This window comes from Xenorhabdus sp. PR6a, from assembly GCF_028599065.1.
Classification (GTDB): Bacteria; Pseudomonadota; Gammaproteobacteria; order Enterobacterales; family Enterobacteriaceae; genus Xenorhabdus; species Xenorhabdus doucetiae.
Map to the genome: position 1 here is coordinate 1 of NZ_JAQRFJ010000018.1, position 57,671 is coordinate 57,671.

General features: G+C 46.5%; 40 protein-coding genes and 1 pseudogene (1 of these 41 running past the window's edge). 21 read left to right on the plus strand and 20 right to left on the minus strand.

The window, feature by feature from the left end:
• Window positions 1–98: 98 nt before the first annotated feature.
• Window positions 99–866, plus strand: a pseudogene (locus tag PSI15_RS07105) (MFS transporter); the annotation flags it as partial.
• A 5-nt stretch (window positions 867–871) separates the two neighbouring features.
• Here the strand turns inward: PSI15_RS07105 and PSI15_RS07110 are convergent.
• Complete coding sequence (locus PSI15_RS07110; RefSeq protein ID WP_273582922.1) at window positions 872–1,276, minus strand: DUF1801 domain-containing protein; 405 nt, start codon at window positions 1,274–1,276, stop codon at window positions 872–874.
• A 44-nt stretch (window positions 1,277–1,320) separates the two neighbouring features.
• Between PSI15_RS07110 and PSI15_RS07115 the strand changes: the two genes are divergently transcribed.
• Entirely contained in the window at window positions 1,321–2,256 is a 936-nt protein-coding gene (locus tag PSI15_RS07115) for an acyl-CoA thioester hydrolase/BAAT C-terminal domain-containing protein (RefSeq protein ID WP_273582923.1), read from the plus strand.
• Here PSI15_RS07115 and PSI15_RS07120 read toward each other — a convergent pair.
• From PSI15_RS07120 to PSI15_RS07195, 16 genes are all read right to left on the minus strand, one after another.
• Window positions 2,253–3,587, minus strand: coding sequence for an MFS transporter (locus tag PSI15_RS07120; RefSeq protein WP_443256078.1), 1,335 nt, complete (start codon window positions 3,585–3,587; stop codon window positions 2,253–2,255). The two genes, PSI15_RS07115 and PSI15_RS07120, sit on opposite strands and share 4 nt — an antisense overlap.
• Window positions 3,559–4,707, minus strand: coding sequence for a galactonate dehydratase (gene dgoD / locus PSI15_RS07125; RefSeq protein WP_273582924.1), 1,149 nt, complete (start codon window positions 4,705–4,707; stop codon window positions 3,559–3,561). The genes PSI15_RS07120 and dgoD overlap by 29 nt, the downstream gene beginning before the upstream one ends.
• On the minus strand, window positions 4,704–5,321 hold the full coding sequence (locus tag PSI15_RS07130) for a 2-dehydro-3-deoxy-6-phosphogalactonate aldolase (protein ID WP_273582925.1): 618 nt from the start codon (window positions 5,319–5,321) through the stop codon (window positions 4,704–4,706). Before PSI15_RS07130 ends, dgoD begins: the two co-directional genes overlap by 4 nt.
• Window positions 5,305–6,198 carry a 2-dehydro-3-deoxygalactonokinase gene (locus tag PSI15_RS07135; RefSeq protein ID WP_273582926.1) on the minus strand — a complete coding sequence of 298 codons (894 nt, stop codon included), beginning with the start codon at window positions 6,196–6,198 and terminating at the stop codon, window positions 5,305–5,307. The genes PSI15_RS07130 and PSI15_RS07135 overlap by 17 nt, the downstream gene beginning before the upstream one ends.
• 320 nt (window positions 6,199–6,518) lie before the next feature.
• Window positions 6,519–8,063: an NAD(P)/FAD-dependent oxidoreductase gene (locus PSI15_RS07140; protein ID WP_273582927.1), complete on the minus strand. Its 1,545-nt coding sequence runs from the start codon at window positions 8,061–8,063 to the stop codon at window positions 6,519–6,521.
• Window positions 8,064–8,088: 25 nt separating this feature from the next.
• Window positions 8,089–8,487 (minus strand): DUF805 domain-containing protein, encoded by a 399-nt coding sequence (locus PSI15_RS07145; protein ID WP_273582928.1) that lies wholly within the window; start codon window positions 8,485–8,487, stop codon window positions 8,089–8,091.
• 112 nt (window positions 8,488–8,599) lie between these two features.
• Window positions 8,600–9,886, minus strand: a complete 1,287-nt coding sequence (locus PSI15_RS07150) for a 4-aminobutyrate--2-oxoglutarate transaminase (RefSeq protein WP_273582929.1) — start codon at window positions 9,884–9,886, stop codon at window positions 8,600–8,602.
• Between the two features lie 37 nt (window positions 9,887–9,923).
• Window positions 9,924–10,676 carry a cache domain-containing protein gene (locus PSI15_RS07155; RefSeq protein WP_273582930.1) on the minus strand — a complete coding sequence of 251 codons (753 nt, stop codon included), beginning with the start codon at window positions 10,674–10,676 and terminating at the stop codon, window positions 9,924–9,926.
• Between the two features lie 35 nt (window positions 10,677–10,711).
• Window positions 10,712–11,467 carry a FadR/GntR family transcriptional regulator gene (locus tag PSI15_RS07160; RefSeq protein ID WP_045970466.1) on the minus strand — a complete coding sequence of 252 codons (756 nt, stop codon included), beginning with the start codon at window positions 11,465–11,467 and terminating at the stop codon, window positions 10,712–10,714.
• Window positions 11,468–11,519: 52 nt separating this feature from the next.
• Window positions 11,520–12,293 carry a nuclear transport factor 2 family protein gene (locus PSI15_RS07165; RefSeq protein WP_273582931.1) on the minus strand — a complete coding sequence of 258 codons (774 nt, stop codon included), beginning with the start codon at window positions 12,291–12,293 and terminating at the stop codon, window positions 11,520–11,522.
• A 15-nt stretch (window positions 12,294–12,308) separates the two neighbouring features.
• Window positions 12,309–13,739, minus strand: a complete 1,431-nt coding sequence (locus PSI15_RS07170) for a gamma-aminobutyraldehyde dehydrogenase (protein WP_273582932.1) — start codon at window positions 13,737–13,739, stop codon at window positions 12,309–12,311.
• Window positions 13,740–14,217: 478 nt separating this feature from the next.
• Complete coding sequence (locus tag PSI15_RS07175) at window positions 14,218–15,555, minus strand: hypothetical protein (protein ID WP_273582933.1); 1,338 nt, start codon at window positions 15,553–15,555, stop codon at window positions 14,218–14,220.
• 8 nt (window positions 15,556–15,563) lie between these two features.
• The gene (locus PSI15_RS07180) at window positions 15,564–21,884 is read right to left on the minus strand and encodes an AAA domain-containing protein (protein WP_273582934.1); all 6,321 of its coding nucleotides are present in this window, start codon (window positions 21,882–21,884) and stop codon (window positions 15,564–15,566) included.
• Between the two features lie 21 nt (window positions 21,885–21,905).
• On the minus strand, window positions 21,906–22,535 hold the full coding sequence (locus PSI15_RS07185) for a 4Fe-4S single cluster domain-containing protein (RefSeq protein ID WP_273582935.1): 630 nt from the start codon (window positions 22,533–22,535) through the stop codon (window positions 21,906–21,908).
• On the minus strand, window positions 22,535–24,388 hold the full coding sequence (locus tag PSI15_RS07190) for an AAA family ATPase (RefSeq protein WP_273582936.1): 1,854 nt from the start codon (window positions 24,386–24,388) through the stop codon (window positions 22,535–22,537). The genes PSI15_RS07185 and PSI15_RS07190 overlap by 1 nt, the downstream gene beginning before the upstream one ends.
• A gap of 172 nt (window positions 24,389–24,560) precedes the next feature.
• On the minus strand, window positions 24,561–25,733 hold the full coding sequence (locus tag PSI15_RS07195) for an MFS transporter (RefSeq protein WP_273582954.1): 1,173 nt from the start codon (window positions 25,731–25,733) through the stop codon (window positions 24,561–24,563).
• A gap of 118 nt (window positions 25,734–25,851) precedes the next feature.
• Here PSI15_RS07195 and PSI15_RS07200 point away from each other — a divergent pair, with 118 nt between their 5' ends.
• Together PSI15_RS07200 and PSI15_RS07205 are read left to right on the plus strand one after the other, a co-directional pair.
• Complete coding sequence (locus tag PSI15_RS07200; protein ID WP_273582937.1) at window positions 25,852–26,751, plus strand: LysR family transcriptional regulator; 900 nt, start codon at window positions 25,852–25,854, stop codon at window positions 26,749–26,751.
• Between the two features lie 54 nt (window positions 26,752–26,805).
• Complete coding sequence (locus PSI15_RS07205; protein WP_443256077.1) at window positions 26,806–27,000, plus strand: hypothetical protein; 195 nt, start codon at window positions 26,806–26,808, stop codon at window positions 26,998–27,000.
• A gap of 38 nt (window positions 27,001–27,038) precedes the next feature.
• Here the strand turns inward: PSI15_RS07205 and PSI15_RS07210 are convergent, their stop codons facing one another.
• The gene (locus PSI15_RS07210; protein WP_273582938.1) at window positions 27,039–27,329 is read right to left on the minus strand and encodes a putative hemolysin; all 291 of its coding nucleotides are present in this window, start codon (window positions 27,327–27,329) and stop codon (window positions 27,039–27,041) included.
• A gap of 46 nt (window positions 27,330–27,375) precedes the next feature.
• Window positions 27,376–27,708, minus strand: a complete 333-nt coding sequence (locus PSI15_RS07215; protein WP_273582955.1) for a DMT family transporter — start codon at window positions 27,706–27,708, stop codon at window positions 27,376–27,378.
• A gap of 949 nt (window positions 27,709–28,657) precedes the next feature.
• Between PSI15_RS07215 and PSI15_RS07220 the strand changes: the two genes are divergently transcribed.
• Entirely contained in the window at window positions 28,658–35,752 is a 7,095-nt protein-coding gene (locus tag PSI15_RS07220) for a non-ribosomal peptide synthetase (protein ID WP_273582939.1), read from the plus strand.
• A gap of 234 nt (window positions 35,753–35,986) precedes the next feature.
• A complete protein-coding gene (ttcA, locus tag PSI15_RS07225; RefSeq protein WP_045970447.1) occupies window positions 35,987–36,880 on the plus strand; it encodes a tRNA 2-thiocytidine(32) synthetase TtcA in 894 nt (297 codons plus the stop codon).
• 84 nt (window positions 36,881–36,964) lie between these two features.
• Here ttcA and zntB read toward each other — a convergent pair whose 3' ends face one another.
• Complete coding sequence (gene zntB, locus PSI15_RS07230; RefSeq protein WP_045970445.1) at window positions 36,965–37,948, minus strand: zinc transporter ZntB; 984 nt, start codon at window positions 37,946–37,948, stop codon at window positions 36,965–36,967.
• A 245-nt stretch (window positions 37,949–38,193) separates the two neighbouring features.
• Here zntB and tpx point away from each other — a divergent pair, with 245 nt between their 5' ends.
• From tpx to tagH, 15 genes are all read left to right on the plus strand, one after another.
• On the plus strand, window positions 38,194–38,697 hold the full coding sequence (gene tpx, locus PSI15_RS07235) for a thiol peroxidase (RefSeq protein WP_045970443.1): 504 nt from the start codon (window positions 38,194–38,196) through the stop codon (window positions 38,695–38,697).
• 496 nt (window positions 38,698–39,193) lie between these two features.
• A complete protein-coding gene (locus PSI15_RS07240) occupies window positions 39,194–41,116 on the plus strand; it encodes a type VI secretion system Vgr family protein (protein WP_273582940.1) in 1,923 nt (640 codons plus the stop codon).
• Between the two features lie 32 nt (window positions 41,117–41,148).
• Entirely contained in the window at window positions 41,149–43,758 is a 2,610-nt protein-coding gene (locus PSI15_RS07245) for a DUF2169 family type VI secretion system accessory protein (RefSeq protein ID WP_273582941.1), read from the plus strand.
• Entirely contained in the window at window positions 43,755–44,828 is a 1,074-nt protein-coding gene (locus PSI15_RS07250) for a pentapeptide repeat-containing protein (protein ID WP_273582942.1), read from the plus strand. The genes PSI15_RS07245 and PSI15_RS07250 overlap by 4 nt, the downstream gene beginning before the upstream one ends.
• A 71-nt stretch (window positions 44,829–44,899) precedes the next feature.
• Window positions 44,900–45,505 carry a DUF3540 domain-containing protein gene (locus PSI15_RS07255; protein ID WP_443256079.1) on the plus strand — a complete coding sequence of 202 codons (606 nt, stop codon included), beginning with the start codon at window positions 44,900–44,902 and terminating at the stop codon, window positions 45,503–45,505.
• Between the two features lie 20 nt (window positions 45,506–45,525).
• Complete coding sequence (locus tag PSI15_RS07260; RefSeq protein ID WP_273582944.1) at window positions 45,526–45,927, plus strand: DUF4150 domain-containing protein; 402 nt, start codon at window positions 45,526–45,528, stop codon at window positions 45,925–45,927.
• Between the two features lie 86 nt (window positions 45,928–46,013).
• Complete coding sequence (gene tssJ, locus PSI15_RS07265) at window positions 46,014–46,511, plus strand: type VI secretion system lipoprotein TssJ (protein WP_273582945.1); 498 nt, start codon at window positions 46,014–46,016, stop codon at window positions 46,509–46,511.
• 26 nt (window positions 46,512–46,537) lie between these two features.
• Complete coding sequence (gene tssK, locus PSI15_RS07270) at window positions 46,538–47,893, plus strand: type VI secretion system baseplate subunit TssK (RefSeq protein ID WP_273582946.1); 1,356 nt, start codon at window positions 46,538–46,540, stop codon at window positions 47,891–47,893.
• A gap of 23 nt (window positions 47,894–47,916) precedes the next feature.
• Complete coding sequence (locus PSI15_RS07275) at window positions 47,917–49,134, plus strand: DotU family type VI secretion system protein (protein ID WP_273582947.1); 1,218 nt, start codon at window positions 47,917–47,919, stop codon at window positions 49,132–49,134.
• A gap of 12 nt (window positions 49,135–49,146) precedes the next feature.
• Window positions 49,147–52,713, plus strand: a complete 3,567-nt coding sequence (gene tssM, locus PSI15_RS07280) for a type VI secretion system membrane subunit TssM (protein ID WP_273582948.1) — start codon at window positions 49,147–49,149, stop codon at window positions 52,711–52,713.
• A gap of 8 nt (window positions 52,714–52,721) precedes the next feature.
• Window positions 52,722–53,792 carry a type VI secretion system protein TssA gene (gene tssA / locus PSI15_RS07285; protein WP_273582949.1) on the plus strand — a complete coding sequence of 357 codons (1,071 nt, stop codon included), beginning with the start codon at window positions 52,722–52,724 and terminating at the stop codon, window positions 53,790–53,792.
• A gap of 66 nt (window positions 53,793–53,858) precedes the next feature.
• Window positions 53,859–54,407, plus strand: a complete 549-nt coding sequence (gene tssB, locus PSI15_RS07290) for a type VI secretion system contractile sheath small subunit (RefSeq protein WP_045970425.1) — start codon at window positions 53,859–53,861, stop codon at window positions 54,405–54,407.
• A 3-nt stretch (window positions 54,408–54,410) separates the two neighbouring features.
• Window positions 54,411–55,913 carry a type VI secretion system contractile sheath large subunit gene (tssC, locus tag PSI15_RS07295; protein WP_045970423.1) on the plus strand — a complete coding sequence of 501 codons (1,503 nt, stop codon included), beginning with the start codon at window positions 54,411–54,413 and terminating at the stop codon, window positions 55,911–55,913.
• Between the two features lie 163 nt (window positions 55,914–56,076).
• The gene (locus PSI15_RS07300) at window positions 56,077–56,583 is read left to right on the plus strand and encodes an Hcp family type VI secretion system effector (RefSeq protein ID WP_052705666.1); all 507 of its coding nucleotides are present in this window, start codon (window positions 56,077–56,079) and stop codon (window positions 56,581–56,583) included.
• Window positions 56,584–56,700: 117 nt separating this feature from the next.
• Window positions 56,701–57,671 carry the 5' portion of a type VI secretion system-associated FHA domain protein TagH gene (tagH, locus tag PSI15_RS07305; protein ID WP_273582950.1) on the plus strand. It continues 517 nt past the right edge of the window, so 971 of the gene's 1,488 nt are visible here — the first part of the coding sequence; the start codon lies at window positions 56,701–56,703; the stop codon falls past the right edge of the window.

The window sequence follows — 57,671 nt, forward strand, 5'->3', positions numbered from 1 at the left end:
TCGGAAATATCGTGGCGACGGTAGGCGGGTGTGCTCATGGTTAGTTCACTCTGTTTATAGAATATGAATCTTATTATCACACAAAATAATTTATGACGACACTATCTAATATAGGTTGGACTATCGGCCCGCCAATCGGTACATGGCTTTTAATGTACAGCACCCACCTTCCGTTCTGGTTGGCGGCAGTTTCTGCTTCCGTTCCCATTGTTTTTATTCAGCGCTATGTTCAAAGCGTCAGCGTTGCCGCAGACAGTGATAGATCAGCAACAGTGTGGGAGCCGGCAGCCATGTTGCGTGATCGCGCACTGATCTGGTTTGTTCTGTCAACGTTTCTTGGTTTACTGGTGTTCGGCTCTTTTAGCATCTGGATCTCGCAATATGTCCTGACAGTCGCTGACAGTGCCTTGGCTGAAGCGGTTATCGGTGTTGTATTGCCGGTAAATGCTGCTGTGGTTGTCACCTTACAATATGCGGTAGGTAAACGCATTCGTCCGGAAAACCTGAGAAAACTCATGACACTAGGCAGCTTCTTTTTCTTAATGGGACTCGCTGTCTTTATGGTAGCAGACAAAAACCTTTACCTTTGGGGAGTTGCAGCCGTTATTTTCACACTTGGTGAACTTATCTATTCGCCGGGTGAATATATATTTATTGACAATATCGCGCCGGAAGGAATGAAATCCAGCTATTTTTCGGCTCAGGCATTGGGCTTACTGGGCGGTGCTTTTAACCCGATACTAAGTGGCGTTGTACTTACCGAGCTGCCGCCTCAATCATTATTTATCATCCTGATGGGGATCTCGTTCCTTGCATGGCTCAGTATGCTTAAAGGGATGAGTATCAAGCCACTTTTTTACCAATGAATTCTTTATCCCTTTTTCATCAATTTATAAATGAGGGCCATTTCAATACATATGCTTAACTTGTCTATGGGCAAATCGTTTTTGGGATCCAAGACTATTGCCCTATTTTTTGAATAAGCCAGTTCAAGGAAAAGTGTTCTGAACGTGTCAATTAATGTAGTCTGGCAGTGAAAAAAGATTGCCACATGCGAATCACCAAAACGATCCAGCCGGATTGTTGTTCCCGATCCTGTTTCAAGAGTAAGATAACTGGGTTGCCCCCATTTCAGCATTTCGGTAATTGCACCGACGCCTTCGGTTTTTGATGCGACATCAAATATCAATGCTCTTATCGTCAATAGCGACTTTTGACATCGTTCAGGGTAATGATTAAATACTGAGTTAACTTCGTTACATTGAAATACTGCCATAAGATGGCTACCTTATGCATTTAATCAATTAGCATAGTCGGATTATGATGAAAAAAATACTTATTTACCTCATATTTGTTTTAACCTCAATATCTCAGCAAGCGGTAGCAGAATACCCCCGTCATCACCTGCGGGAAAATGACGGAAAAGATATTATTTACTATTTGATACCGCGAGGTAATACACCGTCCAAAGATCTGCTTGTCTTAATTCAGGGGTCTGATTGTCAAAGTGTTATCAACAACCAATCAATGATAGAAAATTTTGGGTCAGTTTTTCCTGAGAATGATATTCTTCTGGTAGAAAAGTCAGGGCTTGATAGCAGTATCGGTAAAAAGGGTACTGAAGTTGAACATTCGGCATGCCCAGAGGCATACATACAGAATGATTCACCATCAAAACGGGTTAAAGATTATCTCACTGTCTTAAATCAATTTAAAAATAAATATCATCATATTGTCCTTTTGGGAGGCAGTGAAGGCGCTGTCGTTACCAATATGATAGCGTCTAAAGCGGATTTTATTACGGCGGCTATTTCAATAAATGGCGGGGGGCGTTTCTTTATTGATGATGTCATTCATAGTATCCAGCGTGAATCACCCGCCGAAACGTCCAATAAAGAGATTAATAATTTCAAGGTGTTTGCGGAAGAAGCCAAAAAAAGGCGTTTACCTGCGGGGATGACAGTGAGTGGACATGGTGCAAATTGGTGGTACGATTCATTATCCATTGATAACCAAAAAATGATCCAATCCAGTCAGATACCTCTCTTGGTTATACAGTGCATAAGTGATAATAATGTTGATGCTGCCGGAGCGCGGAAAATGATAGCAGCAATTAATAACCCAATGGTTTCTTTTAAAACTTATGAGGGATTAGATCATTTTTTCAAGGATAGTGACGGAAACTATCATGCTGAAACCATTATTAAAGACATTAAAAGTTGGTATCAATCACAACAAATAATAAGAAGCCATTAACTAACACGTTTTACTTCTCCTACCAGAAAAATGTAGGAAAGTGCCCCAATCAGTGCGACAACCGAGATATAAACCAATGCAGGTGCGAAACCGTAACCCTGAGCTAAATAGCCAACAACCAGCGGGACGGTGATCCCGCCTAACCCACCAACGAAATTGAATATTCCACCCGTAAGCCCGATTAAATGCACGGGTGCCAAAGAAGACACAAGTGACCAAGTAATAGAGGCAAAACCATTACCAAAAAATGCCAGTGCCATTAACAGCATAATTAACATGGGGTTATTTGTATAATTTGCGCCCACGATACAAATAGAAATAAGTAAACCACAAATAATCGGTGTTTTGCGCGCCACTCCCAGAGAGTAACCTTGCTTAACCAATTTATCCGCAACCCAGCCTGATAAGAGCACCCCGGCAAACGCAGCCAGAAAAGGAACCGTGGTCATAAACCCCGCCTTAAGGGCGGTGATCCCTTTTTCCTGCATCAGATAGTTCGGGAACCAAGTTAAGAAAAACCACAATGTTGACGCTACTGAGAATTGACCAAAATAAACTCCCAGTAATTTACGATGACACATTAATTTCCAATCTTTTTTCGTCAGGGATATTCGATCTTTCTTCTCTACCGCTGCATCACCATCCACCAAACCACCCCCATTACGGATGTAATCAAGCTCTGGCTGGTTGATCCCTTTACTTTTAAGTGGAGGCTGATACACCTTAATCCAAATAAATGACCAGATCATTCCGATACCGCCAGTGATAATAAATACCCAGTGCCAGCTTAATATTTCCTCAATCCAAATGAGCGCCGGAGTCAAGAAAGCCAACCCCACAAACTGGCCAGATGTATAGAAACCTACCGCCGAAGCACGCTCTTGTTCAGGAAACCAACTGGTCACAATCCGGTTATTCGCCGGAAATGTCGGTGTTTCAAAAATGCCTGTTATTGCCCGCAAACCAATCAGTGACAATAGTCCGGTTGCAAACCCTTGCAACAGGGTTGCCACTGACCAACCCAAGATGGCGATAAAATAAGTCACTCTGGAACCAATACGGTCAAGAAACCAACCGCCGGGGATTTGACAGAGGGTGTAGAGCCAGGCAAAAGCAGAGAAAATGTATCCCATCTTGGCTTCACTGATAGCAAATTCTTCCTGAATATGGGCGGATGCAACGGCGAGGTTTGCCCTATCGATATAGCAGATAACGACGGTCACGAAGATCATCGCTAAGGTCAAGTAACGACGGCGTGTAGGTTTTGTCCTCATAACAGAAATCTCCAGTGGGTGCCGTGGATTACCACTCGGCAACAGAACCATCTGCATGACGCCACAGCGGATTGCGCCAGTCAGCGACATTTTGGCTGCGGAGAATGACGTGTTCTTCATCAATTTCAACCCCTAATCCCGGTTTTGTCAGAGGAGAAAAGTTGCCACCCGTCATATCGAAGTCATTTTTATTTTTAACAAAATCCAAGAGTTCCGCACCTTGGTTATAATGGATCCCCATACTCTGTTCCTGAAAAATCGCATTGCGGGAAACAAAATCGATATGCAGGCAAGCAGCCAGTGCAATCGGCCCAAGCGGACAGTGCGGTGCCAGCCCGATATCATAGTCTTCAGCCATAGCTGCTATCTTGTAGCACTCAGTAATCCCTCCGGCATGGGAGAGATCCGGTTGCAGAATAGACACACCGCCGGTTTCCAGAACGCGCTTAAACTCAAAGCGGGAAAACATCCGTTCTCCCGCTGCAATCGGAATATGCGTTTGAGCAGCAAGGCGAGGATAATATTCTGCTTGTTCTGCCAAAACAGGCTCCTCGATAAAAAGAGGCCGATAGGGTTCAAGTTCATGTATTAACACCTTAGCCATCGGTGCACTCACGCGCCCATGAAAATCAAGCCCGAATTCAATCTGATGGCCAAACGTTTCCCGGATCTCGGCCACTATACTGACCGCGGTATCCACTTTCCGGGCATTGTCTATAAGACTCAGCTCCTCGCAACCGTTGAGCTTGAAAGTATCAAAACCCATTTTGCGCAAACTTTCTATCCCGGCAATAATAGCTGCCGGCCGATCGCCTCCCACCCAACTGTAGGCTTTGATTTTGTCCCGCACCAAGCCTCCCAGTAATTGCCAGACCGGCGCATTTAAAACTTTACCTTTGATATCCCAAAGTGCCTGATCAATGCCGGCAATCGCGCTCATCAGGATCGGCCCGCCGCGATAGAATCCCCCTCGGTACATCACCTGCCACAAGTCATTAATTCTGGCTGGATCCTGACCAATAAGAGCTTCCCCTAACTCATGAACGGCCGTTTCAACGGTGCGGACTTTGCCTTCAATGACGGGTTCCCCCCAGCCAACAATTCCTTCATCGGTTTCAATTTTCAAAAACATCCAACGCGGCGGCAAACGATAGGTCGTGAGTTTGGTGATTTTCATTGCATTGCCTCCCTGTATGCCTTAACAAATGCCGCGGCTTTTTCTCTAGTGCGGCTGACAGGTTGCCCCGCGCGATACAAATCACTGCCCAACCCCGCGCCTAAACAACCGGCGGTTAACCAAACCGGCAAATTTTCGGGCGTCACACCGCCCACCGCAAAGACAGGGATATCCGCGGGCAAAACGGCTTTGAGGGCTTTGATATAAGCCGGGCCAAATGCGACAGAAGGAAAGATTTTTAATGATTGTGCCCCTGCATCGAGTGCCGCAAAAGCTTCTGTGGCCGTCGCACAACCCGCACAAACGGTCATACCATAATCCACAGCCCGGCGGATCACGGCAGGGTGGGTATTGGGCGTTACGATCAGTTTGCATCCCATCAGGGCAAGTTGTTCAACCTGCTTTGGTGTCAGCACCGTGCCGGCGCCAATCAGCGCCCTGTCACCATACGTTTTAACCATCGCAGGAATACTGTTTTCCCAATCAGGGGAATTCAGGGGAATTTCGATAGTATCAAATCCCGCTTCAAGCAAGGCCTCAATATGAGGAGCGATCTCTGATGGCGTGATCCCCCGCAAGATAGCAATAAGGGGAAGATTAGTTTGCCAGTGCATGGGCAATACTCCTTATACCTGCAAGAAAGGCAGTATCACCTTCAACTTGCTGCGTCGATAATTGGAGATGATTAAAGGCTGCCTGATAACGCGCTGCCAACGCAGAATTGCCTACGATAGTCATAGGATGAGTAGACGCTTTTGTGTCGCGGGCGACCTGTTTCGTCATGGTGGCAACTTCATGACCAATCAATAATCCAGACAAAAATTCACTGATAAACTCGGCAGGCAAGGCTTTTAAGACATGAGCAGCCCGGACTTCAAAAAGTTGTGGTAACAATGCCGGGTTTTCAATACCACGCAGTAACCCTGCGTTAAAAATATCCGTATTGGTTTGCTGTTCCGGTAACCCAGCCCCGACCAGAGAGTGCTGCAATAAAACATGATGCAGTTCCCCCGTCATAACGGTACGAAAATCCAAAATGTTTGAGCGGTCTGCCGTCACCCATTTGCAATGCGTACCCGGCATCACATACAAAGAGGAGGGAGCAAAGTGGCAGACACCGAGAAGCTGAGTTTCTTCACCTCTCATGACATTAATATTGTCTTCGCGTTCAATACTCAGCCCGGGGACAATCCACACCTGTTCGGTAACCGGCATCAATTGTTGACCAATCGCTGTAAAAGCCACAGGACACGGCAAATAAGGCGCAATTTTCCAGCCGGCATTACTGCCTATCATGCCCGCCATGATGACCGGCGTGTTAGCGTCACGCCAGCCTGTTGTGATTTCCGTTAACACCGCCAGCGGTGAAATTCCCTTCAATTTGGTAATACCGGCTGCTGATTGACGTTTATCCAGACAGGCATTATTGTCGAAAAGCCAGGCACGCAAATTGGTGGAGCCCCAGTCTATAGCGATGTAGCGGAGTGTCATATTTTTCCCCTTACGTGTCGGTTAAGTTTTCAATCATACGCAAGACAGCGTGTTCAGCGGCATCTGCACTTAGCGACGAATGACCTCAAACAAGGCGTTATGCTGTTTGAGGTTTTTTGGGGCCTATGCTTTTTGGGGCCTATATTGTATTGGGCTTGTCCGCAGAGGTTAGTAGGGAGAGGGCTTATTTCACCGTATATTGCTTATTTTCTAGGTTGAATAACGATGTTAAATAACGAAATTACAATGACTGTATCCTGACTTAATCACTTTGAACCACGATATTGATCACAGAAAATACAATTCAGAATGAAACCATTTCAAAACGAAACCATCTCGGCCGGATTAAGCGTGCTTATCACGCCCAAAGCGCCTTTAATTAATGGGATCGCCATCGGGGAGAGATAGGAACCCAGCGGAATACTTGAGTGCTCAATACGGGTAAGCATAGTAAAGTCGTGATTGCGTCCGGTGAAATCGTCACTGATGGCCTTGCCAATGCGCACCGTCTGCGCCACGCCATGACCGCTCCAGCCATGCACCATATACACAGGAACACTGTCATCGCTTTTGCGGGCATCGGTGGCACCGTTCAGGGTCAAATCGCTGATCCCGCCCCAAGAATATTCCAATTCGGGTTGTTCCAGTTGCGGGAACACGGTTCTGATACGATCCAGCAAATAGTTGTTCACATCGCGCGGTGACCAAGAGTTGCCGGTGCCCTGTCCACCAAACAGCAGACGGTTATCACGCACCGGACGATAATAGTCTATCTGTAATTGGGTATCGTAGACCGGCAGACCTGACGGGATCAGCGCGTTGATATCCACCGGCAACGGCGGAGTGACTGCCACATAAGTGAAAAAAGGCACGGTCGTGGAAGAGCCGGAGATAAATTTCTTGGTCGCGCCATGCACGCCCAGTACCACGGCTTTACTCGCCCTGATCACTCCCTGCTCAGTTTCTATGATCGCGCTACCGGCATCCTGCCTGATGCCCTTCACTTGTGTGCCGTCATAGACTCGCCCACCCAGTCTGGCAAAGCCATAAATCAGGCCTCGCAGCAGCGCCAAAGGCTGAACCTGTCCGCCAATGTTATCGATATTAGCACCATGATAGATCCCCGAACGCACATACTCTTCCTGCAATTCGTATGGCCCGATAACCTTCACCGCTGTATCTCCCAGACGGCGCCGCGCATCAGCATTCGCTACCAATGGCCCCATATGACCCGGATGTATCGCTGCGGTAATATGACCATATTTGCGGTCACATTCAAAACCGTAACGCTCCCGGAGTTCATCCACAAGATCCATCGCTTCAACCGAGGCAAAACGCCATAAACGTTTGGCCTCATCGGGTGAAAATTTTTCCAGTATCGTTTCGGCTGCCCAACGAGCAATACCGGGGGTCATCTGCCCGCCATTACGGCCAGAGGCTCCTGAACCAATGTGATCTTTTTCAACCAGAATCACATCCACGCCTGCTTCTGCAAGATGCAGCGCAGTGGAAGCCCCCAGCAAACCACCACCAACGACGACAACCTCACAACGTTGCTCTCTGAGAAAGCTGCCAAAAGCCGGCCAATTAGCCAGGGAGGCCTCATAATAGTTGGCTGGCATAGCGATGGCAGCCATGTCCCTGTGCCAATTCCAGATGCGCGGGTCCAACCCCAACCGACTGGTTCTGTACTGTGCATCCTGCAACATCCTCGGCCGGAGTTGATCAATATTGACAGCCGAAGCATCGACCGCAGTTAAGGTTCGGGCGAGCAACGAGGTGGTGGGAAGTAGAGATGAAAGTACGCCAGCTCCTGCAAGGGTTGCGGCAGTCGTAGAGATAAAATCTCTTCTGTTTATTGCCATTTCAGCACTCCTGTATGGCCGGAAATTACCCGTTAACCTGGTCCGAAGTATTTCCTTGTGAGTAAATCCTGTTTTCTGCACCGTATTTATTGCTGCCCGCCTGCCCTTTCAGGGCGGCGAGGATCAGTAAGATAACCGTGCCGACAAACGGAATAAGATGTAACAGTAGCCACCAGGCGCTATAGTTAATATCGTGCAGACGGCGGGCATTTACCGCCAGCGCTGGCAAAAATGTGAGTAGCAGATAGATAGCGCTGAACCACCCCATATAAACTTCAGGATTGGCAACAGCAAACCGCCTTTCCAGGAAAGAAATGATAAGAACAGCCAGAATCTGAAACAGAACGAAATACCAGAACTCTTTACGTGGGGCTCTCCCACGAAAGCAAGTATAATTCTTTAATGCGTTCAAATACCGGTACATTATTATCACATCCTATTGTTATCCAGCAGTTTCCTCCCTACCGACACGCTTATTTGGAATTAACTCCTGATCCGGGAGGTTTTACCGCCTGCCAGTAAGGCGCTTCCTGCCACTATTTTCCCTCTTTACCGTTCAGATCAAGCAGTACCGATTTCAGAATGTTGAGCGCTTCGTCAAAAACATCATCTTGTATTGTCAGCGGTGGCAGAAAACGGATCACGTTACTATGCACACCGCACGTCAACAGGATCAGGCCACGCTCCAGCGCTTTCTGGCGCACCGCGTTGGTAAAGTCAGCATCGGGTTCCTGACTGCTCGCACGGTTAAACTCCACCGCGATCATCAGCCCAAGCCCACGCACATCGGCGATCTGTGGGACACGCGGCCGCAGTTCATGCAGATATTGTGTTAGCCGCTCGCCTAACTGCGTCGCACGCGCCGCCAGCTTATCTTCTTCGATCACATCCAGCACCGCATGACTCGCCGCTATCGCCACCGGATTACCGCCATAAGTACCTCCCAGCCCCCCCGGCACCACCGCATCCATCAGTTCTGCGCGTCCCGTTACCGCCGCCAGCGGAAATCCTCCCGCCAGACCTTTTGCCATCGTGGTCAGATCGGCCGCAACCTGATGATGCTCCATGGCAAACAGTTTGCCCGTGCGCGCGAAACCGGTCTGGATCTCATCGGCAATCAATACAATGCCGTAACGATCGGCAATGTCGCGCAGGGATTCAAGAAGCTCGGCAGGGGCAGGATAGAAACCACCTTCTCCCTGCACCGGTTCGATGATGATGGCCGCGACGCGCGTGGGTTCAATATCGGTTCTAAAGAGATTTTCCAGCGCGTTCAACGTCTGTTCCACGCTGATACCGTGCAGTTCTACCGGGAATGGGACATGATAAACATCGCTGACCAGCGGGCCGAATCCCATTTTGTACGGCGCGACTTTGCCGGTTAATGACATTCCAAGGAAAGTACGGCCATGAAAAGCGCCGCTGAAAGCGACTACGCCGCTGCGCCCGGTCGCCGCACGCGCGATTTTGACGGCATTTTCTACAGCCTCAGCCCCGGTGGTGACAAAGACGGTTTTTTTCACAAAATGGCCCGGCACCAGACGGTTCAGCCGTTCGGCCAGCGCGACATAATTTTCATAAGGCACGACTTGATGACAGGTATGGGTAAACTGTTCCAACTGCTCCCTGGCTGCGGCAATGACGCGCGGGTGGCGGTGGCCGGTATTCACCACAGCGATACCGGCGGCAAAATCGATATAACGTTGCCCCTCAGCATCCCAGATTTCAGCATTTTCCGCACGCTCAACATAGACTTGAGTGGTCACCCCAACGCCTTTTGCAATAGCTGCACTGCGCCTTTTCGCTAACATAGATTCAGTCATAAGTAAAAACTCCTGAGCAATCTGAATTAAGTGGGCTTCAACAGCCAAACACCCTGTGTGATTCAGTGTGTGATGACGGCAGGATCACCAGACGCAATGAAGGCACTTCGCCATCGGCCAACCGGTTAACGCCTTGGCTTTTCAATAACGAACCTGAACGTACTCCCGGCACGGTCGAAGTTACGACTCGCGCATCATGATTAATAATCAATGCGGGCTTACCGATAGCGCCCAAGGTTGGCAGAAGTAACCGATCCAGTGTCGAAACCAGCATATCCACTGCCGCAACACCAGCAAACTTTTCATCAATAAGTACCGGGTGGGCTATCGTAATCGTGTAAGCGCCGTTGCAGACATAATCCACATAAGGACCGTCAATGACGGGAAGATGGCGGTGGGCGGGCTGCCGGAACCACTCAAACAACCGGAAATCCAGCCGCCTGCGCTGTTCCTGATTGTGTTCTAGCTGCGCATATTGAATGGTATTCCCTTCCTGTCGCCACCACTCCAGCGTCCAGTAACCGCCCTCCTCCCCAACCGTCTTTGTTACCGCATAGCTGGCAAATCCCGCCCCATTACACCAAGCGTTGTTACGCAGTACATCGTGGATATGTTTTTGTAATGCGCCGCGTTGCTCCTGTGCCAAACGGACGCCTTCTGCGTGATACAACGGCAGCCCCGATAAAAGACGCGCGGTCTTATCCGCCAGAGTCGCGGTAACCTGCTGCGCGGTAACCAGAATATCGTCCAGAATGCGTTTGGCTCGTTCTGCGTGTCTATCGTTGTACATATGTCTCTCCCTCTCCTGAGATAAATACAACTGCATTACTCGTGATCAGACCCCTGCAAGAATGACGTATCAGTATCCACACGCAATTTGCATTCAAGCAGGTGGTCGGTAATTTGAGTAATCATCTTTTGTGCTAACTGGTAACAGGCTAGGTCATCCCCTGTATACAGAGCAGCCAAGAGGCTACGCCAGATGGCCGCAACCTCGCGGTGAATGGCATCCTCCCGGTATAAAAGCACGATCAAAGGGGTCCATTCGGCCTGAATCTCCAGCTCCTGATTGGCAAGCCTCGCCGACTGGGACTGGGATGCCAGAGTTAATAAACAGCGCATATCTGTCTGTATGCGGGCATCCGGTTGCGTCGCAGCCGCAAAGCTGTCAATCAGTTGCCCAAGTTTACTCAGTTCGCCCGGCGTTGAACGTTGAGCCGCCAGTCTTGCGCTGTGGCCGATCACGGCACAGTGAAACTCGCTGAAATCCGCCAATTCGCCTGAAGCCATCAGCCGCAATGGGTGATATTTCCGCATTGTTTCAACAGAAACCTGGCACACAAAACTTCCGCCATGACGTCCGCGCCGGGTATCGATTAACTGTCTGGCACGCAGCGTATTCAAGGCATCGCGAACAGTGACCGGTGACACTCCTAACAACCGTGACAACGCGTTTTCGTTAGGTAACTGCTCATCCGTCTGTAATATCCCGGAGATAATTGCGTTACTTAAACGTTCCACAACCTGTTCGGTTCGGGTCGCCTGATCAAGTGGTGCATAGATGATGGAATATGCTGTCATTCTCTAATTCCTGGCTGACATGACATAAGATTCAGCCTGTCTGCAAACAACGCTAAAAAATGCCGTGACGATGCAGCGCTTGCGCATCTTCCGGTACTGGAGTAATCGCATCCCAAAGCTCAGCCACTTTGCCGTTCTCGATGCGCCATAGCTCAAAGTAGCTGTGACGTGCCCCGGCAATACTCCCCTCGGAATGGCTCAGGACAAACTGCCCGTCAGCGACGGTACGGTGGATTTTGGCATAATGCAGACCCCGCCCTTCCTCCCGGAGTTGCTTAAGAAACGCAATAAGCGCAGTCGTACCATCGGCAATATCGGGGCTGTGTTGGCGAAACGCTTCACCATTGGTGTAGTTGCCAAATTCATCATAGTGCCCTTCAATCAGGGTGCGGGTGAAAAAGTTAACTACCCGTTCGCGGTTCTTCTCTCTGTCATGGCCAGGGTCGATTTCAGTCGGGCCATCTAACTGCGTTCGGCCGCTGGCATTAGGCGCGGACTGTGGCACTAAGCCATCCCAATGCTCTACGATTAAGCCATCGGCAACCCGATACAGATCGAAACCGACCAACGGCTGATCGTCTAATCCGATAAAACGGCCGTGGATAGCCACCAAATCACCGTCCTGTAGGACACGATGTGTTTCATGGTGCAGTTCAGGATGTGTCTGAACCAACTCACGCAGCCCGGCAAGCCCCTCTTTGACCAACGGGGAATGTTCAATGAAATTCGGTGCGAAATAACGCTCAAGTGCTCCCACATCACGGTCAGTAAACAGTTCGTAGTGCGCGCGCGACACCAGATCACTTAAGGATCTATTTTGATTCATTATGGATATCCTGTTTTAGTCGTTGGAACTCATCACATGTTTGATGCGGGTATATTCTTCAAAACCATAAGCCGACAGATCCTTACCGTATCCAGAGTCCTTAAAGCCGCCATGCGGTGCCTCTGCCGTCAGAGGAATGTGGGTGTTAATCCAGACCGTGCCAAAATCAAGCTCACGCGACAAACGCAACGCGCGACCGTGGTCGCGGGTCCAGACACTGGAGGCCAACCCGTATTTCACATCGTTCGCTTTTTCGATAGCTTCCTGTTCGGTTTGGAACGCCTGCACAGTGATCACCGGGCCAAAAACCTCAGTCTGAATCATTTCATCGTGCTGTTCCAAATCGGTAATTACCGTTGGCTCAAAGTAATATCCCGCACGATCGGCCTGACGGCCGCCGGTTTCGATACGGGCATGGGCGGGCAGACGCGCAATAAACCCTTTGACCTGCTCCAACTGGCGAATATTATTCAACGGCCCATACAGCGCCTCTTTATCATCCGGATCACCAAAACGGGTAGCCTTAGCGGCCGCCACCAGTTTAGTGACGAAATTATCGTAAACGGATTCATGCACCAGCACGCGCGAAGCTGCCGTACAGTCCTGACCGGCGTTGAAGTACCCTGCGGTAGCAATGACCTCCACAGCTTTATCGATATCCGCATCGGCAAAAACCACCACCGGTGCTTTACCCCCCAACTCCAAATGCGCTCTGGTGAGATTCGCCGCCGCCGAAGAGGCCACCTGCAAGCCGGCACGCACGGAACCCGTGATAGAAACCATCGCCGGCGTTTTGTGTGAAACAACCAAAGCGCCCGCGCTGGCATTACCCAGTACCACGTTGAAAGCCCCGGCGGGGAAGAATGGCGCGGCCAGTTCAGCCAGCAACAGGGTACTCTCCGGCGTGGTATCGCTCGGTTTAAGCACCACGGTATTACCGGCTGCCAGCGCAGGGGCTATCTTCCATACCGCCATCATCAACGGATAGTTCCACGGGGTAACTTGCCCCACTACGCCCAATGGTTCACGCCGAATACTGGTGGTCATCTCAGGAAGATATTCAGCCGTGGCCTTGCCTTCCAGAAAACGAGCGGCTCCGGCGAAAAAGCGGATATGATCCACCGACGTCGCAACCTCTTCGGAAGCAATCAAATGCTTGAGCTGCCCGGTATTGCTGCTTTGCGCCTCAATCAGACGATCCGCATTTTTTTCCACCGCATCAGCCAGCGCCAGCAACGCCTGCTGACGTGCCGAAGGGGTGCTTCGTCCCCATATTTTAGATGCCGCTTTAGCCGCTGCATAAGCCGCATCAACCTCCGCCACGGCTGCGTTCGGAGAACGCGCATAAGATTGACCCGTGACCGGGCTGACCAGATCAAAATATTCGGAACCTTTAGACTCAATATACTGACCCTGAATGAAATGCCTGAGCGTGGGTATCGGCATGGTGACCTCCTGATGGATTAAACGTATAAAACATAACCTATGATTTAATATATTTAATGGTTATATTATTGTCAAATTTGTAGCAAAAATGTAAAAACACATGAAAACACATGAAAACACAGATACATACATGTAACTTTCAGCGTTTCCATCAGGAAAAAAGTTTGAATCTGTGAGTAGGATCGAGGATTTTATATGTTCGTATTATTGCACTGTTGCAAATGGATTATTGGTGATGAATTTTTCGGTTGGATACCGTTAGCGATTAATTTCAGCGTCATAATGCGCTAAATCGCCGCACTAACTATTATACGGCTTGATTAATGAGGCTGTTTTATCAGTAATACTCGTTGAGAAAACAACCTGTGGCCTTTGTGTTTTTTCTGGGGTTACTTAGCCTGCAACTATGGTTTTTTTATGGCTTGCTTATCCATAACCACCTGAGATAATTCCCAGCTCACGCCATCTGTCACCATCCTTACCCCTTACGCATCTGCACCTTATTATGGCTTACCACACGTTGCTGCCGGGCAGCATCAGCTTGTTCTCTGACTTTCATTTTGCCGCTGCCGGGAGGTAATGCCTTATCAACCGTCAGTTCCGCACCGGATTTTGCCAAATTTTCCTGCAACTGATGGTGTTGATGGCACCAGATAGCATCAATATCTTTATCACGGCGGGTATCTCTTTCTTCTGAAAATGCCACAGTTCTGGCCTGAAAACGCGCACTTTCTTCACCACCGGTACCCAGCTCTAAACCATAATCCGGCGTTGATGGATGAGAAACGACCACCTGCCCGTCAGTCAGCCACGCATTAACCGCATTTTCGTTCACCTGATAACCTAACTCACGTAAACCTTCCAACACAACATTGCGGCGTTCAGCCGCGATAATACGTCGTTCTATCCGGAAAATCGCCTCATTAACCCGTTCCAGATGGTCTGTTACCTCGGAAAGCGAGCTTTGCTGCGCCGCGCTGTCAGCTTCACGGGCGAGGGTAATTGCCTCTTTATCATCCAGACTCTCCAACTCCGCGATTGCTACCATCAACTGAGTACGGAGATCCTGCAAACGCTGTTCCTGGTGAATTTGCGCTGACAGCGCAAAAATCAGCGAATCGGCTCTAAGCTGTCTTTGTGTCTCATCTTTTAGCGATAAAACCGTTTGATATTGTGCCTGAAATGGCGAGAGATCACGCTGGTTATCAAGAATACCCAGTTTGATGATCATGGCTTCTATCTGCCCGAACTGAACGGCCGTTTTCGGATCAGGCGTTGTGGGTGCCTGCCAGTCTCGTTGCAGATCGGCACTTTGTTCAGCCAGCAATGAAGATAATAATGTCGATTGCTCTTCTGTCAGGTGGGATGGCGTTTTAGCCGCCAATGCTAATGCCGCATTCAACGGATGATTGTCTGCTAACTTGCCTTCAAGAAGCCCGCTTAAGAATGTCAGATTTTTGCTGCGATGATGGCGTTTTCGTGCTTCTTCAGTCTGTTTTTCCAGTAATTCAGCCTGTAACAGGGCTGTCTCTTCTTGAATATCCTGCGTAAATTTCTCAATATGGCGTTGCAGAGTTTCTATTTTGCCGGATGATATTTTATTACCGGGTGACATAGAAACAGCCTCCTGTTCCAGACGCGTGTTTAATGCCTGAAATTGCTGTGAGAACAACTGATTTCTGGCCTCATCCGTATTGGCAAGCTGCTGACTGATATGCTGCCAGCGCTGATAAAGCGGCTTTAATCTGGCATGTGCACGTCGGCATGTCATCAAGTATTGTTCTCTGATCCTGACCGTATGTAGGGATGAACTCATAACAATTCCTATAGATTATGGGTTAAGAAGGCTTGTGTAATCGCTGAAACCAACTTCTGTTGTGCAATATCCGGCTGATGAAACCATTCCGTAACAGAAACCCGGTGACGAGCCGGAACCACCTGTTTTAACACGGATGAGCGCCATATTTCCCGCGCCCTTGCCTGCTGTAACAACGGATGGTGCGGCATATCACATTCTAGCCCGATGAGATATCGCCCACTGCGTTTATCTTCAATAATGCAATCAAAATAGAAAACCCCGGCCTGCTGTACTTCGGCTATCTGCCATCCCTGTTGTTGCTCAAATTGCTGCACAAAATTCACCACAGATTGCACAAAACCATCATGGGTTCGGTTGCTGTCATGCTGGCCGGTATCTGTGCGGCACATTCTGTTAAGCAGCGCCTGATTATGTTCGTTTTGTCCGGTTGTCAGGTTATGGGCAAAGGTGAGATACCCTTGTAAAAAATCACGCGGAATGTCAGGTTTGCGATAGGTTGAAAGCAAGTCAGATATTTCATCCAGTGGCATGGATGAGAAGATAACCACCTGTTTTCTGGCACGGGTAATGGCGACATTAAGCCGCCGCTCTCCGCCGGTCTGTCCTAACACGCCGAAATGACGCCGAAAAGCCCCCTGCTTGTTACGTCCGAACGTGGTGGAGAATAAAATAACATCCCGTTCATCACCCTGTACGTTTTCAACGTTTTTTACAAACAACGACATATCCTCACCCTGCTCCCGCCGCTGTGTTTCCTGCATATAAGCCTGATGGAAATTCGTATCTGTTTCAGTACGTTCAATCAGCAGATGTTGGATTAGCTGTGTTTGTTTCTGGTTAAACGTCACGATGCCGACAGAGGGGCGGTTTTCAAACGGTTCCAGCCAGATTTCAGCCAAGCGTGTTACGATAGCTTCCGCCTCATCAGGATTAGTTTGATTGATGTACGTTCCATTGATCCTCTCCAGTGACAACGGTTTTATCTTATTGAGTACTTTTTCTGAATGTTGTGCCGGGATATTCAGGCGTTTTTCGTAAAATGCATGGTTTGAGAAATTAATCAGATCACGGTAAACAGAACGATAGTGAATATCGAGCGTATAAACGGGTAACACCGCCCGTGCCAGATGCAACAAATCAGGGCACTCGCCAATTTGGCGGTAATTCCACTGATTTTGTGGATTTTCCTGTTGCTGTTCCGGTGAATCGTTTTCTTCGTCGTCATCCTCATCGTTGTTGAATAAATCGTTGACTGAACCCGCAAAGAAACTGGACGGCGGCATCTGTTTCTCGTCACCGCTGACAATCATCCGCTTACCGCGATACAGCGTCGGTAAGGCATATTCTATCGGCATCTGAGAGGCTTCGTCATAAATGACCGTATCAAAGAAACCGGCTTTAAGCGGTAAAACCTGACTGGCGACATCCGGGGTCATCAGCCATACCGGACGCAGGTGCATCAGACCGAGCGCTTTCCCCTCTTCGATAAATTCCCGTAACCTTCTGGCGCGTTTTCCTGTTAAACGGGTAATCTCTTCCCATACCCTTCTTGGGCTGATTTGCGGGTACTCTAATCCTTTGTTAAAGGCTGCACGGTTCAGTGCCTGCAAATCCGCCAGTGTGTGTTCCAGTTGTTGAACATGGTGATCCAATGTGTCCTGCCCGGTGGATAGCGCAGGAAACTGACGCTCAAACAATGCGCTCAAAGACAGGTAATAATAGTGTTGCAGTGTCTTTTTGATGGTTTGACGCAATACGGTGTCGCTCAACCGGGAAAATTCGTCTGCATAAGGGCGCAATTGCGCCAAGATCGCCCAATGAGCCTCACCGAAATTTTCAGAAAGTGCCTTGAATTGCAGATAAGGTTTTAACGTCGGAAATGCGGCGGCTATAACGGCAAGATCGTGGTTAAGCGACGTCTGATGTGTAATCGCTTCAGCAAAACGTTGTTGTGTCTGACTGGTCAGATACGGAATCAACACATTGAGTGCGGTACGGCTCTTTTCTTGTGCCTGAGCGCGCGTTATCGCGGCCTCGATTTCAAGGCACTGCTGAAAAAAACCGACCTGTTGCCCGTCACGTATCGCGCTGAATAAATGAGCTGGCTGCGGATAATTAACCACAAGCTGTGCCAGATCAGCAATCCTTCGAAGGTTATCTGTCGTATTTTCCAACACTTGAAGTAATAAAAAGGCATCAGGTTCAGAACATGCCTCTATTTCAAGTTGCTGATGTAACTGATTCAATTCATTACGCATCAGGCGCCATGTCTGTTCGGCACGGATTGAATGAGAAAATGCGGCGTACTGTGCCGGGTGATGGCTGATCCCATGCGTAGCAGAAAAAGCGTTAAGTTGGCGTTGACGGGCATAATAAAGCGGATTCAGGTAAAACCAGAATGACGCCTGTTGTTTCTCTTTTAATGCCCGTGATAATTGTGCCAGTATCGGATCTTTACACTTTGCCAGAAGATGAAATAACCGCGGATCACACAACGAAATATCAACCTGCTGTAACCGCGCAATCAGGGCTGTCAGTTGGCTGATCATCTGCTGACCACGTGGCTGTTGCCCTTTTTCATTGCAGAACAACGGCAGCCAGCGGGCAAATTGTTGCCATGTCAGCGGAGATAATGCAGCAAATGCCCTCTTACAGGCAGCCAAAGCGGCCTGATGGTGAGTCAGTGTTTCAATGGTAATTTGTGTATCAGGCAGTGTCAGGGTCTGTTCCCGTGCTGCCTCGGTTTGCATAAATTCGGCAAAATCTCGCTTAAACTGCTGACAACTGTCGTCATCCGCAGGAAAAGAGCGCAGTTGTGAAAGCGGGCTATTTTCATCATCGGCAGCCAGCCATACAGGTGCAACCTGCACGATATCCTCAATGATTCCGGTTGCTTCCACTGCATCCGATGAACAGAACAGCGACAATAATTGCGGTAAATCAAGACAGACTTCCGAATTATCACGCAATGCAATCAGGGAGGCCATCAGTTGACGATAAGAGCACCCCGCCGCTTCATGATACTGATATAACCCGTTGTAATAGTTATCCAGTTGCGTCTCATATTTGCCCATGCGCCGGGCGGCAATATTGCGCTTGTGTCCCCAGTTTATCGTCTGGACACCATTTTTCTCACGCAGAAACAGTTCATCAATCTGTGAGCGTACCGACTGAATGATATCGCGCCCTTTCTGCGCCTGATGTACAAGCACAATACGATTGATCAGGCCACAAGCGACCAAGCGCTTATACACCACTTCCAGTGCGGCTGGTTTCTGACAAATCACCAGTGCAGTTTTCTGCTGCCCGATGGTATCCGCAATCAGATTAACAATGGTCTGGCTTTTACCGGTTCCCGGCGGGCCTTCAATCAGCAATCCCCGGTTTTGCCGGGCGGCAGCCACCACCGTTTCCTGAGAAGGATCTGTCGCATTAACAAAATAACGTTCTTCGGTTTTTAACGGAAAAGACTCTGACGTTTCGGGCTCCGCCAATCCCAATGCTTTCTCCAGTGCCGTATTTGCAATCGGCAAGCCCGCGATTTGTTGCAAATCGTTGCCAATAGCTTGCCCGATAAATGACGTGTGGAAAAGTACGGCAGAACAATACAACGATGAGCTATTTTCTTCGATTTCCGCATCGGAGGGTAATGCGGATAACTGTGTGGCCGTCACCGGCATAACAGCCGAGAGCTTCTCCATTACACTATCGACCGTCAGTCCGGCCTGTCCGAGAAGCTGATCCAAAATCGCCTGCCACTCTTTGATCGGCGGAATACCGTTCAGGCTGGCCAGTGCCGGATTAAGTCTTATGGCTCCACGTTCATTATCAAACTGCAAGCGGGCAACCCCTCGCAGCCCGGCATTCATTACCAGATTAACCGGCCAGAGAAACAGCGGCGCGATGCGGGGCTTCATTTGTGACGGTTGGGTATGAATAAGCAGGAACGGAAATCCCAGATACAGACCGTTTATACCGGTATCACGCTGATATAACTCGGTTTGTGCCTGTAACACTCGTAGCCGATCGTTGACTTTGGGCGTCAACAATAAGGTCTGGCTATCAATGGCAATCGCATTTTTAGAGCGGTTAATTAAATGCTGTAACAGATCCTGCGCGCTTTTCCAGCCACTATTTTTCTGAGCACTATTTTTCTGAACATCATTTTTTTGAACACCATCCAGTTCAATCAAATCAACCCGACCGGCTGATGGGGTCAGACGCATACGAACTAAAAACCCCCGCTGCGTATTTGCGGTGATTTTGCGGGTAAAAAACTGCATGACCTGTTGAATATAGCGCTGCTTTTCCGGTACGACCCATTGTTCCGCGGCAATCGCCAACATGACGATAACCTGTTCAAGCGGCAGGCGTCGTGTCAGTAAAAACTGTTCTGCCCATTCATCAATATCAGCGATCCCACACCGACAAAAATCACCGATCCGCTCTGTCAACTGCTGATACAGCGTCAGACGGGGCAACTGCAATAATGTTTCTGCCTGTGTGCGCTCAAATGTGCTGATACGATAACGTCTTGCCAGTTTACCGGCCTGATCCAGTAATGTCTGGCGTGCAATAAACTGCCCGATATCTGCACCCAGCAATAGAATAAGGTCTTCGTCCTGTAGATTTTGTCGGTCAATCAGTGTCCGTAAGCCACTGTGGTGTGTATCGGGAAATAACTGATGATGCGCCTGCCAGCGGGCAATAAGCTGGCTATGAGAAGTAATCAGCAAATAGATTTTCAGTATATTTTCATCAAGGGCAATTTCCAGCGCCTCTGCCCGACTGCGGATCTGCTGCTGACGATGATAAAGCTGTACCAGCCAGTGTTTGGTATCGATTTTCCGCAATAATTGTGCCAACGGATCATTAATCAGACGGTAACTGATATCCGCATGTTCTAATAGCCAGGAAGGTGTAATGATCTCACCGCGATAAATAAACGGCATATCCGGATTCAGCACCTTTAAAGTCATCATCAGGCGCAGATTGTCATCAAGCTCTGGAGTATCAGCAAAAAGGCGTAATTGCGGGTGGATTGATTCATAGTGGCTCATTCCGGCCAGCCATGAGAAAAGTTCTCCGCGTAATAATAAGGACAAGGCTTCATCCCATTGCGCGGTTTCTGCGGCTTTCAGCGCAAACAGTGCCGGTTGGCTATAGACTTGCCCGGCCAGAGTAAGCTTTAGACCGTGCTGTGGCTGTTGCGGATTTATCTCTTCCGGCACCGCGACAGGTTTCCCTTCCAGCCATGCTGATACTTCCGGCCACTGCCAACGCAATTTTCGGTCACGGGTTAATAATCCACGCAGCAGAATGCGGATATTGTCATCCAAATCATCCGGAATGGTGACACCATGAGTCATGATCTGAATCAGAAATGCATGGGTATGAATCTGTTCAAAGCAACGGCCACGGGTGAACTGTTCAAGCAGAATAATCCCCAGACTCCACCAGTCAGAAGCAGCGGAAACCCCGCCGGCTAAGGTTTCTGGTGCGCTGTAACGACTGATGTCCAGCGGTGAGACGATATCAAGGTCGAATTCCGACAGACAGGCAGAACCAAATTCGACGATCACAATGTCCAGTGGTGAGCGCTGACGGATCAAAAGGTGGGAAGGCCGCAGGGCGCGATGACGTAAACCATGCTCAGCAAAGGCAGCCAGTACCTGACCCATTTCCCGGATAAGCTGAGGGAGCTCTTCCGGTTGCCAATAGTCGCCCCGAATAATAAATGCCTCTAGCGAACCACCGGAAATATGCTCTGTCACATGCCACGGTCTGCCGTGTTGACGGCCTGTGTCCAGCAATGCCGGCACATGATTTTGCGGTAAAAGCCGGAACACATTATAAACAGACTGATCAGGCTCTTCACCCAACGGATAAAGCGTTAAAACCCCCTGCCGGCGGGTTTCCCGATGGGTCACATTGTAGCGCTCACGCGGACTATCACTGTTATTGACCCGTTCACCCAACAGCCACTCTCCGATAGCTATCGGTTCTGCCAGTGAAGGTGTTGTGTCCTGTCCAGCCGGGTTTTCCGCAGAGAATTCGGCAGCATCCGCACCACATTGCAGACACATAAGATCACCTTCTTCCATTGGGTGACCGTTTACACAAGCATAGATATGCTCCTGAAGCTCTGTATCAGCAAACTCTACCGTTAGTGTGCTGGCCGGCTGTCGCAAACGCCGGCCTGATTCATGAATAGGTTCGGCAGATAAATCCCATCCGCACGCCTGCGTGCCGATATGACCTTCACAGAAAATTTCGGTCAGTGGCCGCTCGGTCTGACAATGGGGGCAAAAACGCATCATAGCCATGACATACCTGTACTTGTTATTCTATTTTTTAATTTGTGCTATCTGGTGATCTTCTTGCATAAGCAAGGTTCTGAACTGCTCCATATCACCCTTTTCCGGAATACCGGCCATAAATACCCGGCCTTGCGCATCCAAAGCGAGATCCAAAACTCTGTCCGTTTTATCCCGCAGCAAATGATAGGTGTGATAACGTTGCCTGCCCAACGGAGTCAAAAGATGAAGTTCCTGATTGTCACTGCCGCGTAAGCGCAAGTTCTGTGTCGCATCCTGCTGATAGGGGCCGGACACTAAGGCATCAATCAGTCCATCCATTGTCTGTAACATGGGTTTTAACGTACTGTATTCGTATCCACTGAAAACCAGAATGTCGCCAGAAAAGTGATCACGTAACGTTTTTAACAAGGTATAAAGTGCGTCCGGCTGATCAAAAGGCTCACCACCAGAAATGGTGATACCGTCTGCTTCTGTCAGCCATAATGTGAGCTGCGCTATCAGAGTCTTGACAGCAATGCGTTGTTGGGTCGGCCGCCATGTGTCAGGTGACATACAGCCCTTACAACGGATACGGCACCCTTGTGTCCAGATCCCAATACGTTTTCCCGGCCCCAGGGAGGTCACGGGAAAATGCAGGCGTGACAGACTGATCTCCATCAGATGGACTCCGTGATCGGCATCAGTTGCACGGTTGTCATTTCACCTGTTTCGCCTAATGCGATATGGGTGATACAAAAAGCGTCATTTGGCTGGGCATTCTGATCAAAGACCGCCCGTGATAACGGGTTGATAAGATGAATTTCGAGCTGATTGCGGATACCGCGTCCGCCGTTGGATAAATCCGCAAGGCAACAAGATTTGAGGGTGGCCATCGCCTTGTCTGCTATTGTGATGGTTAACGCCTGCTTTTCCAGCCCGCGCAGAATATTATCCACCATTTGGCTGAAAATCTGCTCTGCCACATCCGGCCGGATAAAATCAAATACAATGATATTTTCGCCGATACGGTTGAGTAATTCCGGGCGGTTCAGTACCAGCTTGAAGTGACGTTCAATTTCCCGTTTCACATTCTGTTGTACGGTTTCAAACGGCTCATGGGGTGTGACATTAGCGACCCATTCTCCGTTATTATTCAGTCGATAAATCCCCAGGTTCGAAGTGAAAATAATCAACGATTCTGAAAAATAGACCCGGTCCCCGCGGCCGGACGTCAACACGCCATCATCAATAATCTGCAAAAACTTATCCATCAATTGCGGATGGGCCTTTTCAATTTCATCAAACAACACAACGCTGAACGGCTTTTCACGGATGGCGTTAGTCAGTTCACCCCCGGTGTTATAGCCCACATAGCCGGGCGGCGCGCCGATAAGGCGCTGATCCGCATGTTCGGCACTGAATTCCGACATATCAAAGCGGATATAAGCACTTTCATCACCAAACAACAATTGAGTCACGGTTTTTGCCAGCTCGGTTTTACCGACCCTGGTAGGACCAGCAAGAAACAGGATACCACGCGGACGCCCACCTTTATTGCTGCCGACCCCCGTTACCGCCCGTTTAATAATATCCAGCAAATGTGTGACCGCATGATGCTGCCCTTTCACACGCCGTTGTATGATGTCATAGGCATTGCGGATTTTATTCTTATCAATCTTTTGCCACGGATCTTCTGTAATACCGACTTTATAACGCCTGACCGCATCACTGATACGCGTGACCGGGACATTCTCAAGACGGGCAAGCTGTACGATAGCGGTTAAATCGAGCAGTAACAGCCCTTCGGTTTCATCAATAAAATCATTCAGTAAAGCAATATGTTCCTCATTCGTCCCCTGTCCAAAGTCCGGCAGCGAACGCAATAAGGTTGGAGCCAGTCCCCGGCGCATCTGTCCGTCAGGTTTAGCAATCGGAATGTGACGGATCCGGGGATTATTAATCAGAAACCAGTCGGGTAAATCGGTCTCTTTTTCGACTATCCAGAAAATGGTATTAAAAAATGGCTGGCGTTGTGCCCCTGCGGGACGGGCTTTTGCCTGATGAGAAATAATCAAGGCACGGGTAAACAGATGATGTTCAATCGCAGAGAGATTTTCACGCTGGGAGATCAGGCAGGAAGCAAAATCCACACACAATGCGACCGGTTCATTCGGGTATTCTACCCACTTCTCCAATACGCTATTTAACAGATCGATACCGCCGGGAATACGATGAGTATTCATCGACAGCCCCAGCCGTTGTAATAATGCCTGCCCTTGCCCTTCTGGCTGGGATGGATGATTGATTAAAGTAAATCCTGAAAGCGGATTAAACGTCATGATATGCGCGTATCCCGCATCAAATAACGTATTTTGCAGCACCTGATTTAATGCCAGTGGTGTAATCACCTCCGGCGCAATTTCATACGCCTGCAAATCCCTGACATTACCGGACAGAACGAACTGACTTTTCAACGGTAGAAAACGTTGTAAATCCCGTAACCAGCGCGCTTTCTGGAAAGTATTCTCCATGAAGCTCTCTCTTCTCAATTCTTATAAAGATAATGAATCAGTTTATCGTATTCAGATAAGAATAAAGCAGAAAAAACAGCAGATTCGTGATTCAACGGGTAATAATTTAAGAAATTTATCTTATCAAACAGTCTGTTTTGGTACGTCACATATAGCAAAATACTTTTACTTGTCAGATATCTTCCCGGCAAACCGCATTCGCTGCTCCCCGTTTTTGGGTAGCAAGTAATAATAGCAGACCGGATAATGCCACAATCCCACCGGCGTAACTGACCGCAGGATACCCGAATCCCAGTGACAGCACACTAGCTCCCAATCCTGCGCCAATGGCATTGCCCAGATTAAACGCCCCCACATTAATCGAGGAGGCCAACGCCTGAGCTTCAGAAGCAACCTGCATCACTTTGACCTGTAGCGGAGGAACCACACCGAAACTGGCGATCCCCCAGATCACTAACATGATGCCGCCACTGATACTGTTAGTTCCGATAAACGGAAGCAACATCATACTGACCGCCAACAGGGTGAAAAGACCGAAAAGTGTCATGGAGACCGAACGATTCGCCCATATTCCGCCAAGATAATTACCCAATGTAAATCCCAGTCCGACGCATACCAGCATGATACTGATTTGTGCCGGCGAAGTATTTGCAATCGTCATCATCAGCGGCGCGATATAGGTATAAAGCGTAAACATCGCGCTGGCACCCAGAACCGTACTCAATAAGGCAATCAATACCTTGGGTCTGCCTAATACCTGTAACTCTTTTTTGAGATGCAAAGGTTGCCCCGGCATATTTCGGGGAAGCGTCAGCCATAATGCAACCATAGTCATTACGCCCAATGCACTGATCAGCAGAAAGGCCTCACGCCAGCCGATCATCTGCGAAAGCCAGGTCACTGACGGTACACCGCCAATATTGGCGATGGTCAGCCCCATAAACATACAGGCAATGGCACTGGCCTCTTTACCTTTTTCCACCACCCGTGTCGCCACCAGTGCACCGATACCAAAAAATGCTCCGTGGTTTAAACTGGTAATAAAACGCGCCATCATTAAGCAAGTAAAATCGGTTGCCAACCCTGAAAGTATATTTCCTACGGTGAAAAGGCTCATCAGGAAAATCAGCGCCGTTTTGGGGGAACGCTTAATCAGTAATAACGTCATGATTGGTGCACCCAACATCACACCCAGTGCATAGGTCATCACCAATATACCGGCGGTAGGAATCGAAACGGACAAACCGGAAGCAATATCCGGTAACATTCCCATCGGCGAAAATTCCGTTGCTCCGATAGCGAAAGCGCCGACCGACAACGAAAATAGTGCGGTATTTGAACGCATAAGATCCTCTGCCTCTTTAACAATGGTGTTCTGTTTGTCGAATGAGGCGGATTCTGTCATGTTGATCTTGTCAGAAATAGCCGATAATTTACAAAAAATAGTTGAGTAAAACGCAAAAATGAAAATCACCCTTGAAGAAATGCAGGTTTTTATTGCCGTCGTTGATAGTGGTTCAATAACGGCTGCCGCAGAGCAGCTTGACCTGACTATTTCTGCAACCAGCCGGGCACTTTCACGACTGGAAGAAAAAATGGCAAGTACCCTGCTTTATCGCACAACCCGTCGGATGAAACTCAGCGAAGAAGGGGCCGCTTTTTTACAAAAAGCGCGGGAAATCGTAAAACTCACGCAGGAAGCTGAAGATTTGCTGCTTACCCGTCAAACCATTCCTTCCGGCACATTACGGGTAGATGCCTCAACCCCGTTCCTCCTGCATGTGATTAACCCGCTTATCGGGCAATTTCATGAAATTTACCCGCAGATTTCGCTGGAATTGACCAATTATGAAGGCGTGACCAACTTATTGGAAAAGCGAACAGATATTGCATTTCGTATTGGGCCTTTGGCCGATTCTTCCCTGCATGCTACTCTGTTGGGTTATAGCCAGTTGCGTATACTGGCAAGCCCGATTTACCTGCAACGCTTTGGTGAACCGAAAACCGTGGATGAACTACAGCAACACTGTTTACTCGGTTTCACCTCGCCGGAATCGCTTAATGAATGGCCGCTGTATCAAGGTGAGAAAAAAGGGGTGAAAATCACGCCAACGATAGCCGCCAGTAGTGGTGAGATTCTGTGCAATCTCGTACGAAAAGGCATTGGTATTGCCTGCCTGTCAGATTTTATGACCTATGAAATGCGGGAAAGTGGTGAATTCCGCCAAATACTGGCCGGAATCACTGATGATCATAAGCAACCTATCAACGCCGTTTATTACCGTAATCAGGCACTATCCCCGCGATTACGCTGCTTTATCGATTTTATCAAACAGCATAGCCGGCGAATTATTCGCCCATAATCAACACGCTCAATATCAATTATCGTTCTTTCAGTACTGTGTGACACCGTCACAATGGTGTTTCAGGAAACTGCACTATTTCAGGATACGGTCGCTAACAATCTCCGTTTGGGTGCTCCCAATGCAACTCAGTTGCAACTGGAACAGGCAGCCCGTCTCGCCAATATTCACGATACGATTATGGCATTACCGCATGGGTACGATACGCCGTTGGGGGTGGATGGCGGTGTTCACCCGAATCAGGTGTAACCCGCTCTATGAACAACAGCGCTTCTGTCATAAAAAACTCAAAACGATATGCACCCACCCTCCAACAAAGCCTGTTCGTTGCAGCGACGGCCGTTCGCCAGTTGGCAAACAGGAACTTGCTGCCCATTCAATTGCTGGGTTAATGCCGGAATACCGCCGGCATCAGAGCAATTGTCACTGGCATCTTTGCTCAAGTTAATACCCAGATCAGAATATTGATAATGTTTATAGCCGTTTGATGAAGTCTCTGTTTGATGCCCGCTGCAACCCGCCAATATCGCGCCCACCAGCAACAGATGGACAAGGACAATGCCTCGCTTTAACAACATATCGTCTCCAGTTTAACTATCGGATTAATATTGATTTAGGTATAGATCAGTGACCTGCGCTTTTAGAGAGTAAATTTATAACCAAAACACCCGCAATAATAAGCAAAATACCGACGATTGCCGGTAAATCTAATTTTTGTTGATATAAAAATATCCCTGCAATAGAAACTAAAACAATACCAAGGCAAGACCAAACCGCGTAAGCAATCCCCAAGGGCATCGTTTTTACAACCTGTGATAACGCCCAAAACGATAAGCAATATCCCAATACGACAACAATAGACGGCACTAAGCGGGTAAAGCCATCAGCCGTTTTTAACATTGTTGTCGCTATCACTTCAGACAAAATCGCGATAAACAAATAACCCCACACATTCATATTGCTCACCAAGCCCAAATGATAAGATAGACCAAATTTCCAAAAAACCGCCCAATTTACCATAACTTAAAATGCAATGCCTTAAAGAAATGAGGTGCTTCTCTATCTTTATACTCGTCGTACTTCAAGATACCTTTATTATCTCCCTGCGTCGCGGGGCGATAAATTTCACAGAAAATCATTTAATGGAATAATGACAAACATCAATATTTAAAGGAAATCACTTTCCAGTAATTATTTAAATTAATCACTCCACATACTTCAACATCATTACCAATAAATTCAAACCACTTTTATAATTAATAAAACAATATAAAAACCATGAATAACGCACCGACAAAATAACTTAAAGAAATCATTCATTTTAGTATAAAAAAGAACGGAAAATTATTCACCAAAATAAAAAAAACATAATAATAATTGAAACACCAATAAATAATCACAAAGGATTTCAACTATACCACCTTGTATTTATGGGAAATTTAAAAAATATAATCCCGGCAAATAAAAAATATTATAGACTTCGTTTCAAATGATAATCACTATTTAAGCTCAAAGCGTTATGATCACAGAGCTATGACCATTGGATAACGAGTAACAAATAATGACGATTATTGGAAAAAATAATTTGAGCGGAACAGGTGGGTGATAAGGATGTATACTTGAAGAGATCAGAAATAAAACCTTAAACTTGGCCGATTAAGTATTAACTATTTTGCATAAGGAAGAATGCTGAAAGGTTGCGAGATCTGCTGTAATGATGCCATGATAGATTATGCCAATACCTATTAAAATAATATTAAAAATTGTAAGAAATAAGATATAGCGCTCTGAAATAGGTTAACGCTAAAACATAAATACATTAAGGTTAGGCAATGTGCTTAAATCTACTCATTTGTATCATACATTACAAATAACTTGTAAACGGAATGCATTCATATAATTTATTATGAGAATACCTGAAGGTTCGTTAAATTCGAACTTATATCACCTTCATCCCGCTCAAGAGGATGTATTTTACGAACAAACCCTCCATGAAAATCCCCTATTGCACAACCTAGGCTGGTATACCTTGATGGAAGGTGAAATTGATATAGCCACCCTGCAACAAACATGGCGGTTACTGCATCAGCATATTGATATGCTAAGGCTACGCATATCGGTTAATTCGGATAATGAAGCCATCCAATATATGCAGAATCAGCGTGATCCTGAATTAGTCCTGTTCCATAATTTTGCCATGCAGCCTGATCCTGAAGAAAAAGCCAAACTCTGGATGCAGCAACAGATAGAAACTCCCATTAATTTCCCCAATGAGATCCTGTATCAAGTCGCATTAATTCGTATTACTAGCGAAAAATATTACTTCTTCACTAAATTCCACCATATTATGATTGATGGCGTCGGTTTATTCCGGCTTCATGAATATGTCCATAAATTGTACGTCTGTCTGAAAAATAAAACATCTACCGCGTGGTTAGCAGAAATCCCGCAATATTTAGACACCATAGAGAGAGCAAAAGAATACCTGAATTCGTTTCATTACGAAAAAGATAAAAATTATTGGTACGACTTTTTAACAAAAAACGATATACATCAATTAACACCTTATTACCAAAATACGGGTTCTGAGAGCGAGGCATTAGCATTACCCCTGTCAATGAAAGCCGATTTACGTGCTTTTTGTGAAAAAAATAAAACGAATCTTCTCTCCGTCTTTTCCAGTCTGGTCATCATTATGATGTCGGCGCTGACAGGACAACAAGCATTAACCTTTAATACCATTACACATGGCAGAAAGACAAAATTAGAGAAACATGTGGTGGGCATGCAGGCAAATATCTATCCCGTACATTGTCATGTTGCCAACACCGTCCGGGTTATTGAACAGATCCACCGAATGGAATTAGCGCTAAAAGAGAGTTACCGCCACGGCCAATTTCCTCATTCTCACTTGGTTCGCATGGCTAACAACCACGGCATGGCTTTACCCAATATATTTATCTTCTATGAAAGGCTTTCAGAGTCAGCCTCTGAAATCAACCAAGCCCAGCATTATAATGTCAATGGCGGATTGAATACTGATCCTATTGTTTTTCGATTGCAGGACTTTGGCTATGATCAAGCGCTCATCATCACGATAGATTACTTACGGGACTATTTTAGCCGGCAAGAGATAAACAGAATATTTACGCGATTGCAGGACTTATTTGCTGCTTTGCTTGACACGCCTGCTTTACCCGTCAGTGAATTACCTATTTTATTAGCGCAGGAGCGTCACACCTTGCTGCATCGCTGGAACCAAACCGACGTCCCCTACCCGCAGGATAATATATTGCAGCAGCAGTTTGAGATGCAGGCGGCGGCGACCCCCCATCATGTGGCATTGATATTCGAAGAGAAAACCCTGACCTACCGTCAGCTCAACGAACAGGCAAACCAGCTTGCCGCTGTCATACGTGAACGCTGTCAGCAACAACGCCATGCACCGATGCAAGCGGATACTCCCATCGCCCTCTACCTTGACCGCAGTCTGGAGATGGTGATCAGTATTCTGGCGGTACTGAAAGCCGGCGGCGCTTATGTGCCGGTTTCGCCGGAATATCCGCCGGAGCGCGTGCAGTTTATTCTGGAAGATACCGGCAGCCCGTGCCTGCTGACCCAGCAACAGCATCTGACGACACTGGCGGAATGTACCCAGACTTTGCCAATCCCGCCAACGCTGATAGCCATTGATGACCGGACAGTCACCCAACACCAATCCGTGGAAAATTTGCTGCCGATAAACAAAAGCACGGATCTGGCCTACATTATCTACACCTCTGGCACGACCGGACAGCCCAAAGGCGTTGAATTAACCCATCAAAACGTCATCAATCACCTGTGTTGGATGCAATCCCGATATCCATTAACGGCATCAGATAAGGTGCTGCAACAAATCCCTTATACTTTTGACGCCTCCGTCTGGGAGCTACTGGCCGCCAACTGGGTGGGGGCCAGTATCGTGATGGCTTCACCGGATATCCATAGACAGCCCGAAACCTTATATCAACTGATACAGAAAACCGGCGTGACGGTGGTGCAATTTGTTCCGTCCATGTTAGGGGCGTTTTGCCAGACCATAAGGGATTTAGGGCAACCGTTGCCCCGCACTATCCGTTATGTTTTGTGCGGCGGAGAGGCGTTGACGATGTCCCACGTCAGCGCGTTTAACGCCATCAATCAGGGTTCGGGCATGTTAATTAACCTCTATGGCCCGACAGAAACCACCAATGATGTCACTCACTTTGATGTCGTGGGTGAATTTAACGGCAGCGTTCCCATTGGCAAAGCGCATCATAATACCCGCCTGTATGTCCTTAATCATGAGGGTAAACTGTCTCCGATGGGTGCCCCCGGCGAATTGTATATCGGCGGCGCCGGACTGGCGCGGGGATATCGGAATCGCCCGGAATTGACGGCCGAACGTTTTGTGGCAAATCCTTTTGCCACAGCAGAAGACAAAGTTCAGGGTTACACCCGCCTGTATAAAACCGGCGATCGGGTGCGCTGGCGGCCGGACGGTAACCTCGAATATCTGGGGCGCAATGACTTTCAGGTTAAAATCCGCGGTTACCGCATTGAATTGGGGGAAATCGAAAGCGCGCTGACCTCACATCCACAGGTCAGACAGGCGGTGGTGATTGACCGGGAGCACCAGGGCGATCAGGTGCTGGCCGCCTATCTGGTTATGGACGGAGCCGTGTCGGATGATACCTTGCTTGCACACCTTTCTGCCCGCCTGCCGGACTATATGCTGCCCGCCGGCTTTACCCGTATTGACGCCATCCCGTTAACCCTTAACGGCAAGCTCGACCGCCGCGCCCTGCCGGCACCGACATGGGAAAACCGGGACAGTTATATCGCCCCCCGTAATGCGCTGGAAACCCGGTTATGTGCCATCTGGCAGGAGGTATTGGGACTGGAGCGCGTCGGTATTGCAGATAATTTCTTCCGTATGGGCGGCAACTCCCTGACCGCCATTAAGCTGACGGCCGCCATTCGCCAGACGCTGGCAATGGAAGTGTCACTGACGCAACTGTTTGAGTCGAAAACCATTGCCGCGCTGACGGCGCACAAGGAACACACCGGCACAGTTATCCCTCACCTTGCATTAGATCGCTATCCCCTGTCATTTGCCCAAGAGCGGATGCTGTTTATCGAGCAGTTTGAACAGGGCACCGATGCTTATCATGTGCCTTATCTGGTTCAGTTGGATAACGATACCTGTTTGCCATTATTGGAAACCGCCATTAATCAACTGGCCGAACGCCATGCGGTGCTGAAAATGGTCTATCTCAGCAATGATGAAGGGCAGCGCTACCAACAAGTACTGGACAGGGATTTGGTTATCAAGTCATCCCCTTGCTGTGAAGATATCAACACGCTCTTAAATGCAATACATGTTGAGGTCACCACCCCGTTTAATCTGGCTGCCGAACCGAGCCTGCGCCTGTGTCACTATGCGCTGGCGGATAAGCACTATTTATTAATATTGTGGCACCATATCGCCATTGACGGCTGGTCGATTGATCTCTTTATCAATGAACTGGCCGAGATTTACGCCGCCTTGTCCGAAGGCCGGGACAGCCAACTGCCCGCGCTGGATATCACCTACGGTGACTATGCCGCCTGGCAGCGGGATTATTTGCAGGGCGACATGCGTGAGCGCCAGCTTGCCTACTGGCAGCAAACCCTGTCCGATTACGAATCGCTGGCCTTACCCACCGATTATCCCAGACCCGCGCAAGTGAGCTATGAGGGGCGGGATATCAACTTTATGCTGGATACCGCGCTCTCTGAGCAGTTAAGGGCGCTGGCAAAAACGCAGGAAACCACCCTGTATACGGTATTGCTCAGTGGTTTTTATGTCACGCTGGCAAAACTGTCCGGCCAACACGATATTGTACTGGGCACCCCGACCGATAACCGCCACCATGCCCAAACCCAGTCCCTGATAGGGATGTTTGTTAACTCTCTGGTTTTACGGGCGAAATTTAAGCAGACCGCCAGCGTCACCGTCCTGATTAAACAGATCCATCAGTTGGTGGCCGACGCCAAGGCACATCAAGATATGCCGTTTGAACAACTGGTGGAGGCTTTGGATATTGAGCGGGATACCGCCCGTCACCCGATTTTTCAGGTGATGTTCGGTTTGCAAAGTTTCGGGGAGAACCTGTCCGCGGCAGGCAAACTGCCCTTCCGGCCGGTGACACTGGATGAATCGCTGTACAGCCCGGCTAAATTTGACCTGAGCCTGTTTCTGTCCGACGGGCAAGCCCGTATTAGCGGTTGCCTGAATTACGCAGTCAGCCTGTTTAGTAAGGCCACCATCGCGCGGCTGGCCGGTCTCTACCAACGGGTGCTGGCCGCTTTTGTGGCCGACCAGCAACAGTCCCTGTCCGATATTGACAGCCTGTCCGCCGAAGAGCGCCATACCCTGCTGCATGACTGGAACCAGACCGATGTCCCTTATCCGCAGGCTGAAACCCTGTCGCAATGGTTTGAGGCGCAGGTTGAAAAAACACCGGATAAGGTGGCGCTGGTATTTGAAGGGGAAACGCTGACCTACCGACAGTTAAATCAACGGGCGAATCAATTGGCGAATGTTATCCGCGAACAGTGTCAACCCACCCTGCAAGCCAATACGCCGATCGCCCTTTACCTTGACCGCAGTCTGGAGATGGTGATCAGTATGCTGGCGGTACTCAAAGCCGGCGGTGCCTATGTGCCGATTTCACCCGAATATCCTGCTGAACGGGTGCAGTTTATGCTGGCTGATACTGCCGCACCCTGTGTGGTCACCCAACAGCGGCATCTCACCACACTGACGGAGTACGCCCAACCCCTTGCTGAACCGCCGATATTGCTAGCCGCGGATAACCCCGCCATCACCGCAAATCAGCCGGTGGAAAATCCAGTATCAATCAATAAACCGGCTGATCTGGCCTATATCATCTACACCTCAGGCACCACCGGCCAGCCCAAGGGCGTGATGATTGAGCATAGAAATGTGACTCATCTGGTGACAGCATTGGCAACACGGTTTGATGTGACAAAGAAAAAGAAAAGCTTACTGTTTGCCGCTTATGTCTTTGATGGTTCGGTTTTTGAATTATTCCCCAGTTTACTCAATGGTCTGACAGGTTACCTGTGCAGTGAAGCAGAACGCAACGCTCCGGCGGTGGCACAACTGATCCAGCGCGAAGGGGTTGAAATCGCTGCCTTACCGCCGGCCATATTGAAGCTATTAATTGGCACTGAGTTACCTTCCTTACAGTTACTGGTGACCGCGGGTGAATCCCCCTCCCTGGATTTTCTGGATTATTTCAGTCAGCACAGCGATGTATTGAACTCTTACGGCCCGACCGAAATTACCGTGTGTGCCACAGAGAAACACTATCAACGCGGGGATATTGCCACCAATATTGGTAAGGCGATAAATAATGCCCGTCTGTATGTCCTTGACAAACAGGGCAACCTGTCCCCTATCGGCGCACCAGGCGAGTTATATATCGGCGGTGCCGGCGTGGCGCGGGGCTATCTCAACCGGCCTGAACTGACGGCTGAACGTTTTGTCACGAACCCGTTTGCCAGTGATGAAGATAAAGCCAAAGGCTATAGCCGCCTGTATAAAACCGGCGATTTAGTCCGCTGGCGGCCGGACGGGGAGCTGGAATATCTGGGGCGCAATGATTTTCAGGTCAAAATCCGTGGTTACCGCATTGAACCGGGAGAAATTGAAACTGCGCTGACCACGCATCCTCAGGTCAAACAGGCGGTGGTGATTGACCGGGAACACCAAGGGAATCGGGTACTGGCCGCCTATCTGGTCACAGACAGCGCACTGTCCGATGATACTTTGGTGCGATATTTATCTTCCCGCCTGCCGGACTATATGATCCCCGTCAGTTTTACCCCAATTGATGCCGTCCCCCTGACCCTCAACGGCAAGCTCGACCGCCGCGCCCTGCCGGAGCCGGTATGGGAAAACCGTGACAACTATATTGCGCCCCGCAATGCGCTGGAAACCCAGTTATGTGCTATTTGGCAGGACGTGTTAGGGCTGGAACGGATCGGTATTGAAGATAATTTCTTCCGCATTGGTGGTAATTCCCTGATAGCGATTAAACTGACCACTGTAATGCGTAATGGAATAGATATTGATATTCCTTTAACTATTTTATTTAGCTACAAATGTATTTCCTTATTATCCCAATGGCTGGAAGCCGGTAGTGATAAATATAATTTACTTAATTTCTTAACGCCGGCATCAACTGCATCCCATAAACTGTTTATGATTCATGCCGTCAATTGTGGCAGTGAGGTATATGAGCCTCTGGCAAATGCTTTATCCGATAGGTATAACTGCATCGGCATCGATAATTATAATCTTTGCACCGATAATCAAATTGATTCATTACAACAAATAGCCCAGATCTACATGAGGTTGATCTTAACCGAAACGGCCATTGATAAACCGATTCGTCTTTTAGGCTGGTCACTGGGAGGGCAATTAGCAATGGAAATTGCTTTTCAATTAGAACAACTTGGTGCCAAAGAGATTCAGTTGTTTTTATTGGATACGGTCATTAATACTGACGAGATAAAAGCTCTCAGGAGTAAACTGGATATATCAAGTGCCTATAGTCAAGTCGTCAGGAAATTGCAGGAAATGGGCGCAAGTGAAACTTATATTAATAAAGTATTGGCCGCAATACCGTTTGAATCTGGAATAGCAAACTGTCATTTAAGCGGAAAATTATCACATACTAACATCACCTTATTTAAAGCGGGGCAAGCCAGCCCACATCATAAAGAGGGAGTTGGATTTGCGATGAGTCAATTGATAGCTAAAATACCGGATAATAATATTTCGCCATGGGCAGTCAATCCCTTGGTCATTAAGATGATTGATGATTGTTATCATGAAAATATTATTACCGCTGTTCCCCTTATCAGTACAGAAATAATGAATACCTTGTCAATTAAGGATAATCATTAAAAATTGCTCCCTCCCTCCTCGCCCGGCGAGAAGGGAGGGAAGCACGAAAACCAGTAACGCTCGGTATAGCGCCGGAATTTGTCAGGCACGGATCGGTTTCAAACGAGCTGTTGCAAACGATCAGTTTCAAACGATCTATTTCAAAAAAAAGGAAAAATCCGTATAATCCCCCTCCTGCCAAAAGTCCATACAGGAAATCTATCGTCGATATTATCGGCAATGTGAGAAGTCGCAATGAATCAAAAAGATAACAGAAAAGAGATACTTGAATTCAACAAACTCCAAAAACGCCTGAGGAGAAATGTTGGTAATGCGATTATTGATTACAATATGATTGAAGATAATGATGTGGTAATGGCATGTATCAGTGGCGGCAAAGATTCATTCGCGATGTTAGATATCTTGTTGAATCTGCAAAAAGCGGCACCCATAAACTTCAAAGTCGTTGCAGTAAACCTTGATCAGAAACAACCCGGTTTTCCTGAGCATATTTTGCCCCAATATTTTGAAAGCCTGGATATTCCATACTATATCGTCGATAAAGATACCTACTCCGTTGTTAAAGAGAAAGTGCCTGAAGGTAAAACGACCTGCGGGTTGTGTTCAAGACTACGTCGCGGCACGCTCTATTCTTTTGCCGAAAAAATCGGCGCAACAAAAATTGCACTGGGTCATCATCTTGATGACATCGTTGAAACGCTGTTCCTGAATATGTTCCACGGTGCCCGCATGAAAGCCATGCCGCCAAAGTTACGCTCTGACGATAGCCGTAATGTCGTCATCAGGCCGCTGACCTATTGTCGGGAAGCTGACCTTATTATGTATGCGGAACACAAACAATTCCCAATCATTCCCTGCAATTTATGCGGTTCGCAAGAAAACCTACAGCGGCAAGCGATCAAAGCAATGCTGGTCGATTGGGATAAAAAAACCCCCGGCAGAGTAGAGAGTATTTTCAAATCTATTCAAAATGTCAGCCCAAGCCAATTGGCAGACAAAACGCTTTTCGACTTTGTAAACTTACCGTTGGATCGTGCGGGAGAAAGGGAAGAGTATGCGTTTAACGAAGCCGTTGTCTCATCAACCAACATTGATGAAACCCTGTTTATCGATGTGACAAACATTTAATGCTCCGCAAAGCAGCCTTGGTGACAGGCTGCTGACAAAAAAATAGCCGATACGCAAACCCGCATCGGCATAGTTAATGCGCATTTACAGCCATTTGCTTCGTCTTAACCACCAGGCGAAAATCCCAATCAAGAGTGACATCAAAAGCGTGAATAAGCCGAAGCCAAACGGGTACGTATTACCGGGTATTCCGCCCAAGTTGACACCAAATAACCCCGTCAAAAAGGTTGTCGGCAAGAATACCATCGCCAACAGGGACATCATGTAAGTACGGCGGTTCATGGCATCTGCCATCATGGAACTGATTTCATCGGCCAAAACGGCGGTTCGGGCAATACAACCATCAAGATCATCGATCCCCCTGCCCAATCGATCCGCAATTTCCTGCATTAAACGACGCTCTTCATCACTCATCCAAGGCAGCCGCTCACTGGCTAAACGAATGAAAATATCCCGCTGTGGTGCCATATACCGGCGCAAAACGATTAACTGCTTACGCAACAAGACTAATTCGCCACGACCGGGCACTTTTTGCTCCAAAATACCATCTTCAAACTCAATCAGGTTGTCATGCAGCGCTTCAATAAAATCATTGACTTCATCAGTAATGGCGCCGGCGATTTCTACCAGCCAATTACCGGTACTTTTCGCCCCCACCCCGTTATGCAAATCGTCCAGCACTTGATCAATGCAATGAATTTTGCGATGCCGGCTGGAGATAATCATTTTGTCATTAATATAGATGCGAAACGAAACCAGATGATCGGGACGCGCATTATCATTGCGGTTCACCGATCTCAAGGTAATCAAAGTTCCTTCACCAGTGCGCAGTACCTTCGGGCGAATACTTTCGCTCACTAACCCGTCTTTTACCGGGAACGGCAGCAAGGCGGTATCCATGAGCCATTGATGGCTCGCTGAATTTTTGTAATCAAGGTGCTGCCAGACTGGCTGCTCTGCTGTTACGAGTGAATCTCCGCCAAATGCTGTCATGCCTCCCTTACCATTTAACTGACAGGCATAAATGGCATTTGAACCGTTAAATACCGAGCCATAGATCGTTTCCACATCTGCTCCTTATTTGTACCCAATTTTCATGGTGTTTCTTGCTGATATACATGGTTATGACTATAGGCGACATCTTCAGGATTGGTGATCAGGTATCCCTGTAACCAGGGTTTAAACGATATTATAAGACATTGTTAATTAAAGGAAGATAGAGTATTTCATCAACATTGCATCTATTTTTGTGGGCAAGATCGCACTATTCCTTTACACTGACGGCGCAGTTTACTTTATAGAGGGATTAAACCATGACACAAACCGTCAAGTTTCAAGGTGGTGATATCACCGTTAACGGAGATTTTCCACAAGCAGGTCAGGCCGCAAAAGCGTTCACACTCGTTGCCAAAGATCTCGCTGATGTCACATTGAGCCACTACGCAGGTAAACGTAAAGTGCTTAATATCTTCCCAAGCATTGATACCGGTGTTTGTGCCACATCTGTCCGTAAATTTAATCAACTTGCCAGCGAATTAGACAATACTGTCGTCCTGTGCATTTCGGCGGACTTGCCTTTTGCCCAGTCTCGTTTTTGTGGTTCTGAGGGTCTGTCTAATGTTGTCACGCTTTCTACACTGCGTGGCGGGAAATTTCAGGAAGATTACGGCGTTGCAATAAGTGAAGGTCCATTGGGTGGGCTGACTGCACGTGCTGTCGTTGTTCTGGATGAAAATAATCAGGTTATTTATAGCCAGTTGGTCGATGAAATCACCAATGAACCTGACTATGACAGTGCATTAGCTGCATTGAAATAATTATTACATTATTAACAGTCACATTGCTCTTGTTTTTTAACACAGCAATGCATTGTTTTTAAAGGTTTATTTTCTGGCGACGATAAAATTACAATTGTATTTTATCGTCGCTCGTTTATTTTATACATCAAACCTTCCCACAATAATGAAGACGCATTATTCCAGCCGACATCAAGCCCTTTGACCTTCCCTCTGAAAAATATTTTCAAATCAAAGTATTGTATTCATTATCGCACCAATAACCGCCTGTTTTTCAATCACCTCATTATATTCACAAAACCATACTATCACTAACTAAAAAGAAACATTAGTTATAATCCTGTTGAAAAATAATTCACCTTGTGAAATATTGCATATCGATTAATGACATCAGACATCTACTTATTAGTGTGGCCAGTTGGATCAAGGGTAATTCAGTAGATAAAACATTTTGATTTGTTTTCTGAACCTTAATCTAAAGGCTCATGCGGTAGCTTTGGTTGCACAAGGGGTTTTTATGGAAAGGATCATTATCGCTCACTCTTCATTAGGTGATGACGCTTTATTCTTTAAGTCATTAAAAGGAAAAGAGAAACTATCAACTATTTATAGTTTTGAAGTCGAGCTGTTCAGTGAACAGAAAGATATTGACACCAAAGCGTTACGAAACAAACCCATATCAATAGAAATAAAGAACCCGGCAAACATTTCAGAAAAACCACGTTTTCTAAGCGGACTTGTCCGTGAAGCAATTACCTGTGATTATTACGATAACTACCATTATTTATATAAGGTTATCATCCAACCTGCTTTATTTATTCTCACTTTAAACAAAGATTTTAGAATCTGGCAAAAAAAGACCGTTCCTGAGATTATTCAAGATATCCTTAATAAACATAAGGTAAAGTTTAAGAATGAGCTCAATGCGAAATACCAGCCATTAGAATATTGTACTCAATATAAAGAAACTGATTTCGATTTTTTGAGCCGGCTAATGGAACGTGAAGGGATTTATTACTATTTCCAGCACAATCAAAGTGATCATATCCTTATATTGGCTGATTCCCCTCAATCCCATGCAGCGCTACCTGAACATGCTTCGCTTGAATATTATCCAAACCCTTTTCCACCCAGAAACAAAGATAAATGTTATCTCTATGACTGGACTGTAAGTTATTCAATCACGCCAAAACTCTATACGATGAGTGACTATAACTTTCTTAAGCCAAATGCTCAGCTAAAAGAAACGCAACAAAATCCCGATCCGGCCGCCCCCAAAACAGAATTGTTTGAGTGGCCAGGGAATTACAGCGAAAATACGCAAGGGCAATTCTATGTTCGGATACTACAACAATCCTGTACCGCGCAGAGTCAGTCTATAAAAGCGAAAAGCCAGGAATCAGGCATTGCCCCAGGTTATACCTTTACATTATCAAATGCCCTGCGGGATAAAGATAACGGTGACTATCTTATTACCAGTGCCAATTATGAACTGCATGAAAGCCCCTATATTATAGCGACGAATTCTTCCCCTACTGATGCTGACAGCACAAGAAAAATCATCACAGCGTTCACCGCTATTCCCGCCAAAGTGAACTGGCGCGCTCCCCGCACCACACCGTGGCCGATAGCAGGCACTGAGCGAGCTACGGTTGTCGGCGCAAGTGGCAAAACCATTTGGACCGATGAATATGGCAGGGTCAAACTCAAGTTTCACTGGGACAGAAGCGATACCCAAGACGATAAAAGTTCCTGCTGGGTACGGGTATCCAATAATTGGGCGGGGGCAAAATTTGGGGCAATACAGGTGCCCAGAGTGGGAGAAGAAGTTCTCGTCAGTTTCATTAATAACAACCCCGATGAGCCGCTCGTCGTGGGACGTAATTTCAACCAGAATAATATGCCTCCCTGGGAATTACCCGCCGAAGCCACCAAAATGGGAATAATGTCACGCAGTCTGGAGGGCGGAAAAGAGAATACCAGTTATTTGTTGATTGATGATGCCCAAGGAAAAGAGTCTTTTGAAATACACGCGGAGAAGGACATGAAAATCTCGGTGGAACACGATCAAACGGTTTCTATTGAGGGTTCACGTACCACAGAGATCAAAAATAAACAAAAAACCACCGTGACCAACGGCAAGGAAATCGAGGTCACCAGTGGCGGCATTAAATATACCATCTCTGACGGATATAAAGCCGATATCACGGGTGATAAATCAGAAAAAATCAGCGGTTCTTATCAATTAGATGTTGGCAGTCATCTGACTAAAAATATCAGTGGAAATTACAAATTGAGCATTACAGGAAATAAAAATGAATCCGTGACAGGAAACATTGAGTTTAAAGCCAGTCAATTCTCCTTAACATCCAGTTCTACATTCGACATTAACGGTACGGTTAAAGTTTCTATAACGGGGGTGCTTATCCAATTGGGTTAAGTGCTTAAAAAAATTCATGCGAGGCATTTTCAATGCAAATCATCAAACCTCTGCGCTTAAGTCTACTACACCGCCCTTATCGCTGGTTGCAACACAATTATCTTGGGGTCTCCATTATGGCCTTAACCGATATGAGCGCGACTCCTCGCCTACGGCCTGAGCCAGAACTTTGGCAACTTGCAGAGGCGGAATTGAAAACCTGCAATGGTATTATCGATCTCGCGATGCCCAAATCCTCCGCTGAATTTCTCGCAACTGGCTATGCCTATACTCATCACCAGACAGATAAAACCGCTTGTTGCGCGCGTATTCAGGTAGAGCAATTGGATAAGACGCTGATGGTTTCCGGGGATCGTCATTGGGTTGGTGATAAACCCTCTGAACCCCAGAAATTCGGCCAGATGAGACTGGATTGGAGCCGTGCTTTCGGTGGAAAAAATTATGAAGAAAATCCACACGGTATCGGCTTTGCCCCAGAAACAGAGGAAAATGGTGGCGAGATCCATCGGTTACCCAATATAGAAGCCCAAAACAGGCAGCTTTTATCACCACGGGATACCCCCAATCCCGCCAGTTTTTGTCCTCTGGGATTGATGTGGCCACGTCGTTTCACTCGGATAGGTAAAAAATATGACAAACAGTGGCTGGAAAATGAATTTCCGGGTTTTTCCCGTGATATCGACTGGCGATTATTTAATTCTGCTCCCCGTGATCAATGGTGGGAGCAATATCAAGTGCTGCCAGAAAACGCCGCATGGCGCATCTGGAATATGCATCCTGAAAAACCTCTGCAAGCTGGGAAACTCCCACCGTGGCAAGCTCGCTGCTTTATCAAACGACTGCGCGCCGACGAAGAAGTTTTCGAAGAGATCATCATGCGCAATACGACGGTGTGGTTTTTTCCCCATCTGGAACAAATGCTCCTGATTTGGCACGGCAGCGCACGCATTAATGAGGATGATGCCACTGATGTGGTACAAATGCTTTCTGCCATGGAACTCAGTCACGAAGCGTGCTCGGAAAATTATTATCTGCAAATACTTAACCAGCGCACGGATAAAGCAAAAGGCGCATTATATGCCTTCCGGGAAAAGGATTTGATCCCGGAAAGTATCATTGGCCCGTGGGTAGATACAGAACAACCGAAAAATGCCAGTCCCTTGCGGACAAACTTGCAAAATCGCGAGAAACGCCTGCGTGAGCAACAAAAGGAGCGTATGGCGAAATACGGGAAAGATATCAGCGCACTCATTCCCCCCTGTATCGAACAGCCTTCCAATCCCAGGCCAGATGAATTACCGGAGTTTGTGCACCAAATCGAGCAAGACGCAGCGCAAAAATATCTTGAAGCCGAACAGCAATGGGAAAAAATGCGTGCAATAGCTCAAGAACGAGGCATTGAGGTCGACCCCATTGCGATGAAAGATCCGCTCAGGGGGCCACAAAATTTCCAGCAAATACGGAATACGCTGCACCAGCAATATGATCAGCAAAAACATGATCAGCAAAAACAAGATCAGCAAACATCACGGGAACTGAGTGATACGAAGCTGGAGCAACTTGAGCAATCTCTCCATAAAATGTATCTGGCCTCAGTACAAGCCCAACCGCCGGCCCTGCGTTTGACGGGTAATCTGTCACAAATTATTCGCAAGCGAGTCCAACGCATCATGCAGGAAGGGGGCGATTTCAGGGCAATGGACTTTACGGGAGCCGATTTATCCGGCATGGATCTGCGAGGTGCCAATTTTTCCCACAGTTTGCTGGAAAGCGCCTGTTTCAATAACAGTCAATTAGATGGTGCTGATTTCAGCGAGGCTATGTTGGCCAGAACGGAGATATGCCACGCCTCTCTCTATGGTGTAAAACTGGATAGTGCCTGTCTGGCACAGGCAAAATGTGAACAAAGCGATTTTTCAGCAGCCAGTTTTAAGGAAACGCAATTGCAGGAAACCTTGTTTGATCATTGCCGATTTAACCACGCGGTTTTCACCGATCTGCTCCTGCAAACCACCTTTATTAAACGTTGCCGTTTTCAGCATTCACAATGGCAAGGTTGTACTTTTCTTGAAATGGTGCTGCCTTCGCTGAAATTTAACCACGCCAGCTTAAAAAAAGTTTCTTTTATCAAATGCCAGTTGGAAAACGCTGTTTTTGATCATGCCATGCTCGAAAGTTGTTCATGGGTAGCAACAAAAGCAGAAGCGATCCGGTTTCGATCAGCCAAGCTGCTAAACTGCGTATTTACCCTGCAAAGTGTGCTTAATCAGGCCGATTTCTGCTATGCCACATTAACGGAATGTAATTTGCGCCAGACCCCTTTGGTTCAGGCTTCTTTCCGCGCTGCAACGCTGAATAACAGTGACTTGAGCGAAGCCAACTGCCAATTGGCCGATATGCAGTATTTGCATACCAGCAAAAGTCTGTTTATCAGAACAGATTTTAGAAACGCATTGCTGAATAATGCCAACCTGATTGGCGCTTTTATGCAGAAATGTACGTTTTGTGGCACTAATTTACGCGAGGCTAACTTGTTTCGCACGGATATGTCCCAGTCGATCATTGATAACGCCACCTTGATTAATCATACCTATACGCTGCGTACTAAAACCTTACCTAAACGTGATCAGGAAGTGATATGAGTACGCTGACGGCCAATGAAGTCATGATTAAAATCAAACAAGGTGACGTCATTGAAAAAGTCAATTTGCAGGGAATCTCATTGGTTGGAAAAAATTTATCCGGCGGCCGGTTCAGGGCGGTAGATTTTTCAGATGCCGATTTCTCTCATACCATTCTTGAAGAGTCGGTTTTTACTGAATGCCTGTTCGAAGAAACTGCTTTCAATTCGGCCTTATGTGAAAAAACCTTGTTTGAACAATGCAATATGATACGCGCGATATTCAATAAGGCGACACTGAACGCCAGTCTGTTCAACCAATGTGTTTTGAACAAAACCCAGTTCAAGATCACAAAGCAAAACAGTACTCAGTTTTTATCCTGCCATCTGCAATATGCCGACTTTATTGATAGTGAATTTGAGCGCGTGACATTTATCAATTCAGTTCTGGGTTACGCAACATTACGTCATAGCCGCTTTTTCCTGGCCACATTTTTTCGTCAGGATTTAAGAAACACGGATTTTTATGCCGGTCAGTTCAGCAAAACCGTTTTTTTTGAATGTGATCAGCGCGGTCAAGATTACCAAAAAATGCAATTTCAAGAATGTCAGTTTACGAATAATCAACTTGATGCCGTTAATTTTAGTCACTCAACGTTAACTCATTGCAACTTTCAGGGAAGCACGCTGCAAGATGCTCAACTTTCGAATGTCAATGCTACCCAAGCGTTATTTATCAACGCCGATTTGACCCGTGCCTGTTGCCATCACAGTCTGTTTAATGAAGCTATTTTTATCGGTGCTTGCCTTGAGTGGACTGATTTCCGGCAAAGTCAATTTCAACAAGCCATCATGCAAAAAGTCCGGGCAGTCAACGCACAATTTGTTGGCTGCGAAATGACCTATGCGGATCTTTCCTATGCCAATGTTAATCATGGTGATTTTCGTTCTGCTCAATTTATGAGAACCCTTTTTCATCGTACTCAACAGGTTGGGACATTATTCACTGATCGCTTAGGTATATTGGAAAATGATCCTGAATTATTTGCTGCTGAAGAGTGGAGTACACAACAACGCCAACGTAAGATTTAATCCGGAGGATCAATATGATGAAATCTTCTCACGCACTTTCTTCATCTACTCTTGCTACGGAACCTCTGTACATGGAACAGCCATACCCAGAACAACTATACCCAGAACAGCTACAGCAGATTGTAGGCCAAGTCGTTAATATTCTTCATGACGGCAGTTTAGTGGTTGAGAACCAAAACCGTAGCTGGCATTGTCAACAAGCCGCCAGTTGCCTATTGACACCTGAGATTGGGGATAATGTATTACTTGTACAAGCCAATAAACAGCACTGGATATTGGCAATATTAGAGCGGGCACAACAACAAAATCCGGCTGAAATCAAGGTACCCGGCGATTTATCCATTACCGCTCAGGGAAATTTGAATCTAAACAGTAACGGATTGAATATTATTGCCGACAATGGAAATTGCCATATCAATGAAATGCAATACAGTGGCGAATCTTTGTCCGCTTGGGTATCCGTCACAAAGATGATAGGCAATCAATTTGAATCCGTTTGGCAAACGGTCACTCAGTTAAGTCATCGTCTTTTTCGTCATACGACGCAAACAGAACAAGTGCACGCAGGGCAATTAGATATGCGAGCGGAGAGTTATGCACGGCTACACGCCCAAAATACCGTCGTTTCCGCCAAGGCAATCACCAAAATAGATGCTGAACAGATTCATATTGGATAAAAGAGATTAAGGAGAAAGTCATGTTCGCCAATACGCAAGGAGGTGGCATGGATCTGGCAATACCCGATATCTGCCTGACCCCAAGCCCCCCAGGTGCTCCGATACCAGTGCCTTATCCCAATACCGCACAAGGTACTAGTGGCATAAGTGCCAGTACCGCCAATATTCTCTTTGTGGGTAGTCCAGCGCATAACATAACAACCATCATCGCCATAACGAATGGAGATAATCCGGGGGTCAATTTAGGTGTCACATCCGGGACTGTCATGGGGCCATCCCGCCATACGCTGGGTGCCAATAGCGTCTTGATTAAAGGGTCACCAGCAACCCGACTAACAAGCCCTACCATGCAGAATTCAACCAATGCCATAGGATCACGCATTAATCCCAGTCAGACAAAGGTCGATATTTCAGGGGCATAATATCCCCCCGTCTCTTTTCTACTGAAGCGATTGATAATAAAACACAGGAGACTTTCTCTATTAATAGGTTAAGTTTCAAACGGGCAATGCTGATATTGCTGTTTTTTCCATTATTGATCGTGCCATTGATAGCATTGACAGGATGTTCATCATCAGAACAGAAAAAATTGCCATCCTATAAATTGATTTTCAATGCCACAAATAATGTGAATGACTCAGCTCCGCTGAAAATACGCATTATTTTATTGAAGTCGGCTTCAGAGTTTATGTCTGCCGATTTCTTCTCACTGCAAGGTAATGCGCAAGCTGTACTGGGTAATAATTTAATTGATTCTCAGCAATTCTTTTTATTGCCTTTCCAACACCGGTATTTCCTGTTGGAAAAAAACCTGCCGGAAACGAACTATATCGGTATTTTTGCTGAATATAAGCAACTGGATGGAAAAAGATGGCGTATTTCGTTGCCGGTTCCTATTCCCGAACAACCTGCTTTCTACCAGTTTTGGGCGTCGTCACCAGACACATTGGATATATGCCTGCAAGTCACAGCCTGTGGTTTAAATTCCGTCAATACATGCCATTAGCGTTATGCCGTAAGAGAAGGAACGAGATGAGTAGATCAGAAAAAGTTATCTGGACAGAAGGCATGTTCTTGCGTCCCCATCACTTTCAACAGGCTGAAAACTATCTGGAGGCTTATGTCCGCGATTGGGGTATGGCTCAGGTGCCCTATTACTGGGGATTTTTGACGTTAAAATTAGATCCGTCATTTCTCGAACAGGGCAAGGTCATGGTTGCCTCAGCCAGCGGGATCTTTCCTGACGGGACTCCCTTTAATTTCACCGAAGCACACGCCCCCGCCCCATTGCAAATTGCAGAAAACCAAACGGGGGAAAATATCGTACTGGCACTCCCGATCTTCCGGGGAGGAAGAGAAGAAATTATTTTTCATGAGAGCAAAGACTCTATGGCGCGCTTTGTCAGTGTTGATACGGAAGTCAATGACTTTAATGCTATGTCCGTCGGCAGTGCCACCGTGCAGTTTGGGCGAATGCGCCTGCGGTTGATGTTGGAATCAGATCTGACACCGGAATGGACTTCACTCAGTATGGTGCATGTTATCAATAGAACCCGTGATAATAAATTGCACCTTGACTCACACTTTATTCCTCCCCTGCTCAACTGCCATGCACATTCTCAGGTTGTCGGTTTCATCAATGATTTGCAGGGATTGCTGGAACAGCGCCGCCAACAGATAAGTCAGTGTCTGCTACAATTGGGACGACAAAATAGTTCAGAAGTCATGTACTTTCTCCTGCTGTCATTGGTCAATCGTTACAGCGGCCAAATCAACCATATACAGAATATTTCCTTACTGCATCCAGAGCGGTTGTTCAGTGAATGGTTGCAATTTGCTACTGAACTGGCCAGTTTTACGCCATCACGAATTCCAGAAGAAAAACTGCCCATTTATGATCATGACAATTTAAAATTGTGTTTCAATCACCTCATGCTCCTGTTGCGTCAAGGGTTGTCAATCATTCTGGAAGAACATGCGATTCAGTTGCCTCTGACTGAATATTCTCATGGGTTGAATGTGGCGACTTTGCCTGACGCCAATATGCTCAATACATTCAGCTTTGTATTGGCCGTTTATGCGGATGTTCCTAAAGAAACGCTGATATCTTACTTTCCAGCGCAGATGAAGATTGCTCCGGTTGGCCGCATACGTGAATTGGTTCAGTTACAGCTACCGGGTATCCCGATCAGTGCCATGCCATCCGTTCCCAGACAAATTCCCTGGAATTCCGGTTACTTATACTTCGAATTAGAAAAAGAGGGTGAATTATGGAACCAAATGGAAAAATCCAGTGGTTTTGCATTACATCTGGCGGGTCAATTTCCTGGCCTGCACATGGAATTTTGGGCTGTCCGAAATCGATCCCAAAGTCAGGCTAAAAGTTAGCGCTAATAGGAGTCGCCGCTGATATGACGCAGAAAAAAGAACCCCCCAATAGACATCTTGTGCTTTCTGGCGACGTTCGGGATAATCCATTAGTCACTGCCGCAAACCCCCTATTAAACAGCATCCCACAGATCCGCCAGTATAGTGAGCATCCGAATCCAACCGATTTGCGGCAAAAATTGATCGATGACATTCGCAGTTTTGAACTGCAATGCCAATATGCCCAATTACCTTATGAAGTCATTATCGGTGCACGCTACTGCCTTTGTACCGCATTGGATGAAGCCGCAGCGCTGACACCTTGGGGAGTCAGCAGTGTTTGGTCTGGCCGTGGATTGTTGGTGACGTTTCATAACGAAACCTGGGGAGGGGAGAAATTTTTCCAGTTGTTAGCCACACTATCCCAAAAGCCCCAAGAGAATCTATGGTTGTTGGAACTGATTAATTTCTGTCTCCAGCTTGGATTTGAAGGGCGCTACCGTGTCATGGACAATGGGCGTTCTCAATTGGAAACCTTAAAACAGCGCCTGTTTCAATTAATCCATTCGATTCGTGGCAACTATCCCTCTGAACTTTCACCGGCATTGCAGAGGATCGTAGCCCCAAATAAACTCAGGCAATCTTCCTTCCCTATTTGGGCTTATATAGCAATCGTCTGTTTTATTACCTGTATTCTGTATATTGGCCTGAATTGGCAGTTGGAAAATATATCCAGCCCGGTATTGTCGAAAATATATCAAGTCAATTTGCCCAATATATCAGTCAATGATCGCGTTTCTTCTTTCATGCCCCCGACGTTAAATCTGCAAGATAGACTGAGACATGAAAGTACAGCGGGATTACTGAATGTAACGGATTTAGCCGATAGAAGTCTCATCACCTTAAAAGGCGATGGTTTATTCAATACGGGTTCCACGCAAATTAAAAACCGTTATCTCCGCGTGATTAAACATATTGCTGAGACAATAAATAATATCGAGGGAAGAATTTTAGTTATCGGTTATACCGATGATGTTCCCATTAATAGCCTCATTTTTTCATCCAACTATGCACTATCACTCGCCAGAGCCAAATCAGTCAAAAGAGAACTGCAAAAATATCTGGATCATCCTGAACGGATAAGTACAGAAGGCAGAGGAGACAGTAACCCCCTATTCCCTAACGATACGCCAAGCCACCGCGCTAAAAACAGACGGGTTGAAATCATACTGTTAGTTCCTCCTGTAAATCAGATGGAGTGAGAAAAATAAAATATGTTGAATGCCATTCTTGCTATTTTTACCAGCCGGTTAATATGGAGTTTCCTTGGAATAACCGCCATCTCTTCTATTATCTGGTTTATTGGCCCTATTACTTCTGTCGGCAACGTAATACCTTTTGAATCAAGTACAGTACGCATAGTGACCATTGCTTCATTATACCTTGTCTGGCTGTTTATCCAGTTAGCGACCCGCTCATATCAGGCTTGGCTAAATAAAAAGCTTTCTACCCCATTAAACAGAGGCAATGACGAGCGTGAGCAATTACAAGATCCACAATATATCCCCTTGGCAGAGCACTTTTCAGATGCCTTGCGGTTACTCAAAAATGCTTATTTTTATGGTTTGAACACCCAATATAAACCGGGCTGGAGCCTCTTTAACCGTCAATATTTATATCAGCTACCGTGGTATGTCCTTATCGGTGCCCCTAACTCAGGGAAAACCACCCTGCTGGCAAATTCCGGCTTGCACTTTCCATTAGCCGATCATTTTAAGACTTTTACCCCGTCCGGCATAAAAGGAACGGATAATTGTGACTGGTGGTTCACTAACCATGCTGTCCTGCTGGATACGACCGGACGATATACCACTCAGGACACACTGCCCGAACAAGATGCCCACGAATGGCAGTGTTTTACCCATTTATTGAAAAAATATCGCACACGCCAGCCACTTAACGGCGTCATTGTGACTATTAGCGTGGAAGATTTATTAAATCCATCAAAGAAAGCGCGTGATCAACAAGCCTATTTATTACGCAGGCGTTTGTCAGAATTACATGAACAGTGCAAGATCCAATTTCCAATCTATGTCATTATCACCAAAATGGATTTACTGAAAGGATTTAGCGCGTACTTTTCCCATTTTGACAAGGCGCAGCGCGATCAAATTTGGGGCTTCAACTTTCCATGGAATAAAACAGATCTGTGGAACAAGGCAGATTGGAATCTGGGCGACGTTTTTGAACAGCAGTATCGTCTGTTACAGGAGCGATTAGAGGCAGAATTACCCCATATCTTATTGCACCTGAATCTCCCTCAGCAGTGTGCCGAAAGTTACCTGTTTCCACAAGAATTCGCGGCACTACGACCATTCATTGCCCAGTACCTTGACATCGTATTTGCTAAATCAGGGTTTGATATCCCCTATTCACCACGTGGACTCTATTTCACGAGTGGAACCCAGGAAGGGGTGCCAGATGCAACTTCCGCTCACCGCGCCTATTTTCTGAAAAATTTACTGGAAAATACCTTTCAGGAAGCGGGGCTTGCCAGTCAGAATCGTTGGTGGGTTTATAGAAACCGGTTATTAAGGGGGTTAGGTTATACCATTCTGGCGGTGATCCCGGGGCTAATCATTAGCTTATTTTTTATCAGCTATCACAACAATAAAAATTACCTGATGGAAGTTCAGGATAAAATTTTCCCGATCCTGAACCAAGCCGCGGAATTAAAAAAGAGTACGCATAGCATCGATATTTATACTCCGCTGCCTATTTTGAACAAAGTGGCGGATTTGGGAAAAAGCCCGCACTTTTCGCTTGATGATCCGCCCTTTTCATATCAAATGGGGCTATATCGCGGTGAGCAAATCAATAATGCCAGTTTGACCCTGTACACCGAAGCACTACAAACATTACTGCTGCCACAAGTCGTCTTGTTAATAACATCCCAATTGCGCCAAAACAACGGCAATAATACCGATGACACTTACGATACGTTAAAAGCGTATCAAATGTTATGTCAGGCTCAACATTATGACGGTCGGTTCTTGCATCATTGGGTGATGCAATATTTGCAAGCTCATTTACCCCCCGATATCTCACAAGCGCAATTACAGCAAATTGACGGTCATCTGCGTCAATTACTGGAAGGTCAAGTCGTGACGTCTCCCTATGTGTGTGATAATCAACTGATAAAACAGAAACAAAGACTACTCGGCAGTATTCCTCCGGCACGACTTGTTTATACCCATTTAAAACAAGCGTTATTGAATCATCCCAATTTATCCCCGGTGAACTTAACAACGCTGGCTGGCCCTGATGCCGGATTGATTTTCTCACATATCAACGGGACCCCGATCACTCAAGATATATCGGGCATGTTCACGCCGGCAGGATATCGAATCGGCACAGGTAAAAATCTCAATACCCTGATTGATAAGTTATACAGCCAGAACACATGGATACTGGGTCGTTATACAGGAACGCCAAATATAGGAACACCAGACCCAGAAAGACAAGCGCCAAAAGAGATTGCGCTTTTAGTCCGGCAATTTTATATCCGTGATTATATTCAACAGTGGGACAATTTTCTGGCCGGCATTCATCTGAATAATATTGACAACCTGGAACAACGCGCCGCTATAGCCCAATTGTTGGCTTCAGATGCCTCCCCTATACGCAACTTGCTGATTAATATCAGTAAGAATGTCAATCTGGATGAAGGGTTAAACACCAGCAAGCTCGACAAAAAAATAGGTAATTTTGTAAGCCATCAATCTGGTTCATTGACAAAAATCGTCTCGAATCAATTACTGCCGGAAGATAATCAACTCACACCAGAACAAGAACTGAAAGAACATTTTGCCCAACTCATTGCATTGGCAAAAAGTTCTGATGACAAAAATAAGCAGATTCCCTTTGATAATATTCTCAGTCAAATCGGCAAATTACATGAATATCTGGGTTTGGTGCAGAATGCGGCTAATCTGGGAATACCTGTGCCATCAGATAACATTATCACCCAGCTACAGGCTACGGCGCAGCGTCTGCCCGTGCCATTCAAGGGCATAGTTTCCTCGTTGGCAATAGGCGCCGGCAGTGATACCCAGTTCAGTAACTTAAAAAATCTTAGTAAGCGGCTGAATGCAGACGTCCGAAGTTTTTGCCAGCAAGCTATCGCCAACCGTTACCCTCTGGTGCAAAGGGCACTTGACGATATAAAACCGGATGATATGGCGCGGATGTTTGCTCCGCAAACGGGTATTATGGACAGTTTTTTCCAGAAAAATCTGGTGGGAAAAGTCGATACTTCTCAAGCGAACTGGCGCTTTATTCCGGGAGCGGATGGAAAAGCGCTGCCGGGAAATAAAAGTTTCCTCCAGCCATTCCAACAGGCCCAGATCATCCGGGATACCTTGTTCAGCAGTGGCTCGCCTATCCCTTCATTCCGTGTCATCGTTCGCACAATGAGTATGGATAAAGAGATATTAAACATGATACTGGATGTTGACGGCCAGCAATTGCAATATAGCCACGGCCCACAAGTTTCACAGTCACTCAATTGGCCCGGCCCCAATGGCACCAATCAGGTTCGTATCCAATTGAATTTACAAGATGGCACCACCGCAAACCTCATCACTTCCGGTTCGTGGGCGTTAAATCGCCTTATCGACCATGCGAGATATGCGACACGAAATCCAACTCCAGGTCATGATGCAAGCCAGCGCGTGACCTTTAACATCAAAGGTCATCATGTTTCACTGGAGTTTATCCCAAACAGTATTTTTAGCCCGTTTCAACTTCCCCGCTTCACTTGCCCTAATTTGACCAAATGATAAAGACTATGAACATTGACGCTTTACTCGAACCCGTCAGTCTCGAATCTCCTTGCGGAGAGGATCTGGAATATGACCCTGAATTTATGGCACTGGAGCAATCCCTGTACGGAAGGACAGAACAGCAGTTTGGTGATGTCACCATTCCCGCAGAGCCTCCTGATTGGATACAAGCAGAAAAACAGGCCATTAGCCTGTTAAGCCGTACCAAAGATCTACGCATTATCATAGCGCTAACACAATCATGGCTGGAAACACGGGGATTATGTGGCTATGCCGATGGCTTGAATTTGCTTCAGCAGACATTAGAGCGTTATTGGCAAGAGGTTTGGCCGAAATTGGAGTTTGAGGGAGAGTATGACCCCTTATTTCGTCTCAATATACTTGCCGCGATCGAGGACGATTCTCCTCTCACCTTCGACGTGCAACGTTCCATTCTACTAAAAAGTATTTCAAAAGAATTATCATTGCAGGAAGTTGCTTCATTGCTCGACGGCACAATGAGTGAAATTAATGGCTATACCGGTGGGCGCTCCCGATTACAGGAGGAATTGAAACAACAGGCTAATAGCCCTGAAATTTTGGCAGTGATCAATATTCAAGATCACCTGATTGCAATACTCGACATTATTCGCCGGGAATTATCAGAAAGCTATGCCCCGGAATTCTCCCGGCTATTAAAACAATTAAATAAAGTGATTGAATTTTATCCCATACCCCCGAAAACCAGAGGGACGGCTAAGGAGCCAGATCACCAAAATATTTTTGCATCAACTTTATATGCGGAACAGAAAGCAGCAGAACAAAAAGCGCTGGCCTCAACACATTCAACAAATCAGGTCGTTGATGATTGGCATGGAATTGAAGCCAGTAATCGTGATGAAGCACGCATATTATTAGAAAAGGCTAAAAACTATTTTCTCATTTATGAACCCAGTCATCCCGCTCCGCTCATGATCGCTCGCATTCAACGGTTAATTGATCGTGACTTTATTGAGATTGTTTATGATCTTGCCCCAGATGGATTAAATCAACTCGAAATCATTTTTGGTCGTCCAGATAATTTTGATGCGAATTAATCGTCGTGTCCCAAATAATCTGTCTTATTAAATTAGCTCGTTATTAGCCAGTATGGAGAATTTGTTATGAAATCCAGTGGACAAAAGTTTATTGCTCGAAATCGTCCCCCACGTGTACAAATTGAATATGACGTCGAACTTTACGGTTCAGAGCAGCAAATTCAATTACCATTTGTGATGGGAGTGATAAGCGACTTAGCAGGAAAACCCTTGGAGGCTTTACCTGAAGTGAGTGAGCGAAAATTCATGGAAATCGATATTGATAACTTTGATGAGCGCATGAAATCAATCCAACCTCGTGTTGCTTTTCAGGTGGACAATACGTTAACCCATGACGGAAAACTGAATATCGAATTAATTTTTGAAAGAATGGAAGATTTTCAGCCTGATGCGATTGCTAAAAAAGTAGATCCCCTGGCTAAGTTACTGGAAGCGCGAACTCAACTGGCAAACTTATTATCTTATATGGATGGTAAAAGCGGCGCAGAACAATTGATCGCCGATATCCTGCAAAATCCTGCCCTGCTGAAATCACTGGCCGAAGCACCAAAACCTACCGACAGTGCCGCTAATACCGAAAATGCCAACACCGAAGAAGCTGAAAATAAGGAGTAATGCATGAGCACGACTGAACAAGACACTGAATTTCAGCAAGAACAGGCTCCGAAAGAGTATACGCCTGATGAACTGGGTATATTGCTGAATAAAGAATTTCGTCCGCAAAACGACCAGGCACGCAGCGCGGTTGAAAGCGCAGTGACCACACTGGCACAACAAGCACTGGAAAATACAGTGACGATCTCCAGTGATACCTACCGCACCATTCAAGCCCTGATTACCGAAATCGATAAAAAACTGTCACAGCAAATTAATCACATTCTGCATCATGATGAATTCCAAACGCTGGAAGGGGCTTGGCGTGGTTTGCACTATCTGGTCAATAACACCGAAACGGATGAAATGTTAAAAATCCGTGCAATGTGTATTTCCAAAAAAGAGTTAAGCAGTACGCTGAAACGCTTCAAAGGTGTCAGTTGGGATCAAAGCCCGATCTTTAAAAAGATCTATGAAGCGGAATATGGTCAGTTTGGTGGTGAACCTTTTGGCTGCCTTATCGGCGATTATTATTTCGATCACACCGCACCCGATGTTGAACTTTTGCGTGAGATGGCCCAAATTAGCGCCGCAGCACATTGCCCCTTTATTTCAGGGGCGGCACCGAGTGTAATGCAAATGGAATCCTGGCAAGAGCTATCTAATCCACGGGATCTGACTAAAATCTTCCAGAATACGGAATACGCCCCTTGGCATAGTTTGCGCGAATCAGAAGATGTTCGTTACCTGGGATTGACGTTACCCCGTTTTCTCTCACGTCTGCCCTATGGTAATAAAACCAATCCTGTTGATGATTTTAATTTTGAGGAGGAGACCGAAGGCCCAACCCACAGTAACTATACCTGGGCCAATGCTGCTTATGCTATGGCGGTTAACATCAACCGTTCATTTAAATTATATGGCTGGTGTACGTCTATCCGTGGCGTAGAATCCGGCGGGATTGTGGAAAATTTGCCTTGCTACACGTTTCCCTCTGATGATGGCGGAGTGGACATGAAATGCCCCACCGAAATCGCTATTAGCGATCGCCGTGAGGCAGAATTGGCAAAAAATGGGTTTATTCCGTTATTGCATCGCAAAAACACCGATATGGCCGCCTTTATTGGCGCACAATCCCTGCAAAAACCGGCTGAATATTATGACCCCGACGCCACCGCCAACGCGAATCTTTCCGCTCGTTTACCCTATTTATTTGCCTGCTGTCGTTTTGCCCACTATTTAAAATGTATTGTGCGCGACAAAATCGGGACATTTCAGGAGCGCAATGACATGGAAAGCTGGCTCAATAACTGGATAATAAATTATGTTGACGGTGATCCCGCAAACTCTTCTCCAGGAACCAAAGCACGGAAACCGTTGGCAGCCGCAGAGGTTCAAGTAGAAGAAATTCCAGGTAATCCAGGATATTATCACGCTAAATTCTTCCTGCGTCCTCATTATCAATTAGAAGGATTAACCGTTTCTTTACGTCTAGTATCAAGATTGCCTTCATTAAAAAGCGCTTAATTTTCTAATATCAGGAGAACCATTAATCAGCTACAACATTATTCTTTTTATCTGTGAATTTTCATTACTATATAACTGTTACCACATCAACTAAACACATCATCCTGCATTCAATATTATTTATTGAACATCATTTAATATAATAAAGATTTGAGGTGTAACTATGTCTAATGTCGCTCCTATGATGTATAACATTCTTTCTTTCGTCAACTTCGATGGAATTAAAGGTGAATCGCAAACTGATAAATATATAGGTTGGATTGGCGTCCAATATATTAGCCGTGCCATAGTTAATCCTGCTAATAGTTCAACCGACGTTGGGAGCTGGGGTTCAGGTAAAGGTGTTTTAAGTCATTTCATGCTTCATCTTAATTATGATAAAGCGATAACCGCTTTAGAAAAATATGCAGTCACGGGTAAACATATTCAGAAAACAGAAATTCATTCACTTCGCTTCGTTGGGGATAGTGCCCCTTCGTTATGGACTAAATATATACTGACCAATACTTATATTTCTGAAATTGGTAGTGGGCAACCTTCTGATAATATCATGACAGTTGGCCTAAGAACGAAAAAAATTCAGTTCAGCTACACACCAACAGATTATGAAGGTAAAAAACAGGCTGAAGTTAGCTGGACCTGGGATCTTGAAAAGAATACCGCCGAATAATCTTATTTATATATGTTACTCATATCACGCTGCCAATAACCTCCCTGCGGGGAGGTTATCTTCCATCAGCAATACTTCCGCCAACAATAATTCCATCAACAATAGGTATCCATCATTATGCGATTCACCATTGTTAAAAATATCGGTACAAACCAGCCGCAACAACTGAGTTATGATTTTATTCCCCCCGGTGGCACCATTGGCCGCGGCCCAGATAATCACTGGGTTTTGCCCGATGAAGGGCAAGCCATTGCGCGTTTACAGGCGATTGTATCGATTTCTACCGATGGCGAATGCCGTATGACCAATCGGGGAGCAGCCTCTGAGATTTTATTAAATGCTATTCCTATGGCTCCCGATCGCCAAATAGAAGTCCGTGACGGTGATATATTGAATATCGGCGATTATCAAATTCAACTTATTGATATTAATCCCATTAATATCAACCCCATTAATATCAATCAAAGTGCGGGTAAGCCACCGCTGGCAACAACTCGCGTTCTGGATGAGGTTTGGGACTTTTCGGAATTAAATGACAATAATCCGCTGATAAAACAGCAACAGCAAGAACGCAATCCAATAAATCCCCTCGAACACATGGAGGCAATGATTGAGCTGGATTCTTTGCAATTCCGTGCCACTGATCCGGTGACCATGTTTAATGCAGATACTGATTTCCGGCAAGAAAATATTTTCAATGACAGTACGCCCAGTGCCTTATTGCAGCAAGGCAAACAGGGTAATAATCGGAATGAGAAGCAGGAAACTGATCCCCTGATTTTATTCTCCGATAAGCCTATGCGGGGAGTTAAAAATGATCCCACCCTCAACTTAATGCTAAATAGTGCTGAACCGCTGGTCGCTCTGGATGATACGATTATCTCCAGTCATAATAATAATGACCACCGCACCGCCGAACGTCTGAATATCGACCCGATTGCGTATTCCCCTAATCCTCCCCCATCAGATGACGCTAAAAATAGAATTAAATTAGAGGGGAAACTATTGGCAGCTTTACTGGACGGTATGGGGCTAAGTCATATTCAAAGCCCGCAATTTGATGAAGATACAATGTATAAACTGGGAAA

What these genes read in the sequence shown, in the direction of transcription:
- PSI15_RS07110 (WP_273582922.1), bottom strand. Translation starts at nt 1,276, where the DNA reads ATGGCAGTATTTCAATGTAACGAAGTTAACTCAGTATTTAATCATTAC.
- PSI15_RS07115 (WP_273582923.1), top strand. Translation starts at nt 1,321, where the DNA reads ATGATGAAAAAAATACTTATTTACCTCATATTTGTTTTAACCTCAATA.
- PSI15_RS07120 (WP_443256078.1), bottom strand. Translation starts at nt 3,587, where the DNA reads ATGCAGATGGTTCTGTTGCCGAGTGGTAATCCACGGCACCCACTGGAG.
- dgoD (WP_273582924.1), bottom strand. Translation starts at nt 4,707, where the DNA reads ATGAAAATCACCAAACTCACGACCTATCGTTTGCCGCCGCGTTGGATG.
- PSI15_RS07130 (WP_273582925.1), bottom strand. Translation starts at nt 5,321, where the DNA reads ATGCACTGGCAAACTAATCTTCCCCTTATTGCTATCTTGCGGGGGATC.
- PSI15_RS07135 (WP_273582926.1), bottom strand. Translation starts at nt 6,198, where the DNA reads ATGACACTCCGCTACATCGCTATAGACTGGGGCTCCACCAATTTGCGT.
- PSI15_RS07140 (WP_273582927.1), bottom strand. Translation starts at nt 8,063, where the DNA reads ATGGCAATAAACAGAAGAGATTTTATCTCTACGACTGCCGCAACCCTT.
- PSI15_RS07145 (WP_273582928.1), bottom strand. Translation starts at nt 8,487, where the DNA reads ATGTACCGGTATTTGAACGCATTAAAGAATTATACTTGCTTTCGTGGG.
- PSI15_RS07150 (WP_273582929.1), bottom strand. Translation starts at nt 9,886, where the DNA reads ATGACTGAATCTATGTTAGCGAAAAGGCGCAGTGCAGCTATTGCAAAA.
- PSI15_RS07155 (WP_273582930.1), bottom strand. Translation starts at nt 10,676, where the DNA reads ATGTACAACGATAGACACGCAGAACGAGCCAAACGCATTCTGGACGAT.
- PSI15_RS07160 (WP_045970466.1), bottom strand. Translation starts at nt 11,467, where the DNA reads ATGACAGCATATTCCATCATCTATGCACCACTTGATCAGGCGACCCGA.
- PSI15_RS07165 (WP_273582931.1), bottom strand. Translation starts at nt 12,293, where the DNA reads ATGAATCAAAATAGATCCTTAAGTGATCTGGTGTCGCGCGCGCACTAC.
- PSI15_RS07170 (WP_273582932.1), bottom strand. Translation starts at nt 13,739, where the DNA reads ATGCCGATACCCACGCTCAGGCATTTCATTCAGGGTCAGTATATTGAG.
- PSI15_RS07175 (WP_273582933.1), bottom strand. Translation starts at nt 15,555, where the DNA reads ATGAGTTCATCCCTACATACGGTCAGGATCAGAGAACAATACTTGATG.
- PSI15_RS07180 (WP_273582934.1), bottom strand. Translation starts at nt 21,884, where the DNA reads ATGGCTATGATGCGTTTTTGCCCCCATTGTCAGACCGAGCGGCCACTG.
- PSI15_RS07185 (WP_273582935.1), bottom strand. Translation starts at nt 22,535, where the DNA reads ATGGAGATCAGTCTGTCACGCCTGCATTTTCCCGTGACCTCCCTGGGG.
- PSI15_RS07190 (WP_273582936.1), bottom strand. Translation starts at nt 24,388, where the DNA reads ATGGAGAATACTTTCCAGAAAGCGCGCTGGTTACGGGATTTACAACGT.
- PSI15_RS07195 (WP_273582954.1), bottom strand. Translation starts at nt 25,733, where the DNA reads ATGCGTTCAAATACCGCACTATTTTCGTTGTCGGTCGGCGCTTTCGCT.
- PSI15_RS07200 (WP_273582937.1), top strand. Translation starts at nt 25,852, where the DNA reads ATGAAAATCACCCTTGAAGAAATGCAGGTTTTTATTGCCGTCGTTGAT.
- PSI15_RS07205 (WP_443256077.1), top strand. Translation starts at nt 26,806, where the DNA reads ATGGTGTTTCAGGAAACTGCACTATTTCAGGATACGGTCGCTAACAAT.
- PSI15_RS07210 (WP_273582938.1), bottom strand. Translation starts at nt 27,329, where the DNA reads ATGTTGTTAAAGCGAGGCATTGTCCTTGTCCATCTGTTGCTGGTGGGC.
- PSI15_RS07215 (WP_273582955.1), bottom strand. Translation starts at nt 27,708, where the DNA reads ATGAATGTGTGGGGTTATTTGTTTATCGCGATTTTGTCTGAAGTGATA.
- PSI15_RS07220 (WP_273582939.1), top strand. Translation starts at nt 28,658, where the DNA reads ATGAGAATACCTGAAGGTTCGTTAAATTCGAACTTATATCACCTTCAT.
- ttcA (WP_045970447.1), top strand. Translation starts at nt 35,987, where the DNA reads ATGAATCAAAAAGATAACAGAAAAGAGATACTTGAATTCAACAAACTC.
- tpx (WP_045970443.1), top strand. Translation starts at nt 38,194, where the DNA reads ATGACACAAACCGTCAAGTTTCAAGGTGGTGATATCACCGTTAACGGA.
- PSI15_RS07240 (WP_273582940.1), top strand. Translation starts at nt 39,194, where the DNA reads ATGGAAAGGATCATTATCGCTCACTCTTCATTAGGTGATGACGCTTTA.
- PSI15_RS07245 (WP_273582941.1), top strand. Translation starts at nt 41,149, where the DNA reads ATGCAAATCATCAAACCTCTGCGCTTAAGTCTACTACACCGCCCTTAT.
- PSI15_RS07250 (WP_273582942.1), top strand. Translation starts at nt 43,755, where the DNA reads ATGAGTACGCTGACGGCCAATGAAGTCATGATTAAAATCAAACAAGGT.
- PSI15_RS07255 (WP_443256079.1), top strand. Translation starts at nt 44,900, where the DNA reads ATGGAACAGCCATACCCAGAACAACTATACCCAGAACAGCTACAGCAG.
- PSI15_RS07260 (WP_273582944.1), top strand. Translation starts at nt 45,526, where the DNA reads ATGTTCGCCAATACGCAAGGAGGTGGCATGGATCTGGCAATACCCGAT.
- tssJ (WP_273582945.1), top strand. Translation starts at nt 46,014, where the DNA reads ATGCTGATATTGCTGTTTTTTCCATTATTGATCGTGCCATTGATAGCA.
- tssK (WP_273582946.1), top strand. Translation starts at nt 46,538, where the DNA reads ATGAGTAGATCAGAAAAAGTTATCTGGACAGAAGGCATGTTCTTGCGT.
- PSI15_RS07275 (WP_273582947.1), top strand. Translation starts at nt 47,917, where the DNA reads ATGACGCAGAAAAAAGAACCCCCCAATAGACATCTTGTGCTTTCTGGC.
- tssM (WP_273582948.1), top strand. Translation starts at nt 49,147, where the DNA reads ATGTTGAATGCCATTCTTGCTATTTTTACCAGCCGGTTAATATGGAGT.
- tssA (WP_273582949.1), top strand. Translation starts at nt 52,722, where the DNA reads ATGAACATTGACGCTTTACTCGAACCCGTCAGTCTCGAATCTCCTTGC.
- tssB (WP_045970425.1), top strand. Translation starts at nt 53,859, where the DNA reads ATGAAATCCAGTGGACAAAAGTTTATTGCTCGAAATCGTCCCCCACGT.
- tssC (WP_045970423.1), top strand. Translation starts at nt 54,411, where the DNA reads ATGAGCACGACTGAACAAGACACTGAATTTCAGCAAGAACAGGCTCCG.
- PSI15_RS07300 (WP_052705666.1), top strand. Translation starts at nt 56,077, where the DNA reads ATGTCTAATGTCGCTCCTATGATGTATAACATTCTTTCTTTCGTCAAC.